The sequence below is a fragment of the Melioribacteraceae bacterium genome, assembly GCA_035362835.1.
Taxonomy (GTDB): Bacteria; Bacteroidota; Ignavibacteria; order Ignavibacteriales; family Melioribacteraceae; genus DSXH01.
On the sequence record DAOSDY010000002.1, the window covers coordinates 433,034 to 490,704 of the forward strand.

The following is a 57,671-nucleotide window of genomic DNA, read 5'->3' on the forward strand; positions in this document are numbered from 1 at the left end:
TCAATCGAAAACCTCATCAATTAAATTACCCGGTACTCCAAACCTGTTGAGGAAAACTCTTCTTAACGGTAAAATCCATTTCTATAATAATCAGAAGCAGATTGAAAACGATCCCTTTTTAAAATCAAAAATACTAAGTAAAAATATTAAGTCGGTTATCTCTCTTCCGATCAAATCACTCACCGGAGAAAAACTTGTTCTTGTAATATTAATCAGCGAAGCAAATTATTTCGATTCTCAGGTCCGGATAATAATGAATGACATGGCCAATGATATTTCTTTCGCATATAATTTGATAAATCAGGAAGAGTTACGGAAAAAAGTTGAGCTTGAGCTTTTAATGAGTGAGTCTCAATTTCGTGTCCTCTATCAGAATGTACCAACCGGATTGTACAGAACTACACCGTCCGGAGAAATTATCCTGGCAAATCCGGCATTTATTAAAATGATGGGTTATAATTCCATGGAGGAATTGAAAAAGATAAATATTAAAACCGATCTTATAAATCCTCTTTATCCCCGCTCGGAATTCAAAAAGATTATGTCTGCAAAGGGTGAGGTCTTTGGTTTTGAATCGGTTATGAAAAAGAAAGATGGCTCGCTTATTTATTTCCGGGAGAATGCCAGGGCAATTAAGGATAATAAAGGAAGGATACAGTATTACGAGGGTTCCATTGAAGATATTACAATTGCTAAACTCTCTGCTGAAAAACTTAAAAAAAGCGAGGAAAGCTATCGCGGATTGTTTAACAGTGTTGAAGAAGCAATTTATATACAGGATGAAAAAGGAAGATTTCTCGACGTTAATGAAGGTGCAGTAAAGATTTATGGCTACCCCAGAAGTTATTTTATCGGTAAAACACCCGAATTTCTTTCAGCACCGGAAAAGAATGATCTTAAAAAAATAGCTAATAATGTTAAGCAAGCTTTTGAAGGTGTTAATCAGGAGTTTGAATTCTGGGGAAAGAAAAAGAACGGCGAAATATTTTTGAAAAATGTAAGACTATATAATGGTACCTATTTCGGGAAAAAAGTAGTAATAGCAATAGCACAGGATATTACTGAAAAACGGAAGTCGGAAATTTCTCTTTTGGAAAGTGAAGCTTCTTACAAATCATTGATCGAATCTTCTCAGGATGCTATTTATGTTCTGCAGAGTAAAAAACTTCTTCTTGTTAATTCCGCGTGGCTAAAAATGTTCGGTTATTCTTTCGGTGAGGTGATGAGCAAGGATTGGAATATTATGAAAATCGTTTCTCCTGAAAGCCGTAAAATGATTGAGGAAAAATTCAGATCCAGCATTGAGAATGGACCCAGGTCGTCTAGATATGAAATGAAGGCCGTTACGAAAGATGGCAGGGAACTGGATCTGGACGTGAGTGTTTCCGTCGTTAATTGGAAGGGGACTCCTGCATATCAGGGAATCTACCGTGATATTACCGAACGTAAAAGAACAATTGAGCAGCTGAAAAACAAAGATGCTCTTCTGGAAGCCTCCGCAAAGATTGCTGAAATTCTAATCTCTACCTCCAATCTTAATCTTTCAATTAACAATTCTCTAGGGATTATTGGCGAAGCTTCGAGGGTATCCCGGGTTTATATTTTCGAAAAACACTTACAGCCGGTTACAAATAAAATTCTAATGAGCCAGCGTTACGAATGGACTAATGGAAATGTATCGGTTGAATTGGGTAATCCTGAACTTCAGGATATGGATCTTAATGAAGTTTTTCCAGGCTGGTATGATCTATTCAGTAAGGGGAAAGTGATTAAAAGTCTTGTGAAAGACCTTCCGGAGAGTATAAGAAAGTTAATGGAACCGCAGCAGATTATCTCCCTGCTCCTAGTTCCCATTTTTGTAAAGAACTCCCTGTGGGGATTTATCGGTTTCGATGATTGTGAGAATGAAAGGCAGTGGAGCGAATCTGAAATTACAGCCCTTTCAATAACCGGTAATACTATCGGAAACGCAATTGCAAGGAACTCAATTGAGAATGATCTTCGTATCAGTGAAAAAAAATACCGTACGATTTTCGAAAATGTCCAGGATATCTTTTACCGTGCCGATAATAAAGGAATTGTAACCGAGATAAGCCCTTCTATCGGCAGATATTCCGGTTTTAAACCGGAGGAGATACATGGTAAACCCGTAACCGATTTTTACAGCGATCCGGTTGAAAGAGCAAATCTCTTGAAAATTCTTAATGAAAAAGGGGAAGTAACTGATTTTGAAATTACTCTTAGAACCAAGTGGGGCGGTGTAATACATACGTCGGTAAATACACATTTATTGAAGGATGATTATGGAAATGTAATTGGAGTTGAAGGCACCTTGCGGGATATTACCGAGAGAAAAACGGCTATGAGCCAGATTCAGAAATTATTATTGGCCCTCGACGGAAGCCCTGCTTCCGTCATTATAACTGATCCGCTGGGAATTATTGAGTATGTCAATTCAAAATTCTGCAAAGTTACCGGCTACACCCGCGAGGAAGTAATTGGTAATAAAACTAACATATTAAAATCGGGATATCATGAACCGGATCTTTATAAAAATCTCTGGACAACAATTAGTTCGGGTCGTGAGTGGAATGGGGAATTCCTGAACCGGAAGAAGAATGGTGAGCTTTTCTGGGAGGCCGCATCGATTTCTCCGATTAAAAATTCAAAAGGCGAAATAACAAACTTTGTTTCCGTTAAAGAGGATATAACAGAAAAGAAATTGCAGCTCGAAAAACTTCTCCGTTATCAGAACCTGCTCAACGGGGTCTCGGAATCGGTAAGGATATTACTGACCGAATCGGATTTTGAGTTTGCAATTGTGCAGGCACTGCAAACTCTTGGAAGCGCTTCCGGTGTGGACAGAGCTTATATTTTCGAGAATAGTATTTCGGAAAAATCCGGTGAGCTGCTGATGTCACAGAAATACGAATGGACCAAGCCCGGAATACTATCGCAGAAAGAGAATGATAGATTAATAAATCTTAGCTATAAAGAATTTGCCCCTTCCCTTTATAATAAACTGGTTAGAAATGAAATCTTCAGTTATCTCGTAAAAAACCTGGATGAGGCGGAAAGGGAACTCCTTGAAGCGCAGGGGATAAAAGCCATAATCATTTTCCCGATTTTTATTAAGGACAGCTTCTGGGGATTTATAGGATTTGACAATGTACATAGTGAAGAGCTATGGACTTCAAGCGAGGAATCGATTCTCGTTGCTGCTTCGGCCAGTATTGGTGGAGCCATTGAGAGAGAAGAGAGCCGTCTCGAACTTTTAAATGCAAAGGAGAATGCTGAGAAAGCTAATCAGCTTAAATCCGAATTCCTTGCTCAAATGTCCCATGAAATCCGTTCTCCGTTAAATGTGATACTTAATTTTTCGAACCTTATTAAGGAGGAATTCGGTCCGGATACAAACAGTACCATTAAAGATTATATAACTAGTCTTGATAGTGCGGGTAGGAGAATTATCAGAACGATTGATATGATTCTGAATATGTCCGAACTTCATACCGGTTCTTATGAGCCAAAAATCAAAATCTTTGATCTTTATGAAGATATTATTACTCCAATTTTAAATGAATATAAGAAAACCGCCGAGCTAAAAGGTCTTCAATTGAATTTTACTTCGGAATTGAAAAGTGCAGTAGTAAACCTTGATGAATACAGTGTAAGTCAGGCAATGGCTAATTTGATAGACAATGCAATTAAGTACACGAAGTCGGGTAGTGTTGACGTAATTATCCGGAAAAATGAGAAAGATCTACTTAATGTTATTATTAAGGATACAGGAATTGGAATTTCAAAAGAATATCTGCCGAATATATTCGAAGCGTTTACTCAGGAGGATAGAGGATATACAAGAGAATATGATGGAAACGGACTCGGTTTAGCACTTGTAAAGAAGTATTGCGAAATAAATAAAATGGAATTGGAAATTGAAAGCGAAAAAGGGAAAGGAACAACTATTAGTATTGTATTCAATAAATAATTGTTCCTTTCAATAAATTTTTACTAAAACGCAGCAATTACACCAGTAGAGAACTGTGCAAATTTCTTGTCGAAATTATATGTTAATTCACCAATCAATCGGATGTTTCTTCTCATCATATATCCAAGACTTAAAGTGCCTGACTGATACTCTAAAGGTTTGTAATCGGATTTAATCCAGTTGTATAGAGCCACGCCGTACCATTTGCTTTCATCGCCTTCAGGAGTATAGATCAGTTCTGCAAATCCTCCGTTCGATTTAATATTTGTATTGAAAGCCGTCGGCTTATCGTCAACGCGAGCTACATATTGGAAGTTAAGCTCAAGCCGGTCTTTTAGACTGAATGTAAAATCCGGTCCGTAGATACGCATGGCATTCTCAAAATTGTTATTAAGCTCGTCCGATAATTTTTCTTTTCCGAAGTATCCGAAACCGCCGATTCTGAATCCCTCAACTACATCCTGCGAAACTCTTACCATAAGGTTCTTATATTTATCGTTATCAAAGTTCCTGAAGACGTTAGCATGACCGATTCCGGTTCCGTTAAGTATCTCGAGTGTAAAATCGATTCCTGTTGGGAGGCCATATGTAAGCATTATTCCCCGGTCATATGTTAAATCGGAATTGGAATATCCCGAAGCGGCTTTATAAATCTGATAATCTTCAAATGTCAAACGCAATTCTCTTTTGAATAAAGGGTCGGAAACCTGGAACTGTCCTACGTACAAATCGAGATCGGTACCGAAAAGATCGTTGAACATTATAAAAGCATCTTCAATTCCGGCAACTTCACCTCTCTCACTGAAGAAAAAATAAAAATAGTATGCTACATCCGGGGCAATTGATCCGCCTGAAAGTAATTTGAAAACATAAGGTGTAGATATGTCGCTTTGATCAGTATTCTTATTGTTGTATGTAACGTATCCTTCCATCCTGATCGCAAGCGGAATTTCTCTGAGTAACGATAATTCATCATCACCCGTTCTTAGAAAATAACGCGGAGCGTCCTTGTCGGCTATTACAAATCCATCTCCCGCAAAATCCTCCCCGTACGCTTTTAATTTCGGGAAAGGGGAATGGCAGGTCTGACAACTTAAATTGTATTTCCTTCCGAATGCCGGAATTGCGCTCAAATTTTGAACGAACGTTAGATATATAACTGATATTAGTAGCAGGTAAATTACTTTTTTCATTAGTTCACCTATGGAAGAATTTTAATAGCTGTTGATTGTTCATTTATTTTCACTATTTCGGATTCACTTTCAGGTACATTAAGGAAATCAGCAACGGATTTTACTAGTAATTGATAGTTTAAAACAGCTCTGACTTTCAATTTTCCCTCCGGCACATCATAAGGAATACTGAAGGTAAATGTTTCTGTCTTTGTTTCTCTCGGACCGATTCGATAGTCAGTACCGAGCGATGCAGTATTCCATTGCTGAATTGTCATTCTTCCCTGCGGATCGAAATAAGGCATTCTGAAGATACGATCCCCGGCAGGGACAGCATCTCTTTCCACTCCTTTAAAATCCGGATCGTTTAATGCAATGCCCATATCCTGATAAGCCAGTGTACTTGAGGCGATAGTATATTCCTCTCCTTCAAATCCCTTTTTATCAACGGGTATATGATAAGAATTTCCTTTTTCATCACTCGCTTCAACATGAAGCCAGACGATCCGATCCTCAACTGAACCGGTAGGAAATTTGTGCCCCGTCTTCTGATTGAAAAGTGCAACCGTGAACTTAACGGTTTCTCCCGGTTCGGCTTCTTCAATATCTGGATAAATTCTCAATTCAATCACACCGCTTAATTTACCTTTGTCGTGCGCACCATGAAACAGATGTAAACGTGCATCCGGATATTTAATTCCCATTGCGGCTGTTTTAAACTCAGCTTTCGGCATATGGCAATCCTGGCAATGGACTCCTTCTTTAAAATAGGGACCTTCTTTCCATTCAAGATGAGTCGATTTAACCCAAATATCGTATGAGCTTTTCTCGTTGTGGCAGATTCCGCAGAAATCTCCGGTTCTCATAATCGGATTAATTTCTATTTCATGAGCCGGGGAGGTTATTTCGCCCTTTCTCGAAGAGTATTTTGTTTTTCCAGGATTCATTATGTAATTGAAATTATATGGAGTATCTCCAGCATATCCAGTAATACTGTGGCATACTTCGCATGAAACTGACTCGTTCGCTCTCGAATTCATACTTGGAAGCGGGGGCGGCACATCACCTACCACATATGCGATCGGTGAATGGCAACCGTTACATCCGGCTTTAACCTCGGCAACTTTTTCGTCCTTCTCGGCATGTGGAACAGCAAGCTTAAAATATTCTATTTCATCCCATTCGTGTGTATATGCCTGCGCCATCATCGATTGTTTCCATTGCTGATAAAAATCCGAATGACAGGAACTGCCGCAATATTCAGGCTTTTTAAAATCGTCGTAAGTAAAAGTCCCCAGTTTTGTCTGACTGTTCGAAGACGAATTTAAAATGAGGAATACCGTAATAAAAACTGACATAAAGAATTTATAATTCATCCGGCCTCCTAAATTCTACTTTGTTGTCTAATTTCAATCTTAACTTAAAATCTGAAAATGAGATATGCAACTATTTTAAAACAGACGATATCTGATTGAGAAAAAATCAATAAATTGTTATTGTAGATTAGGGTTAATTGTGCATAAAAATTTAATTCTTTCATTATCTATAATATTTTTTCTTCGGGCAGTTAGTTACGGGCAGACAGGGATTTTTAAAAGTTACTATCCGGATGGAATTCCAAGGTCGGAGGTTTCGTATGTAAACGACATTCTGGATGGTCAGGCTTTATACTTTCATGTGAATGGAAACCTGAAAACTGAAAAGAATTTCAGTAAAGGAATTTTACACGGCCCGGTTAGAGAATTCTATGAAAGCGGTTTATTAAAAGAAGAATATACTCTTAAAGATGGTATTAAAGAGGGAAGTAATAGAATTTATTATTCAAATGGAGCTCTGAAGGAATTGAAGATCTATGAAAAGGGAATTCTGGTGAGCAGAACCTCATTTGAATATGACCCAACTTTTAATGCACCTGTGGAAGCATATCAGGCAGGGAACAGGCAGCAGCAGCTACTTGAGAAGAGAAAGCAGACAGTTATTTGCGACGTGGAAATATGTCCGGTCCCTATTGGAGGTATGAAATCGATTCAGGAAAATCTTGTATATCCTGAGCATGCTCTTCTATACGGATTGGAAGGAACGGTTACACTTGTTGCTTCAATTAATGAAAAAGGAGAGGCTGTTTCCACGGAAATTGTGATTGGATTAGGACTGGGTTGCGAAGAAGCAGCGAATGATGCGGTTCTTAAAACTCCATTCATACCCGGGCAGAATGCAGGAATTACGGTCCCTTCAAAAGTTACACTTGAAATTGAGTTTAAGATTTTTGACCGGTCACTAATTCAATATAACGGTATTAAGCAGGATCCCAATTTGAATGCCGGAAGTAAACAGGGGAAAATTCCTGTTGAGGTTGGTAACAAGGTAAATAAGATTTCTATTACATGTGATTTGGATGAATGTGCCCGTCCGGTTGACGGACTAAAATCGATATCTGAGAAATTTGAAGCTCCTTCTGTTGCTAAGAGGCTTAAACTCAAAGGCGAAATTGAAGTTGAAGCTATAGTGGACAAATTCGGAATTGTACGGGACACGAAAACACTTAAAGGAATCGGCTATGGATGCGACGACGCTCTTGAAATCGCAATCCTGAGATCAAAGTTTTTACCGGCCCGCTCCGGTGGTGTTGAAATCGAATCTAAAATAGTTGTAAAATATTTATTTAACTATGAAGAGGAAAATTAATTTTTGTAAGTAATTCCAGAAATTCACCTTCAAGATCTTTCCCTTTATTTTCAGCATACCATGAATGCAGATTGGCAAGATATTCGTCCTTGGTTAAACCGCTCCTTTTTCCATCTTCAACTTTCTTCTGAGCGCTTTTAGGTCTTGGACCCCATTGAAAAATTTCATCACCATCCTTATCAAATGCAACAAGTTTAGGAATACTCCTGGAATTGCCGTCGGTGAGATACAGATCCATAATATCCAAATTGCTGTCGCGCAAAATTATTTTCAGTTCTATAAGAGGATTCATCTCAGCAATTTTTGAAATATATGGCAGGTTCTGGGCCGAATCACCGCACCAGTCTTCTGTTATTACCATCCAGATATGGGGTGTATCGATTTTTAATATTGAGTTTTTTAGCTCCTCGTTTACGTTATAGGTCCGGTAGATCCTGTTACTACGCTGAAGATTTAATTTTGTGACATCATATTTTTCGTTATTCCTAAAAGTCTTGTCATCAATTTTATTCTGGGTTAATTCCATAAAATTCTTGTAAGAAATCCCCGACTGTTCTATTCTATTTAATAATTTTTTTTCTATCACAACATCTCCCGGTAAATTGTGATGATTAGATAATTCTGAACATTAAAGGATTCATACGGAGTGTACTTTATTTTATAAGCAAGTGTAGTCTGGAATGAACAACAAGAAGCGAAAATGTTGTAAAACCTCATATTATACTGGTTTTTCAATGGCATACAAATTGACTTTTTATTATCGAACTTGATAAAGAGGTGGGTCATGAAAAAGCTAATGTCATTAATAGTCATAATTCTTCTGGTTGCTTTCACAGAGAATGAAGCAAAACCAAGATATAACTCTATATCAATCGGTATGTTCTACTCCTCATTAAGCCCTTACGGTGAATGGATCGAATTTGACGCAGGAATTATCGGTTGGCGCCCGAATTCGGTACATTCTTACTGGCGCCCGTATTCAATCGGAAGGTGGAGCTGGACAAAATACGGCTGGTATTGGGATTCATACGAGCCATTCGGATGGGCAACATATCATTACGGCAGATGGTTCTATGACGAATATTACGGCTGGATCTGGATTCCTGATAATGTATGGGGTCCTTCATGGGTAGAGTGGAGATATGACGACGATTATATCGGCTGGGCTCCGCTTCCACCATATGCACAGTTCAGAATGGGAATAGGTATTCATTTCTCAATCCGATGGAATTCGCACCATTCTTACTGGAATTTTGTGACATTCAGCCGTTTCAATAGCCACAGGTTACATTACTATATCCTGGATCAAAGCAGAAATTATAAGATCTTCTCAAGAACCAAATACAGAAATAATTATTATTCCGATCGGGACAGGGTAATCAATGGAGGTATCGACAGGGATTTTGTTGAAAGAAGGGGAGGTTACAGGATTGGTGAAAGAGATGTTTATAATCTGAATGATTTTGAAAAGTACGACCGTTCAAGAAAATCCGGCGGTGAAAGAATCTATTCTTACAGACCTGATGAACGTGAAGTTGAAAAGAACAGAGATATTTCCAAAATAGAGATTAAAAGGAGCGAAAGGAGACTCTCTATAGAAAATGAAAACTCCGCAGGAAGCGATAGAGACTCAAAGGATACTAAAATAATAAACGAACGAACCGGTGAAAGAAAAGATGTTTACGGGGATAATAGAATTCAAAACGGGAGAACCAGTGATAGAGAGATCGTTAAAGATTCTCCGGTTAGAAAAACTGTTCCCGAAGTAAGTAAGGAGGATGTAAGGAGAAGTGAAGAGAGAAAAGAGATAAACAGGGAAAACATTTTCAGGAATGAGAGTTCCCGTAGTAAAGAGGTTGCACCTCAAAGAGAAGTTAAAAGAGAAGTGGAATCGAGAAGCAGCAGGAATGAAAGCGTTAATAGGACTATTGAAAATCCTGCGAAGAGAACAGAAAGCAGGGAAAGAAAATCGGAAGAAAGAAGGCCGGATAGAAGCAATACAGAACGAAGAAGATAGCTAATAGACTGAATCAAAAATCAAAAGCCCGATCAAATTGATCGGGCTTTTTTTTAGAGCCCTTCTTCGCTTATAAACAAAGTTAAAATTGCCATTGCAGCCGTTCCAAGCTGCATTTCTCTCGGATGAACTGTTTCGAATGTATCATTGGCAGAATGATGAAGATCCATATAGCGCTGGTCGTCCGGCACATAACCGAAAAGAGCCCGGGCATTTCTGATCTGAGAAATATCCGCACCGCTTCCTCCCGGTTTAATCCAGTCAATATGCGCTTTATTTAGAACCGGCAGCCAGTTTTGTAGTTTTTTTACTGTGGCAGAATCTGTCGTTACATAAAATCCTCTGGGTGTAAAAACACCCCTGTCGGATTCAATGGCTGCAATATGTTTAACCTTAGCTGTATCTGAGTATTTGCCGTATTCAATTGCTCCTCTCAAACCGTTCTCTTCGTTGATAAATAATACTGTCCGGATAGTCCTCTTAGGTTTGATCCCAAGCCTCAAAAAAAGATCCGGAATTTCCATTGTCTGAAGACACGGGGCACCGTCGTCATGTGCGCCACAACCTTTATCCCAGCTGTCGAAATGTCCACCAACTACTATAATTTCATTAGGGTATTCAATTCCTCGTATTTCACCGATCAGATTGTACGAATCAGCATCGGGGAAATTCTCGCAATTCATTTTAATTGTGATTTTTAGGTTGGGTTCTTCTTTAATTGCCTTGCTTAAAAAATCGGCATCAATTACTCCAAGAGCTGAATGCGGAATTCTTTCAATTGCAGAGTCGTAAGAAACTACTCCTGTATGAGGAACGTTATCTTTAGCTGATGTGACAGAACGGATTACAGAAGCCACCGCACCGAATCTGGCTGCTTCAATTGCTCCCCGCGTTCGCTGATCAACTGCTTTTCCGTATCCTTCAAATGTATTAACCAGACTGTTATCGAAAGGGCGATTGAAGAAAACAATTTTACCTCTTACTTTGTCTCCCGCATCCTTCAGTTCCTGAAAATTTTTTACTTCAATCACTTCGGCCGTAATCCCGGATTCCGGAGTTCCTATGCTACCCCCAAGCGAAACAATGTTCAGTCTTCTTCCCTGATATTTTTTTGAAAAGGAGATTATTGCAGTTTCAATGTCATTTCTTAACCACTTAGGGACTTTTACCGGTTGGAGCCATACTGAATCAAAACCCGATTCCTCCATTTTCTTTTTAGCCCAATGGATCGCTTTGATCGAATTTTCTGAACCGCTGAGGCGGGGTCCGATTTCACAAAGTTCTTTCAACCATTCATAACCTTTTTGTTCAAGAAGTGAACTGCTGATTATTGAATCAGCCAGTTTTGAATAATCAACAGATTGGCTTTGTGCAGAAATCCTGCTTCCGGTTAATGCTGCTACGAAATAGAAAAAGAATGATGCCAAGAATAGATTTTTCACATTTTACTCTTGAGTTTTATTTGAATTGAGGAACAAATTAGCGGAGGGGATTATTAAAATCAATTACTAATAACAAAAAACCCCCTTAAAGGGGGTTCTTAAAAAGCTATCTTGCTTTAATTTTTTTCTCTTTGACCAGTTTAGCAATCTGTGAAGTCCCGTTCTTAGAGATTGTTCTTAATGCGCTGGCCGATACTTTAACAGTCACAAATTTATTCAATTCTTTTACCCAGATTCTCTTTTTCTGAAGATTAGGTAAAAATCTTCTTTTACTTTTATTGTGAGCATGAGAGATACTGTGACCACTAACCGGACCGATACCAGTAACCTGACATTTACGAGCCATTATTTCCTCTTTTTTCGAATTTTCAAGTACCAAATGTATAAAAAAAATATTAAAACGAAAAATTTTTGTCGAAAAAACATAAAAAAAGCGGCCAAATGCCGCTTTTTTAAAAATAAGGCGGGATTTATCCACGGCTCCCGAGTTCTTTATCGAGCATATAAAGCGCGGCTTTATTATCGCCGATAAGTTTGAATTTATGAACAATCTGTTCTACTGATGCAACTTCCTCAACCTGTTCATCAACAAACCATTGCAGGAAATTATTGGTCGCATGATCTTTTTCTGATTGAGCAAGATTGACTAGATCATTTATTCTGTTTGTAATATAAACTTCATGTTTAGCTGCTTCATCAAAAGCCTCGAGAGGAGATTTCCATTCAGTTTTCGGCTTCTCCAGAGATTCGAGAGTAACTCTCTTGCCGACTTCTGTTATAAAGTGAAAGAATTTCATGGCATGTTCATATTCTTCGGCTGATTGTTTTTTCATCCAAGCAGCAAAACCGCCCCAATTTTCCGCTTCGAAATAAGCAGACATTGAAAGATAGAGATAGGAAGAGAAGATCTCTGCGTTTATTTGGTCATTTAATGCTTTTTGCATTTTTTCTGATATCATTTTTAACCTCTTAATTAATGTGATTAATTGTCCGAAAATTATCTAATTTCAACTGATATTACAACATTCATTTTGGTAAATAAGTTTATTTTTCGAAAAATTAAATGCAGAAGTATTTTAAACGAAAGAAAGAATTATTTTTATATCGGATAATTCAGAAATAATATGAAAACAGGAAGTTTGATTAATAGGATTTTCAGATGGATAAAATCGGGGCTAATGGTACTTTTAATATTTGTCCTGTTTAATATTTTTCTGATTCTCTTCTTCAGGTTTATTGATCCGGCCAGCACTGCTTTCATGTACTTAAATATAGAAAATCCTTTTCTCACATTAATTGATGATGATATTCAGTACAGTCCTACCGGAATAAGTAAAATATCGGTCTATGCACCGCTTGCGGTTATAGCTTCTGAGGACCAGAAATTTTTTGACCACTTCGGATTCGACTTTCAGCAGATCGAAAAAGCTCTGAAAGAGAACACCTACCGCAAGAGGAAACGGGGAGCCAGTACAATTACGATGCAGGTAGCCAAGAACCTTTTCTTAGTCTCCGAAAGAAACCTGATCCGTAAAGGATTCGAAGCTTATTATACTTTACTTATAGAATTACTATGGAGTAAAAAACGAATTATTGAAACATATTTGAATATTGCCGAGTTGGGGCAGGGAATATATGGGATTAAAGCCGCATCAAGAAAATTCTATAAAAAAGACCCGATTAAAATATCACAATCCGAAGCTGCTACAATTGCTGCTGTATTACCAAATCCTAAGAAAAGAAATCCTTCCAGACCAAGCAGATATGTTATTGCAAGAAGAGGGGAGATAATTAGACAGATGAACCTTATCGGCGGGACAGCTTTTATTAAATCAAATATCTATTAGAATTTACTTAGTACTTTTTATTATTTCCACACATTTTAGAAGTACTTGAAATACATTCGAACCTTCAAGAATAGGCGAACTGTACTTGTAATCCTGGTTATCAGAATTTATCTGGTAATTGTAACTTTTAATAACATTTTTTTTATTGTCATAAAAAATTATCTGATGAATACTGTATCGCTTTAAAACTTTGTTAAGTAAGAAATAAGTCTTTGTTTTATAGATCTTAAGATCTATTCCCTCCATTGTTATTGGCGGTTCGTTCTCCTCCAAAACCCAGACATATATATCCTCACCCTTATATTTGCTGAGTCCGGTTGTGTTAATATAAATCTTGTTTTGATTCTGAGTCGCTACAGGGACCCAGTTTTCCTTGTCGGATTGGCTGAAAGATAATGATGTAAAAAAGAAATAAAAGAAAATTATATAAAGTGTATATGATATATTGAAATGATTGGAATAATTGAGGAGGATATTTCTATTCTCAGTCGGGTAAAACCATTCACTTAGTTGCAAATTGTCCTCCGAAAACTGAGTTAGCAGAAAATATAATAATCAAGAGGAGAGAGAGGGATTCGAACCCTCGGTACCCTTGCAGGTACACTTCCTTTCCAGGGAAGCCAGATCAACCACTCCTGCACCTCTCCTTGAGAAATCTGATGGCAAATATATTAATTAGAAATGAGACAAAAAAATTTAAGTTGAAGTGAGGAAAAATGGGGAAACTAATCAATTAATTTTATTATTTTTCGTCGCCTTATTGATCATCATTAATGAATAGGAAAGGTGGCAGAGTGGTTGAATGCGGCGGTCTCGAAAAATGAGTAAACCCATCTATTAAGCAATTCTTGAGAATTTTCTACAGACTAAATCCTTTAGCATAATTAAAAAAGAACTTTGAAGGAGAATAAAATATGTTTCTTTCAAAGAGACCTAATGGTATTTGGTACATCATTTATCAGGATTCATCCGGCAAGAGATGTATGAAATCCACGCGGACTAAATACAAACCGATTGCTGAAAAGCATTTGAGAATTTTTGAACATAGTTTATTAGACCGGCAACTACAAAAAACCATTCCGATTACTTTATTTGAATTCAGATGGAAATATTTGATCTATTCTGAATCAATTCACACTCCCAAAACAAATAAGTGTTTTAAAACTTCATTCAAATTCTTAATGAATTATTTTGGAAATATACCATTGACAGATCTTACAAGCTCGAGGATTGAAGACTATTTAAGATATCGAATTCATAGTTCCTCATTATTCGCGGCCAGGAGAGATTTTATAAACCTTTCCAGTGCATTTAGTAAAGCTGTCCGGGATGAATACCTGGAATCTAATCCTTTCAGGAAAATCAAACGGATTAAGATCCCGGAACGGCTGCCTTTATTTTATTCTGATCAAGATATTGAGAAATTGATCGCTGCGGTAGAGGACAATGATCTAAGAGACCTGATTATATTCGATTTGAACACCGGATTAAGACTTGGTGAAATAATGAATCTTGAGTGGCACCAGATTGATTTTGAGAATAAATTATTAATCCTTTCAAATAGAACCTTCATTACAAAGTCAAAGAAGATCCGGACAATTCCCCTAAATCATACAGCTCTTGAAATTGCACTGAGAAGAAAAGAGACTACCTCTGGGAATTTGGTTTTTACATATCGAAGTAAAATCCTAAACGAAAATACTTTTTCCTGGTTAATGAAGAGACAAGTAAAAAAAGCCGGTATAAATATCAAGCTGAATTTCCACTCATTAAGGCACACATTCGCGAGTCGGCTGGTCCAGAAGGGAGTATCAATTTACATCGTGTCAAAATTATTAGGTCATGCTGATATTAAAACAACACAGATCTATGCACACTTGAGAACAGATGATCTAAGGAATTCTGTGAATTTATTGGATAGTTAGAGGATGTTTGAGTATGCACTAAGCTGTAAGTATTGTAAGTACAATAATTAACAATGGTCTAAGAAATCGATTGAGGGGATAAAATGCTTTGTACACCATTCATTAAGGATCTGTTATTAGTTTTTTTAGAAAAGGAATTTACCGCACCCAGGTACATAGTAAATTATATGATTAAAAGTAAGTTTGATGAATTAATAAAACAGGGATATTCAACAAATAAATCTCTAGCAGAGATATCGCTTGCTACTAAATTGAGTAAGTACAAATTGTTAAAAAGAATCCAAGAGCTTGACGAAATTCAAAAGGATCCAAAGGAAAAAGAACTATTAAGCAGACTGATCACTTAATTACATTTACTCAACATCCTTATTCAAGATTTTGAGTAATATCTTACTCTGTAATTGAACATGATAAACTATTTCTGCTACAGCAAATAACAAAAGTGATGATATTATTGCAGTAACACCGGCATCAAACATTAGTAGCCCAAAGAGTAATAATCCACCAAGAAATGTAAGAATCCCAACCACTTGCAAAAAGGTTGCTAAACCACTTGAATGTTCAATTTCTCTTTTATTGACATCTTTCTCAAGCTCAGGTCGTTTTTGCTCTTTAAATTCATATTTCTTTTTATCATGCTTAGACATTATGAAAACTGCAAAGACGATTAAAATTACTACTAATCCTCCAACAATTAAGTTGTTGTCCATATTTCCCTCATAAAATAATTATAACGATAAAATATTTTATTCTACCTTTTTTACCCTCTCCCATTCTCTTTTAAGAATTGTTTGAGATAAGGTTATTATGTCTGATTTAATTTCACTGAATTGACGATTCGGTTCTTCTTTTTTGGATATAGCAGATAAATATTTAATCCCTTGATCAAGGAATGTGTCGAGTTGTCTATGATCATCCTCCTGAGGATTCAATAGTAGAGATATTTTGAATCGTAGAAGTAATAAAGTCTCTGACTTTTCCAAATCATTTTCTTTTGACAACTTCGCTTGTGAAATCATAAAAAGAATTGACAAGAATTCAGATAGTGCATCACGAAGGGTATTAATCCAATCTTGCCTGTTTCCTGAAAGCACCTGGGATTTTAGTGCTCTTTCAGCAATGTTAAGTTGTGTAGTAAGCTGTTTGTCCAAACTAGAGAGTTGATGTTTTATAGTATGTTTGGCTGTGTAGTAGCTAATAATTGGACCAAAAAAAACTGCAAGAAGTGCTATTAGCAATGAGAGATAATCAGAAATCTTATTACTTTCTTGCAGTGAATTGAGAAAAACATAAGTGCTATCCATATTCCCTCATTTTATTTAAAGAACAACAAAAAATTATTTCTTATTTGGATTAAATGGAGTCATAATAATATATCCAACTGTCTCTAAAACTGGTAAAAATTTCAATACAAATTTTAGGGCGAATAATATTATTGCGTACACCCAATTAAGAAAAAATATCCAGAGCCAGAATCCCCACACTAACCAATAAAATATCCCAATCCATTTAGGTAACGGGAATAGATTAGAGCCTTGTTTTATCGCTTGGTTTATTCTCATATCAAAAGTTGCTATTGATGCTATTAAGAAATACAAAACAGTCAAAATATTAAGCGACGATGAACCGATCGGAGTATTAAATAATTCCATAGAATTACTTTTTTTGTCTGTAAAAATTCAAAAATATTTTTATGATAATCCAAATAATTTTTCTGTATCTCTGTAAAGATCTATAGATGATTGGCACCTTTAAAACCTAAAAACAGAAAAGACAGACTGCTAATAATTAATCCGCCAGAATAGATCTTGTATCTTGATGCTTCGAATCCGGTGTATATTTTATAAATCGGGATTTTACTTTTAGAGGTTAGCAGGCAAAGAGAGTAGTTATAAAATACTTCATCTTTAAGTAGACTAGTGGAGACTGTGTCCGGCATTAAGTAACCCTTCATAATGCTGAAGCAAAATAAAATTTCAACTTAAAAAAAACAAGAAGAATTCAACAATGTCAATTTGCACCTCTTAACTGTGCTTAATTATTTGTGAATATCAGTGTATCTTAAAATATCTAACAATTACATATTTTATTGACATTAACGATTCTGAAAGTTAGATTTCGCTTGACCAAATAACTAAGCGGTGTCCTTCCCGATAGAAAGGATTTTTTATTTTAAATGAAACATAAAGTTAGAAAAATAATTCCCCTGAGATTCCGGTATCCGCAAGGACCGGAAGGCCTAACTTAGTTAGCCTGGTCAATCTCAGGGGTTTTTTATTTAACCAAATAACTAAGGAGATGTTATGAAATCAGTAATTTATCATTTAGAAAATAAGAATGGTACGTCTGACCGCTTCACATCTATTCAAGATATAATCACAAAACTCGGGAATGATTCGCTCGAGATACAGAGTATAAAGGTATTTACAAAAAATGATTTCGCAATAACCCGAATCCAGTCAGACCTCCAGTCGATCTGTAATTTATTGAATTCTGGTATCATGGCAATGAATAGTGATGCTAACTGGGATAATACAGATAATTTATTACCCTTACTGGAAATAACAAATAATGCTATCACAAACCTTGAGGAAATAAAACTGAAATTATGGTCTAAAATTGATTTTGAATTACAAGGAGATCTTAGTTAAAATGAAAAAGCCATCATTAATTACTATGAGTGATCTTTGGGATCATATAGAATTACTCCGGAATGAATTCAAGAAAGTTTTGGAAGTTCATGAATTGCAGGGGACGCTTCTATTATCAGAGATCGTTACAGATCTCCGATGCAATTACAATTGGTTGGTTAAGCAGATTGATCAAGGCAATCTTAAAGCGTATTTCTTAAAAGAGATTGAACGTAAACGTGGTGGGTACAGAGTTGAAAGAAAGGATTATGAGGAGTTTAAGAAATCACTTCAATTCGATCCAAGTACTAAAGAATATGTTTTTATTCGATCCATAGATAGTATCGTAAAGGATTTTCAACTTGAGCGTGGACTGAATAAAAAAAATAAGCAGCCGAATAAAATAATCAATGGAAGGAGGAACCATGCGAGATATTAATATTCCATTGACAAAGGCTGAGAAACTTATTCTCTCAAGAATAGATGAACTTGAGGCTAAATTAAATTTATTAATTGCATTCGATATCAAATCAAGTCTCGAGGAAGTCTCATTGTGGAGAGCAGCAAAAATACTTCATAAGTCCAGTGATTTTATTGAAAAAGCGGTCCTGATGGGTGAGTTGAAGTGTTTGAAGTATAAAGATAAAAATGGGAATATGAGATATCGTTTTCGTGTAAGTGATTTGTTGGAATGGCAAAAATTAAGAGAAATGTCAGGAGAAACCTTTGGTACAAGATTTCTTAAGAGTATTGGAACAAACATTGATCCTTAAATAAAATTGTCGTGGGGAGTCGTGGAGTGTCGTTTAAATAAATAGCAGGATTTGAAAATCGCACAAAAATAAATCTTTTTTAAAGTGGTGCACACTATTCGTAATAGACGAACATTTTAGCGACATCAATGAAAAAAGTATGCAAAAGAAAAATAAATAAAATATCAACTTGACCTGGCCGGTTATCTACTAAGACCGAAAGAAACCGGTTTGATAACAAATTGAATAAATAACAATGGGTGACACCAGTGGATAGAAAATTACTAAATGACTTTAGGCGTTGGGTTCAACAACTTGAACACCTTAAAAAAATAAAAATTAATAATGCAATAATCGAATCACAAAAAAGATATCCAAATATGTTGAAAAACAATTCTATCGATGACTCCCGAAAATTGATTCAAGAAAATATAAAAGTAATTAAAGCAATTATTATTCTTGATCTGTTATTAGTAAAAATGAATAGTATTGAGATTGATGCTGCAGTATATGCTGAAATAAATTCTTTAGCATGCTTTTGTGAAGGTATTACTGTTGGGATATTCAATATTTCTTATCCAATTCTTTCAAAAAATTATAGCGGTCTTGTTAACGAACTTCATTCAGTTGTAAGATCATATCGAAATCAAAAAGGTAAAGAATGGAGAGACAAATTATTCAAAATTGCGACAGACGAGTATAACCAGGATCCCTTGAATAATAAAACCACAGCTTTGAAACGAGCATTTGAAAAACTTTCTGAAAAAGAATTGTATCGGAAAGAATTTGACACATATTTTGATTCAATTTATAGAAAATTTACATCACTATTTAATTAATAAAATCAATATGAGAATCGATTTTCAGAAATATTGAAGACCGATTTGTAATTACATTCCTCCTGCCATTTCTTTTATTAGTCACAGAGAATAAAACTTTTTTGTTGGCTTAGAATTATTCCCAGTTCTTTAATTAAGAGACGTGACACCACCAATACACAGGAATTGCTATAAGCAAAATAAGTGTTTAAGCCTCTTTGGATTGTCGGTGTCACCAATTCAGAGAGGCTTTTCACTTTTAAAGCGGAGAGTTTTTTAAAGGAGAAATAATGGCAAAAGAATTAGAACTTATCGATCAACTCTATCTGGATTTCCGGGCAATGGCTTTTGGCACAGATTCAACAATTCAACAAATCAATAAGTTGAAAACCCCTTCCCTTTCTTTAGAGCTTCAGATTAGAATTAAGCGCGTCCAAATCGAATTATTGACAACTCTGGAATTACTTAGCGAACTACAGAATTGCAGTGATGAAACGGAGTTCGAAAAAGTTCTTGAAAATTTTGTAGAAAAAGGCTAAACATCCACATGGGCGAAGTAACCTGGATAAAATTGAAAACGAAAATGTTCGATGATGAAAAAATTCAGTTAATAGAAGCTATGCCAGAAGCGGATGCAATTTTAGTTGTTTGGATAAAGCTGTTAATTCAAGCCGGTAAATCGAACACCAACGGTTATATACTCTTATCTGAAAATATTCCCTACTCACCCGAAATGCTATCTACGATATTTAGGAGGCCTTTACCAATAATCAGATTTGCACTAAAGACTTTGAAAGAATTAGGGATGATTGAAGTAACGGATAGTAACGTTATCTGTATTTCTAATTGGGAAAAACATCAAAATATTGAGGGATTAGATAAAGTCAGAGAAAAAAACAGAATTCGACAAGCGAGATACAGAGAACAAAAACAGCTAAAACAATCAGAAAATCAAACAAACGTAACGTTACTGTCACATAACGTCACGCAACAGAATAAGAGTAAGAATAAAGAATTAGAATATTATAAAAATATATTCTTTCAAAATTTACCGGATCAATTTTTTAACTGTTGGATCCAATGGATTGAACATAAATCTGAGCAAGGCAAATCAATTACTCCAGTACAAGCACGGGCACAATTAAAACAGTTAAGAGATATTAGTGCTTCTTTGGACATCAATGAAGTCATTATGAAAACTATAGAGAATGGTTATTCAGGATTCAATTTTATAATTGAAGATATGGAAAGAAAAAAAAATGGAACGCGAAAACAAAATGCTCCCTCTTTCAAAAAGTATGCAAAAGGTTCAACTTCAGCTGAAGAGCTCAATGTCGGGCTTAGTAAAGCATTCCAGCAAGATTGAGAAAGAAGCTAAGAAGCAAAAACCTGTTTTTGTTAACGAGGATCTTTATTACGGCAGTGATCTGACATTTACCGAGGTTTATCTTAAGTGCAAAGAACTCTGTTTGAAAAAAATGGTAAATGTTGATGATCTTACAATTCAGGGTTGGTATGTGGAATTTTTGAAGGAGAAGTGGAATAGTGAAAAGTTTAATCAAAGATTGCAAGAAATGGTTTTTATCAAAACTTATGGGGAGAGAATTGATATAAGTCAATGGTTTGAGAAGGAAGCAGTTTACACAGCCGGCCAGGTTGCTCAATTAGTGGAATCAAAAATAAATTCACTTGTAGCATATTCCGAGAAATTATTAACCGGACAGGAGTTTGAAATAGATATCTCGTCTCCGCAAGTCGATCTTGAAGCAATTAAATATACAATCGCAAAGAAGATCAATCTTTATTATGATTCAGAATGCCGGGATCTCGCTGAAAATATTATTGAACAGACTCTTCCCAAAGTTTTGGAGGATTTGGGTATCGAGTTAAAAGAAGTCAATGGTCAGAGGATTGGGATTGGTCAAAAAATGAAAATGCGATTAGGGTTTTAAAAAAATGATTGATCAGAAAGGTGAAAAAAATTTTAATTGGCGCGGAGGAGTTAGCTCTGATGGGTACAGATATGTGAAAAAATATCGTCAACGTTATCCGGAAAGAGAACCGGCTAGGAAAGTTGTTTATCGCGCTTTGAAAAGTGGGAAATTAGCAAAACCGAAATTCTGTCAGCATCCACGCTGTAATGAAACTGAAATTTTTGCACATCATCATAATTATAAATTGCCACTATTGGTCATGTGGTTGTGCCGGAAACATCATTCGGATCTTCATAATGCAAAAAATAATGATGGCTTTGATACAGTCGGGGAGCAAATGAATTTTTTCAATGGGATAGTCTGATGAACCGTTGTAATTACAATGAAATAAAAAAGTTTTAAGAAGTTGAATACTTAATAAATCAACCAATTACATAAAAAATCAAAGGAGCAAGTCATGTCACAGTATTTGAAGGACAAATTAGAAAGTTTGATGAAGAGATATTATAAAGAAATGCAAGGAGCTGCAAGGCTTGAAAAATCGCATAAGGAATTGGGCCATTATACAGATGAGCACATAGCATCGCTAATGAAAGATGAACATGAAAAAATCAAAAATAAATTTCTCACTGAAGCAAAATCTCTTCTTTCTGAAATTCGAAAGAATGTGCATGATTTTCAACCACTAAAACTAAAATCACTATTTCCTAACCTGACAAAGGATTCGGATTCATTTGGTCAATTCAAGATGAGTGGTGAATTACAAATTTCCGATGGAAATCGAAGAGCTCAAGAATTTCTTTTAAATGATTCTCCTATGAAATATGACCAGTTGGTGGATGAATTAAATGAGGCTTCCTTGCTTGGAAGAGTTGATTATGCGTCACAGGTACTAAACAAATTGCAACCGGTGTTTGATCAACTTGATAGTCAGTTTGAATTAAAACATGGTGAACAAAAGCTCTTTGATTTCAGGAATAACCACTTCAAAAAAACTGGTGCTCAAGAATTCATTGACAAAATTGATTCAAGTAATGTGATCGAAGAAAATACAAAGTTGTTTGTTAGTGAAGTATGGCATGGAAGTGATTTTATATTTATCCCGGATAAGGATTCGAAGAATGGCACTGATAATCTACTGAGAGCTCAATTAGAAGAAAGACTCTCAACAGCTCCAAAGGAATTGTTAAGCTAAAAATTATTAACAAATATTCTAAGAGGTAAAAGTCATGGGCGATAATGCATCAGAAAAATTAGGCGAAGTATATGTACTGATCAAGACAAAAACTGATCAGTTAGAAAAGGAAATGAAGGACCTGAATAAAAAGATTGATAGACAAGCTGTTGAAATGGGCTCGACATTTGTAAATAAATTAGGTTCACAACTTGCAAAAATCGGATCCTATGCTGCGGGGATATTCAGTGTCGGAAAAGCTTTTCAATTTCTTAAATCTTCAATAGCGGAGTCGATTGAAGCGTCAAAGAGTTTGTACAAGGTAAACCAGGCAGTGAATCAAACCGGTTATGCTGCAGGATATACCGCAGAGGAATTAAAAAGAATTGCTGGGAATCTTGAAAATATTAACGCTATTGATGCTGATAAGATTCTTAATGATGTTACTCTACAGTTATTGACCTTTGGAAATGTCTCCGGAGAAACATTCAAACGCGCACAGCAAGCGGCTCTTGATCTATCCTCCGTTTTAGGTACAGATCTTAAGTCATCTTCCATTCAACTTGGAAAAGCTCTAAGTAACCCAACTGAAGGATTGCAGGCCCTGAGACGTTCAGGTGTTCTATTTACTGATCAACAAGAAGTGATGATCAAGAAATTAATCTCACAGAACAGGTTATTTGATGCTCAAAAGATTATCCTTGATGAAATTCATTCAAAATATGGTGGTCAGGCTCAAGCCCAGGCTGAAGCAACAAAAGGTCTGCAAGCTGCAAGTATAGCGTGGAGTAATATGAAAGAAGAAATTGGAAATCTATTTGGACCGCTTCTTTCTGAATGGTTACCCAAAGCTATTTACTTTGTACAGGACCTTACCAGGCGAATTAATGAACTCCGAGAAGGTGGACGATCGAGAAATGCTGCGGCTGGTATTGAAATGGATTTCTCAAGTATGACTGATAAAGAAAGAGCAGATTTTATCTATCAGCAACAAATAAATTCTGCAGTCGCTATGTCAAAATACAATAAGGCAACAAGCGATTTTCGAAATAAGAAACTTGATTATGATGCATTTAAGGAGATCGAATTAACAACTGAAATTCAAGTAGCTACTTATGAAAAACTTATCAATTTAGCTCAAAACTTCAAAAGAGTGACTGGCTCTATGCCGGGTGGCGGTCCCAATGGAGTTGCTGAAATTATTGCCAATGATTATAAAGATGCTGTGCTAACATATTACGACATCATTGAGAAATACTATGAAGATGTAAAATTTCTCGACGAGAACTATTTCAACTGGAAATCAGAACAATTAATTCGTCAGGGTCTAGCAATGCAGGCAGCCGGATTAAGTGAAGTTGAAACTCAGCAGTGGGTTAATGTTCAATTAAAAAGATTAATGGAGGAACGAGAGCAATTCTTTGAAGATGGATTTCTACCAACAATTTCGAGTGATTATGGGAAGGAGATCCTTGATTGGGTTGAAAGAATTGAAGAAGCATTTCTTGATGGTGTGTTAAAAAGGACCGAGCTACAAGAAAGACTGCGTGAAGACATGATGAATACCGCTTCACAATTTGGGAATGAACTTGAAAGAGCATTTGGAAGAGCAGGGGATAAATTCATCAACTATATGAACCAAGCCTTGCAAGCAGCTCTAAGAATTATGGATATTCTCGATAAAGTGGGAAAAGGAGAGAAATCCACAGAAAGCGGAGCTATAGGAATTATCACAAGTTTGATTGGCTTATTCGCTATGCATAAAGGAGGTTCTGTAACAAATATTGGTGGAAATCTTTCTTTTGCCCCTCTTCCAAAGGCAGCCCGCGGTGGTTCTTTTATTGTTCCACCTGGTTTCCCAAATGACAGTGCTTTGGTAAGAGTTGAATCCGGAGAAACACTGCATGTAACACCGGCAAAGCAAACTTCAAATTATTATCACAGTAACTCTGATCTGGTTCCATTGATGCAAAATCTTGTCCGCGGAGTAAATAAATTGAATAAGAATCTTATTAATAAACGATTTGAGGCAATGGTTTTCAATCCAATTTCACCAACGGGTTTAGTTCAGGATATTACTTCACCGGCTGAAGAAAGGTTAAGAAAGGAAGGAGTTAAGTTTTGATGAATGGGATTAGTGAAACTCAGACAACTCTTTCTTTCAGTGATGTAGATCTCTTCGCTGCAAAGTTCATAAGTGTTCTTAGCAAGAGGGATCTACATAAACACTTGATGAAAGTCCAGAAAGGTAGCAAAGAAGAAATCGTAACCAATATTGAAGAGTTGAAGCTCAAATATGCTAAGAAACTGAAAAAGAAAACTGTGACTGTGGAAATGATGAAGTATTGGCTCGAGTTTAAGGAAAAGTATATCTCGGAGAGTCCTCTGGATGCCTTTAAAACGTCATTAAATTAATTCTGAGCCATGAATTCTTACATGGATAATAAAATATACTCTTTAGTTCGATCGTGGCTCATAAATGATTTATCAGGGTGAATCTGTTCGATAAACTTATTTGTCAAATTGATTACAGTTGGTTATTAAAATTTACTATAGCCTTTTCCCATGCGATCAACCATGACCCATCATTCTTTGGTTCATCAAGAAAAATTGGGATTTGTTTTAAAATATTCCAGTTGTGCTTTGCATCTCTAATCCATTTGATCACTGAATTTTTATCTACATCGATTGCTTTTTCAATTGAACTGAAAGTTGATAAATACTGCCTCCAACCAAATTTAATCCAAGGTTTAGAATCAATTGATTTAAAATTGTCTAATATTTTATTGGACCAAAAATTTTTTGTAAGTCCGTTATTAATGATATTTAAGTTACTATTCTGAATTCTTAATAAGTCGATTTCTCTTAGGAATCCTAATAATGAGTGTTCAAACCAATATGCTAATTGCCCCTTTCCTTCACTACTTTCATCAAAACGTGATTCGGTAAAACGTCGTAAATTAAAAAACTTACCACTCGCGCAATGATGTGCACCAGCATACTTATACAAGATCATATCTGACGAACAATGAGAAACCAGAATAGGTACGTTTGAAGATTTTAATTCACTAATAAATTTCATCGATCCTAAAATCGTATCCTGATCTCTAGATTCTTTTCTTGGATGAAGATCATTTACAAACACAACATAAAAACCATCTGATTCTGAAGCGGAAATTACAGTAGCGGTTCGCATAATTTTATCTTCATCTGTTAAATCCTTCACATTTATTAGAACTGTTTGATAACATTTTTTTAAGGGATTGTTCTTTTTAATTTGATTTCTCAATGAATCTTTTATCTCAGCACATAATTTATAATAATCCAGACGCCAACTCTTTGACAGAATCACGGGAGAACAAAATGAATCAATATCAAAAAAATTAGCATAGATTGACAATTGATTTATTATTGGGTTCCACCAACTTCGATTATTTAAATCCCCTGTTTCAAAATCAATAGGGAAATATTTGTGAGTTTTCAGCTTACCTCTTTTTGATCTTGGAAAATACAGTTGAGGATCAAATACAATGTCGAATTCTCCTTTTGTTCTAAATAGTGAGACACTATCTTGAATTTCTTTTGGAGTACGATTTAATGGACTTAGGATAATTCCCTTAAAAAGCTCAAGGTCTTTTTCACCAATTAGATTTTCAGTATCATGTCCCATCTGAAAATAAGCAGCCATTTTCACCTCAAATTTTTGAAAAGGTTAAGAAGTTCTTGCGGGTTCTGATATCTTCGATGAGGCCATGGTTCCAGCATCCTTAATATAATACTTACTCCAAGGGAATTCGACAGAGAAACAAATTCAGTAGCACATTTTTTCCTTGATGCAACATTTGATACAGCATCATCATTTGATCCTTTATGATTCTTAAATGGGTGTGTACCATAAAAGCATTCACCAATTACAATCCCAATTGAAAATTGATCAGTTCTCCAATCGATGAGATCTTTTTCATTATTTAGTTGCTCTGGTGATGCATAATAAGGCGAACAGGGACCAGAAGGCAACCAAGTTGGTGTAAGTGATGTGCGATTGAGGTCTCTGGCAATCCCAAAGTCAACTAAGACTGGAATAGTAGAATTGTATCTAAACATAATATTGGCAGGTTTGATATCTCGGTGAACAATATTTTTATCTTTTATATAAACCAAAACTTCAATGAGACTTGTACCAAGTTCAACAATATTTTCTTTTGTTAATCCTGTATTTAATTTCTCTTCTAAAGTTCCACCTCCTAAATATTCTTCAACCGAAAATGAAAAAGAATTAAATGATTTGTCCACAAAGTTTCCGAATTCATATAGTTTGTTGATGAGGGGGCTATCACAAGTAGCAAGAATCAACATTTCTCTTTCGATGCGTCTCAAATCGCTATTGTTCAAATCAATTATTTTTAATGCAAATTCATTATCATGTTGGTCTACAATTTTAAAACATTCTTTGAATCCACCTTTACCAACAAATTCAACTGATTTATAACCTCGTTGTTGGCCAAATTCATTAGCGACGTCAATCAACATCGATCTTTGTATCATTAGGTTTCTATTTGTCTAATAAATCAACGGCTTTTTTTGTTATCTTGACCAAGAAAGGACTATTTTTATTTGCTTGAAAAATAATTTCGATGTTGTCATTGTTTAATGTAAACAAACCAACATTACGAATATTAAATTCTTGTTGGTTTTTTATTGCAGATTTCAAAGATTCAGGAGGAAGTAAAACATAAGAATAATGTGCGAATGATGTGTTTTTATAGGCTTGATGGAGAGCAATTTTCCAATTTTTTAATTTGGCTTCAATTGCAATTATTTCATTATTTGGAGAAAGACCAATAATATCAACTCGGCCTGAAGGGTGACCAAATTCAGTATTTGTTTTTTTGAGTTTTAAGGGTTGTCTTTTTTTTGAAATGTTTTTGCAGAACTTATTTACTAGGTGTATTTCTTCTTTGAACATAAATAAGCTAGAATTTTAATTTAAAATAAAAAAAAACTCGATGGTAAGCAATATTGTTTACAAAAGGTTTTGAATTATTATACAATTGATTTTCTCATCATTGGCAATATTGAAATAAACAAAATAAATCCTCACATTTGTAAAAAGTAAAAGCTATCAACAGGCAAAGTTCTTTTGAGATAACCGAAGCGGTTTATAGGGGAGTGGACACCCTTTACTTTTGCGTTTTGGTTCTCTCATTTTATGTCAAGTTCTTTAAATAATGCTGTAGGTTTTAAGAAACTGCACACTATTTGCATACTCAGGATACTTTTAGACTTGGATTATTTATAAAGTGCAACTAAATTAGACCTTGAAAATTCTCAAAAAACAAAAGAATTAATTCGGAAAGGTGGCAGAGTGGTTGAATGCGGCGGTCTCGAAAACCGTTGTCCGGCTTTCGTCGGACCGGGGGTTCGAATCCCCCCCCTTCCGCAAAGATATTCCGAATATTAATTGATTAAGAATTCTTTAAGAATTTCCTGACTTCAAATACGTCAGCATTTCCCGGATCCTTCTGATATTCATTATATTTATCAATACACCATTGAGTCTCGAGTGAGTTTTTATCTGCTACACTCTTAAGCCAGTTTAATTCAAATATATGAAGCTCATGGTCCGAGAAAGCAATTTTGATACCGTCAATTATAAATGCCCTGGCAATATCAGGATTAGAAAAAGCAGGAGGATCTTCAATTATATATTCATTCTCCAGAAGTTCAGAAATTGCATTGTCGCAAAATACTCTGTCGAAACCCAATATATTCGCAAGCTCGCTTAAACTTCTTCTCTCGTTTTCGGATATGTTTTTATCCTTACCGATCAGAATCAGTAGACCTTTGAAATAATTACTTTTATCCTGTTGTGTCATGTTATCATATCTTTTTATTAATTACAAAATTATGAAATAATTCATAATTTACTATTGCATGTAAGCCTATTATGAATATATCAGTTAATTACCGGGTAAACACAATGACGAAAGAAACTATTTGTTACAATCCGGCGACTGGTGAAGAAATCGGAAGATCTGAACTTCATACCGGAGAAGAACTTAATACGATTATTAAACAGGCGGAGTCCGCTCATAAGGTATGGGAGAAATATCCCCTTAAAAAACGAATAAAAATGATTATTCGGATACGGGATTATATTGTTACCAATGCCGACTTATTAGCAGAAGTAATCAGTTCCGACAACGGAAAAACCAGGCTTGAAGCACTTGCAACTGAAATATTACCGGCCGCAATGGCAGTTTCTTTTTATTGTAAAGAAGCCGGTAAATTTCTAAAAGATAAAAGAATAAAGGGCGGGAATATTTTCCTTTTAAACAAAAGGAGTAAACTTGTAAGAGTTCCCTTCGGTGTAGTAGGTATCATTTCACCCTGGAACTATCCTTTTGCAATTCCGTTCTCCGAAGTCATCATGGGATTGCTTGCCGGTAATTCAATAATATTAAAAACCGCATCAGAAACTCAGATGGTTGGACTTGAACTGAAGAAAGCAATTGAGTATGCAGGACTACCTGAGGGTGTCTTCAACTATATAAATCTACCGGGTAGAATTGCTGGAGACACTTTTCTGGAGAGCGGTATTGATAAATTATTTTTTACAGGTTCGGTTCAGGTTGGGAAATACCTTCTTGAAAAATCGGCTGCTACTCTAACACCATTATGCTTGGAATTGGGTGGTAACGACGCCATGATTGTATGCGATGATGCTGATATCGAGAGAGCTGCTTCGGGTGCGTTGTGGGCAGGATTTCAGAATTGCGGACAGTCGTGCGGAGGAGTTGAACGAATTTATGTTGATGAAAAAATATACAATCAATTTCTTTCCGCACTAAAAAATAAAATAGAGAAACTGGTAGTTACAAAAAATGATTGCTATCGTACACAGTTTGGGTGTATGACTACTACCCGGCAAATCGACACTGTTCAGGAACATATTCAGGATGCTTTAAATAAGGGAGCTAAAGTGTATGCGCAGTCGGGCATCCCGGAAAATACCGGAGCTAACTTTCTTCCTGCCACTGTTCTTGTTGATGTTAATCATGATATGATGGTAATGAAGGACGAAACATTCGGGCCGGTAGTTGGTGTTATGAAATTTAACAGTATTGAAGAAGCGATAAAACTGGCAAACGATTCATACCTCGGCCTTACAGGATCAGTATGGTCAGGCAGTCAGCACAAAGCAGAAAAAATTGCCAGGTGTATTAAAGCCGGTGTTGTTACGATAAACGATCATCTTATGAGTCATGGCCTGGCCGAGACACCCTGGGGCGGATTTAAGCAATCCGGTATCGGAAGGACTCACGGCGAACTTGGATTTGATGAAATGACTCAGACACAGGTAATTGTCAAAGACCTTCTTTCATTTACCAGTAAACAGCTCTGGTGGCATCCGTATAGTAAAAATGTTTATGATGGATTAAAGGGTCTGTTAAATCTTCTTTACAACTCTAAACCCGGAGTTCGAATAAAAGGATTTATTAAACTAATAAGAATTGTGCCGCGTATATTCAGTAAAGAATAAAAAAGAAGATATTCTCTTCATCTTCGTTTAATCCTTATCACAATTGTCTAACTGATTCCATTAATAGTGATAAATGTCACTGTTCAATTCATCCTAAACAGTTACTATTAAAGTGTACTTTTTAAAATACACAGCCGAAAAAAATTGAAAGCAAAGTCAATCATCGAGAATAATCATAATACAATTGAAGCGGGACATATCAACGAAGCGAACAGAAAACACTTAATCAATTCTCTCAGAATAATATCCGTTTTAACAATCATTTCAGGTCTATTTGCGTTGATATTTGAAGTAAAGTATTTCGAAACGGTATCAATTTATGTCTATGCCTGCCGTTTCTATGTTATTGCAATTGCGTTCTGGATCCTCATTCTTTCAAATTTTGAATTTGGGTTCAGACATCCCGGATTAATGATACATACACTTCTTCTGTCAATTCTAATTTCATTCGGTATAGTTATTGTCATATTGCCAAATACACTTGTAGTCAATTCTCAGATTGCAGCTTTAATAGTATTTACATCATCTATTTTTTTAGCCTGGGAAGTTAAAGACCAGATTGTTGTCGCGATCTATTATAACCTGATATTCGGCGCAACGATTCTTATAAACAAAAGTGAGATTTACATTCTGCAAAATGTTTTTGCTTCTGTTTTGTTCGTAATGTTTCTAAGTGTAATTTCGATTGTCATTGCCGCAATGAATTATAAGCACAGGCGGAATTCTGTAATTAATACTCTCAGGCTTTTTGATTCTCAGAAAAAATATAAGGAAATCTTTGAGAATTCGTCCGACGGTATTTTCCAGGCGTCGTTAGAAGGAGAAGTCCTTACCTGCAATTCTTCTTTTAAAATACTTTTTGGTGTGTCCGAAAATGAAGAAATAAATCTTAAAGACGAACTGCTATTCGGTGAGAAGAATTTTGACCAGATTACAAACCGTTTAATGCACAAAAACCAACTGGCTGAGTTTAAGTTTTCTCTTAAAAGCTCATCTAAAAGTGAAAGGCGTTTCACACTAAATTGTAATCTGCGTAATGACTCAAGTCTGGGTAAATATATTATTGAAGGAACACTAAGAGACGTAACTGCTCAATTTAAAATTGAGGAAGCACTAAGAGCGGCAAAAGAAAAAGCGGAAGAATCTGATAAATTGAAGAATGTTTTCCTTTCTCAGGTTTCTCATGAAATAAGAACGCCGATTAATGCAATATTGAGTTCTATTGAATATCTAAGAGAAGAAATGAAAGGATCTGAGAACAGCGATCTAACAACTACTTTCGGGATAATTGATAATGCAAGCAAGCGGATTATCAGGACTATTCACCTTATGCTCGAAATTGCCGAATTGCAAAGCGGTACATACAAGTATTCTCCTTCAACATTTGATCTATATTCAAATTGTATCGTAAAAATTATAAAAGAATTCGATGAACTGTTATATGAACGAAAGATTGTATTGAACGTGCATCGTTTGGCTAAAAATCCAAGTATTCAGGCAGATGAATATTCTGTCTGCCAGATTTTCAGAAATATTATTGATAATGCCGTGAAATATACCATGAATGGGAAAATTGATATTCGTGTTGATAATGATGATGATGGAAGACTTACAATAAATGTTAAGGATACAGGTGTTGGAATCTCGGAAGAGTATCTTACAAATTTATATCAGGTTTTTACACAGGAAGAGCAGGGATTCACAAGGAAATTTGACGGAAACGGATTAGGGCTAACATTAGTCAGGAAATACTGCGACCTTAATAACGCTTCTGTTAAAATAACCAGCAAAAAGCAGGAGGGAACCGAAGTTAAAATAACTTTCCACAATGCGAAACAATTCGCTAATAGTGTTATTTCTTTGTAATAATTTTCGAGAGCTTCTCCTTAAATTTCTCCATTAATCGTTTTGCCCAGATAAATTCGGTCGCAAGAATTGAAAGTCCGACCGGAATCACAATAAATGCCGGCCCCGGCAATACAATCAAAGCAATCCCGATGATTAAAATAGTTGTTCCTACTACCGCAATAATTATTCTCTTTAACTGTTTGAGCGTTTTAATAATCATAAACCTTTCCGGATTAAATTTTGAATTTTATTCTTCCCTCGGATCACCGTAGAGATAATTTCCGGTTACCGTCTTGAATGCATCAGAAGTTTTCTGACCAGGTTTCCCGTCGGTCAATAAATAAATATCCGGAAATTGATTAAGGAACTGCTGGAGCTGCTCACCATATTCTATCCTTCTGGTCGAATAATAAATCAGAGGTCTGCCCGTTTCTGATGCAATACCGGTTTCCAACTCGATTAGATTTTTTTCCACTAATCTCCGGATAATTACGGCGGCACCTATCTGACTCGAAACTGCAGTATCGGACCACCTGCCGTCCGCCACATATTTTCCTCTGATATAATGATTGGACCCGCTCCATAAATAAGGTGATAAGACTTCGGGATGACGGGTTCGATATCCCCAGCCGTTGTATTCTTCAATTTTGTATAAAATACCGGGGATGCTCCAATCGCCCCATGTATCGAGGCGCTGGAGTTTTAATGAGTCCTGTGCACTGTCCTCCCAGGTGAACGGCGGATTACCGCTAACAGGGCGACCTGCCGGAACGTGAGTTGTCCTGTTTGTCAACGGATCCCCGTTATGCAGGTGACAATTAAAATTGAGGGAAGATTCCATATTGTGTAATGAACCGATAACATACCAGGGAATTTTCGATTGTTCAGCAACCGTTTCGTATCTGCTCTTATTATTCACGAGCTTTTGGATAATTCTTTCGATCTCCGGCAGTTTTTCAGTTTTGATCATACACTGATCAAAAAGATTCTGATATTCTTCCTTTAATCCATTTGTTAAATTAATTCCGGGCATATTGACCTCAATTAAATTTAAAAAAGGCGGATCGGTTCCGCCTTAAAAATTAAAAGTCGGGAGTAATTCCCATATTAAAAAACATAAATGCCATCAGGTCGGCCGATAGCTCAATCGACTTTGAAGTACTTGTCCCAGCACCATGGCCCACTTTTGTTTCAATGCGAATTAGAGTAGGATTAATTCCTTTATTATTCTCCTGCAATGTTGCTGTGTACTTAAATGAATGAGCAGGCACAACTCTGTCATCGTGATCAGCTGTTGTTACTAATGTTGCAGGATAATTCTTGTCGGGTTTAATATTATGGAGAGGGGAGTAATCATAGAGGAATTTGAAGTGATCGGGATTGTCGCTTGTTCCATACTCCGGCACCCAGGCCCATCCGATTGTGAATTTGTGAAATCTTAGCATATCCATAACTCCTACCTGCGGAAATGCTACTTTGAAAAGATCCGGACGCTGGTTAATAACCGCACCTACAAGCAGTCCGCCGTTGGAACCTCCCTGAATGGCCAGTCTTTCTGGCGACGTATATTTATTTTTTATCAGCCATTCGGCCGCGGCAATAAAATCATCAAATACATTCTGTTTCTTCTCGAGCATTCCCGCTTTATGCCATTCTTCGCCGTATTCATTACCGCCTCTTAAGCATGCCATTGCATAGACAGCTCCGTTTTCCAGAAGGGGAATCCGGGCAACGGAAAATCCCGGCTGCATTGAAATATTAAATCCTCCGTATGCATATAGTAAAGTCGGATTGCTTCCGTCAAGTTTCAGTCCTTTTTTATGTACTATGAAGAGGGGCACCTTCGTACCGTCCTTACTTACGTAAAATATCTGTTTTGTCTCGTAATCGTTCATCTCAAATTTAACATCTGATTTCCTGAATAATTCCGATTGATTGTTTGTTACATCGTACTTGTAAATAGTTGGAGGATATGTGAATGAAGTAAATGTGTAGAATGTTTCTGTGTCCTCTTTGTCTCCGCCGAAACCGCCGACAGATCCTACAGTCGGCAGTTCTACGTCGTATAAATATTTTCCTGAGGTATCGAAAACAGAGACTTTGCTGTTGGCATCCTTGAGATACGCAATTATAATTTTACCGCCGATTACTGAGATACTCTGCATTACATCTTTACTTTCCGGAATCAGAGTTACCCATTTCTCATTCGACGGATTTTCAGGATCGACAAGGACTATCTTTCTGTTTGGTGCATTAAGATCGGTTTGAACAAGAAACTTATCATTGATATTATCGATAACATAATATTCCGCATCAAACTTATCGAAGAGCCATTTTATCTCCCCGTTATTCACAAGGTCTTTATACATTATTCCGTTATAGCTGGAAGAGCCCTGCATGACGCTTATAATTAGAAATCTCTCATCGTCTGTTACAGAAGATCCAAAGAGTCGTTTCGGATTTTGATTATCCTCAAGTATAAGGAGATCTTCCGATTGTGGGGTTCCAAGTTTATGATAATAGAGTTTTTGAAACTCATTCGCTTGTTTCAGTTCGTCGCCGGCTTTAGGTTCATCATAGCGGCTGTAGAAAAATCCGTCTTCGTACCATGAGGTACCGCTGAACTTTGACCATTTGATATGGTCGTTCAGCACTTTTTTTGAATCCACATCCATCACAAATATTTCCCGCCAGTCGGATCCTCCCTTGGAAATCATATAAGATGCAAATTTGTAATCATTTGAAAAACTGAGTCCAGCAAGGCTCACCGAACCATCACTGGAAAATTTATTCGGATCGAGAAATAATTCCGGCGTACCGCTTAATCCTTTCTGGATGTAAAATACACTCTGCTCCTGCAGTCCGTCGTTCTTGGAAAAAATATACTTATCGCCAATTTTATATGGTGCGGAGTACTTTTCATAATTCCACAAATCTGTAAGTCTATCCTTTATTCTATCTCTGTATGGAATTTTATCAAGGTAATCGAAAGTAATTTTGTTCTGCTCCTCAATCCATTTCTTAGTTTCCGGGGAATTGTCGTCTTCAAGCCACCGGTAAGGGTCCGCTACAATTGTTCCGTGATAATTATCCTTGTGATCTACCTTCCTTGTATCAGGATATTTGATTGTTTGTGCTGAAATAGTAAACGAGATAAGAAAAAGCAAAATAGAATATTTCAAAAGTCTGTTCATCAATTCACCTTTCTTTATTTTATTGGATAAATTTCATATGCTTGTTTGTAAAATAGAACAGTTTAATAAATAATTCAAAACAGAATATTCGGGATAATGGTTAAAAAAAAATGGAACTGAATGAATTACCTCACAAGAGAAAAAACATTTTAACCGGCGAGTGGACTCTTGTCTCGCCGCATCGCTCAAGAAGGCCGTGGCAGGGCAAGATTGAAACAGTTCAAAAGAAGAATGATGTGATATATGATCCCTCCTGTTATTTATGTCCCGGAAATTCCCGGGCGGGTGGTCATATTAATCCGGTATATGATTCTACATTTGTATTTGAAAACGACTTCAGCGCACTGCTTATCGATTCAGGTGAAAAAGAAGTAAATGAATTCGATCTTCTGGTTGCTAGTTCTGAACCCGGTATCTGTCGTGTCATCTGCTTTTCCCCGAATCATAACCTTTCTCTTGCCGAAATGAATAAAGCGTCGATTCTTAAAGTAGTGGATGTATGGATAAATGAATTCAAAGAACTCGGCAGTCACGATAAAATAAATTATGTTACTATTTTCGAAAACAAGGGTGAACTTATGGGATGCAGCAATCCACACCCGCACGGACAAATATGGGCCGAATATTCAATGCCTAATGAACCTAATAAAGAGTCTCTTCAGCAAAAAAAATATCTGGATGAAAAAAAATATTGTCTCCTCTGCGATTACCTAATTCACGAAAAGAAAAAAGGGGAGAGAATAGTTTATGAAAACGCGGGTTTTGTTGTTATGGTGCCTTTCTGGGCCGTATGGCCATTTGAGACGATTGTAATTCCAAAGAAACACAATCAGAATTTTCTTGATCTGGACCTGAAAGAGAAAGAATTTCTTGCAGACGCACTTAAAGTAATAACTGTGAAATACGATAATATTTTTCAGAATTCTTTTCCATATTCGATGGGATTCCACCAGGCACCGACGGATGGAAAGGATTATAAAGAATGGCACTGGCATATTCACTTTTATCCGCCTCTATTAAGGTCGGCAGAAATTAAAAAGTTTATGGTCGGATATGAAATGCTGGCTCAGCCGCAGCGGGATTTAACTCCCGAAAAAGGGGCTGAAATGCTCAAAAATCTGTCCGATTCCCATTATTCGGAAAGAGGTTGATTAAACCGGAAAAGTGAATCTTTTATTCCCTCTATTCATCCCCATTTTGTTTGTTTAAGAAGTCAATACTGTCTATTTTTCACATGTAAATTTTAGGACTTGGATTGTAAACGAGCCATAGGTTAACACAAGGGAAGTTAATCTGATTGGTTCTCCAGGTTGATTATAAAACATAATTCAGTCCGAGGTTATCAATGGCAAGTAAAGAATTTAATCCCTTTGAAATGGCACAAGCACAATTTGACAAAGTTGCCGAGATATTAAATCTTGATGAAGCAACACGTCAGCTTCTCCGCAATCCGTTAAGAGAATATCATTTCAGTATTCCTGTAAAAATGGATGACGGAACATCAAAAGTATTTAGAGGATTCAGAGTTCAGCATAATGATGCACGCGGTCCTGCAAAAGGCGGCATCAGATTTCATCCCCATGAAACTGTCGATACAGTTAGAGCTTTAGCAATGTGGATGACGTGGAAATGTGCAGTTGTAAATATACCGTTAGGCGGTGGTAAGGGCGGAGTAATTTGCGACCCTCACCATTTAAGTATGCAGGAACAGGAGCACATCTGCCGCGGATTCGTAAGACAGATGGCAAAGAATGTAGGGCCGATTAATGACGTTCCGGCACCGGATGTTATGACAAATGCTCAGCATATGTTATGGATGTTAGATGAATTTGAAGCTATCCATGGTGCAAAATATCCCGGTTTTATTACAGGTAAACCGGTTGGTATGGGCGGTTCTCTCGGAAGAACTGAAGCAACAGGTTACGGAGTAATTTATACGGTACGCGAAGCTCTCAAAGAATTAGGTATTAGACCGGAAGATACTGCTGCAGCAGTTCAGGGATTCGGTAATGTTGCTCAGTATGCTATCGAACTTTATCAGAAACTTGGTGGAAAAGTAATCTGCGTTTCCAGTTGGGATCAAGCTGACCAATGTTCTTACACATTCAGAAGGAAATCCGGAATTAATCTTCAGGAACTCTTAAAAATTACAGATAAGTTCGGCGGTATTGATAAAGTTAAAGCGAAAGAATTAGGTTATGAGGTTCTGGACGGCGATGCGTGGATTGAACAGGAAGTAGATATACTTCTCCCGTGCGCGCTCGAAAATCAGGTAAGAGGCGATAATGCTGTTAAGATCTCTAAAAAAGTGAAAATTATGGCTGAAGGTGCAAACGGCCCAACCACACCTGAAGCTGATAAGATTATACAGGAAAAGGGAATTTTTGTTATTCCTGATTTCCTTGCAAATGCCGGTGGTGTTACATGCAGTTATTTTGAACAGGTTCAGTGTAATATGAATTATTATTGGGAAAAGGATGAAGTCCTCGGTAAACTCGATACTAAAATGACGGCTGCTTATCTCGCAGTTAGCGAACTGGCAAGGAAAAGAAAACTCTACATGAGAGATGCTGCTTATGTTATTTCCATCAGCCGTGTTGCTCAGGCATGTAAAGACAGAGGCTGGGTTTAATAGACCGATCCTCTAAACCTTTCGTATTTAATATCCGGGAATTGAGAAAACAGTTCCCGGTTTTTTTAAAATCCGGTTACTAAGTATTATCCTTTCACACCTTCAGCAATATTAAATTCTACTTTTTAAACAAACAGTTTTAGACCGTGTTATTTTTTACCTAAAATAATTTGTAAGTTTGCAGCAAATCTCTGTCCATTGATAAACAATAATCCGGTTTGAAAGAATCATATTATATTTTACTTTTCAAATAACTAGTATCTGTAAACGGAATCGGAGCATTCAATTATGACCAGATCAAAAAAACAGAACATAGATTCGGTATTTGAATTAAAGGAACGGGCAAAGGAATTAAATTGCCTCTATACCGTTGAAAGCAGTCTCAACCGTTCGGATATTTCTCTTCATGAAGCTTTCGACACCGTTATTAATGCGATTCCGCCTGCATTTCAATTTCCCGAACTCTGCAGAGCAAAATTAACTTATGGCGATATTGTTTATCAAACAGGTGATTTCGAAGAAACAAAATGGGTCCTTTCCTCTGACATAATTGTACAGGAACAGAAAGTTGGTACTCTTTCGGTCTTTTATATAAAGGAGATTCATAAACCAAAAAACGGTCTTTTTCTGAAAGAAGAAAAACGTCTGCTCGATACAGTTGCCGAGAGACTGGGCCATTTTATCCTTCATCAAAAACTGAAAGTAGTTTTTAAAGAATATAAAACCATTAAGGAACGGATACACGGAACCTCAAAACCGGAATGGCGTGTGGTTCTTGATATGATCCGTAAAACAGATCCTAATCTTTTCATCAGCCTCATGAGAAAGATGCTTCATCTACTCTGCTGGAAGGGTGTTGAAGAAGCGGAAATGCTTATGAAGCATACAAGTATTGCCAGACGTGTTGGCGAAGAAGATTCTGCTTATGATGAAAACAGACCGCTTAAAGTAAAAAAGATTGTTGATTATGATCAGTATGTTGAAACAATTCAACGATTGGCAGATGAAAATCTCCCTGATGATGTTATCCTTAGCAGAATCCAGAAATGGATTCAGGAGGATAAATCGAGTTCCCTTGTTAAAGTTGTTGAGAGTCAGGATACATCCCTTACAGAAATTGCAGATGCCATTAGAAAGTATTACCACATGGCACCGGAAAAATTTGAATTACCCCCCTCAACTGTAAAAGGACTGCGTGTTTCTCTGCTGAGAAGGTTCTTTACAGATCAATTAGATTATATAAGCATTGCAAAAGAGTATGTAAAGCTGACGGATTTTTACCGGCTTATTGATAAAATGATTTTCCCTCCGGGTAGTCATGGAAAACTCGGCGGAAAAAGTGCCGGAATTTTTCTCGCATATCATATACTTCAACAGGAAGCAGGAAATAATGAATTGCTGCGTGACGTGAGAACTCCAAAAACCTGGTTCATTACATCCGATGCAGTTCTCTATTTTATGCAGTATAACAACCTGGAAGAGGTTTTTGAACAGAAGTACAAGGAAGTTGATGAGATCAGAATTGAATATCCGCACATTGTTCATTTATTTAAAAACTCGGAATTTCCTCCCGATATATTGAAAGGGTTGTCGGTTGCGCTTGACGATCTCGGTGATAATCCGCTTGTAGTAAGAAGTTCAAGTTTGCTCGAAGATCAGATGGGCGCTGCTTTCTCAGGAAAATACAAAAGCCTCTTTCTTGCAAATCAGGGAACAAAACCCCAGAGACTTTCAGCATTAATGGATGCTATCGCAGAAGTTTATGCTTCTACTTTCAGTCCCGATCCTATCGAATACCGTTCCGAAAGGGGATTACTCGACTTTCACGAAGAAATGGGAGTTATGATTCAGGAAGTGGTAGGTGAAAAAGTCGGTGATTACTTTCTCCCCGCGTTTGCCGGAGTTGCATTCAGCAATAATGAATTCAGATGGTCTCCAAGAATCAAGCGTGAAGATGGGTTGGTTAGAATTGTCGCGGGCATCGGAACGAGAGCTGTTGACAGGCTCAGCGATGATTACCCTGTACTCGTGTCACCCGGTCAGCCGAAATTAAAAATAAATATTTCGCCGGATGAAATGTTCCGGTATTCACCGAAGAAGATTGATGTTATTAATCTTAAGACAAACGACTTTGAAACGATTTCAATTCATAAGCTGCTTAAACATTGCGGGCATAAGTATCCGTCTTTCGACAAAGTATTCTCAGTTATTCAGGGTAATATGATCCGCCAGCCAATGACATATCAGATAGAAGATTCCAAAGCAGAGTACCTTGTTTCTTTCGACGGACTGGTTACAAAAACAGATTTCTTAAAGAAAGTTGACGCAATTCTAAAAGTCCTCCAGGAAAAAATGAAAACTCCTGTTGACATTGAATTCGCCAGCAGCGGAAATGATTTCTACCTGCTGCAGTGCCGGCCTCAGAGTTTTCACGGGGAAACCACTTCAGACCCGATTCCCAGGGATGTGCAAACCGATCGAGTCGTTTTTACTGCGAACCGGCATATATCGAACGGTAAAGTCCCTGAAATATCACACATTGTTTATGTAGATCCCCAAAAATATACTGAGCTTACGGACAGGAATAAGATGCTCCAGGTTGGTCGTGCTATAGGGAAATTGAATAAACTTCTTCCAAAGAGAAAATTTATTTTGATGGGTCCGGGCAGATGGGGAAGCCGGGGTGACATTAAACTTGGTGTTAGTGTAACCTATTCCGACATTAATAATACTGCTATGCTGATCGAAGTAGCGCGTAAAAAAGGGAATTATGTACCTGATTTATCTTTCGGTACTCACTTTTTCCAGGATCTTGTGGAGGCAAATATCAGGTATCTTCCGCTATACCCGGATGATGATGGCATAATTTTTAATTCCGCATTTCTAAACAATTCAAAAAATATTTTCCCTGAACTGGTTAGTGAGTATAGTCATCTGGCTGATACGGTAAAAGTAATCGATATTCCTGAAATGACCGACGGCTATATTTTAAGGGTGCTTGTAAATGCAGAAATTGATGAAGCAATGGGAATTTTCATGCTTCCTTCTTCTGAAAAGTTATCTGATAGGGATATTAAAAGCAGTTTCGAGATTCATTCAAGCGACCATTGGCGGTGGCGTATGAAAATGGCCGAAAAAATTGCTTCCGAACTCGACGGCGCCAGGTTCGGTGTGAGGGGATTATATGTTTTCGGAAGTACAAAGAATGCCGTCTCCGGACCGGAGAGTGACGTGGACCTGATTGTTCATATCGATAAAAATAAATGCGATACAAATCTTTTGAGTGTCTGGTTTGAAGGGTGGAGTTTGTGTCTTAGTGAAATAAATTATCTGCGTACCGGTTATAAATCAAACGGATTGCTGGATGTCCATTTCGTAACGGATGATCAGATAAAAAATAAAGACGGATTTGCATCGAAAATCGGTGCAGTAACGGACGCAGCCAGATCCCTTAAATTAAAGAGCTGACATTCTTTAAGTAGTTAATTTAGTTTACTAAAAATTAATTATAGAAGGGTAATTGCCCAATTAGTATTTTAATTGTTAAATCTGGAAAAGAACTTGATTGCATTGGTTGAATATATTGATAAAGAGCATGTATCGATCGAAAAAATATTATATGGATTGAATTGTGATTTTATTAAATCGGAAAAAGAAATTGATATACTCAGATCCGATAAAATAATTCTCTCGGCGAGCGGTGATATTTCTTCAATCGTAAAAAAGCTTCATAAGTCCAATCTTTTTACAATGCTCAGAATTTTAATAAAACCATTTCTGGGGATTGACCTCGGAATGCTTCTATTATGCAATGAAGTATTGGAATCAAACATCTCTTGTCTAAGTGTCTTATCAGGGTCAGCCCAGAAGTTCGATCAGGCTAAAGTCGACCGCTCCCACCAAGGTTTCAATAAAATTAATAATTTGAAAAAATCGATTTTATTTGAAGGCATAACAAACCAATCAAGTTTTTACTTTTCACATTCACTTTATTTGCCTCTTTCAGATTATACAATTGCAGAATCTAAGTTTGAAATTGATTTTACTGCGGCACTGAATAAGGTTAACTACTATGGGATTCAGTTTAAACCGGAAGAATCAGGTGATGCTGGTATCCAGGTAGTAAAAAACTTTTTGGAATTGTGTTGATCCCTACTGGCATCTCTACGAGGTCATGTTAGAAATTAACACAAACCTTAATCAGAAGGAAAACCAGCTATTAATTATTTCATATTCCTTTCCGCTTGTGGAATTGTGATAAAACTCATTTGTCCTTGATGAGTAATAATAATCTTTTAACCATTCAACATTATTCTTAATAACATCTTCAATGCCTGTTAGAACATAATCGAGTTCCTGGTCTGTCATGGTTGGATGAATCGATAATCTAACCCAGCCGGGTTTTTCCGAAAGGTCGCCGTTGTTTATTTTATCGGTTATTCTTTTCGACCTGGTTGGGTCAACATGGAGCAGGTAGTGTCCGTAAGTACCGGCACACGAACAACCGCCTCTAACCTGAATTCCATAACAATCATTCAGTAATTTTACCATAAGATTATAATGAATATCTTCTACATAGAATGAAATTATCCCAAGTCGCTCCTTGGTCTCTTGAGCAAGAATATGCAATGAAGGTATTGAGGCAAGGCGGTTAAAAACTTTATCGAGCAGATGTTTCTCTCTTTCGGACATATTAGTCGTACCCATCTCTTCCTTCAATTTGATTACAAGAGCAGTCTTAATTGCTTGAAGAAATCCGGGTGTACCGCCGTCTTCCCGTGCTTCGATGTCTTGAATATATTTATGTCCTCCCCATGGATTGGTCCAGTCGACCGTTCCACCACCGGGGTGGTCTGGGACTCTTCTGTTATATAGTTTAGAATCGAAAATTAAAACACCCGAAGTACCAGGTCCTCCAAGGAATTTGTGAGGTGAAAAGAAAATAGCATCGAGTTTTTCCATCGGATCTTCAGGATTCATATTAATATCGACGTAAGGCGCAGCGGCGGCAAAATCGACAAAACAAATTCCTCCATATTCGTGGATCATTTTTGCCAGTCGGTGATAAGGGGCATGAATCCCTGTCACATTTGATGCAGCTGTGAATGAACCGAGCTTATATTTTCTATCCTGATAAAGTTTTAGAAGGTGATCGAAGTGGTCTAAATTTATTAACCCGTTCTCATCGGGTTCAATTATTACAACATCACAAATAGTCTCAAGCCATGAAGTCTGATTGGAATGGTGTTCCATGTGTGTTATAAAAACAACCGGCTTTTCTTCCTTTGGTATGTTAGTATACTTTGATAATTGTTCACAAATCCTTAGACCCAGCAATCTTTGAAATTTGTTTACTGCTGCAGTCATACCAAAACCGGCAAAAATTAGGAGATCACTTTGTCTAGCATTAACATGCTTTTTAATTATTTCTTTTGCGCCATGATAGGCCTTGGTCATTGATGTTCCCGTAATCGACGATTCTGAGTGTGTATTGCCAACAAAAGGGCCGAAGTTTTCGAGCAGGGACTTTTCAATTGGAGAGTACAACCTTCCGCTTGCAATCCAATCGGCATATATAATTTTTTTAGGACCGTAAGGTGAATCGAATTGCTGATTAATTCCGATTATATTATTTCTGAATTTGCTAAAATATAATTCAAGGTTGTTCATATATGCCTGTATTTTTTTTGCAAAGATAATAAAAGGTGAGTGAGATTCTAAAAAAAAAGCCGTCGAAAGACGGCTTAAATTTTTATCCTAAATAGGCTTTTAGATTTTTACTCCGCGTTGAGTGTCTGAGGCGGATGAGAGCTTTCTCTTTAATTTGTCTTACTCTTTCTCTGGTAAGGTTTAATTTTTCTCCAATTTCTTCCAGTGTTAGGGAGTGTTCTTTCTGTAATCCGAAATAAAGACGGATAACTTCTGCTTCTCTGTCAGTCAGGGAAGAGAGTGATCTTTCAATTTCGGCTTTAAGAGATTCTTTCATTAATGAAAAATCCGGAGTCGGTTGATCCTCATTCGGCATTACATCTAGAAGGCTGTTGTTGCTGTCTTCGCTATGGGCAAACGGAGCATCCATCGATACATGTCGGCCAGCTATCTGCATAGCATATGTAACATCCGAAACGTCCATATCAAGCTGTTCAGCAATTTCCTCGGGACTTGGTCTTCTTTCATATTCCTGTTCTAACTGACTAAGGGCTTTACCCATTTTATTTAAGGCACCGACACGGTTAAGCGGAAGACGGACCATTCGGGATTGTTCTGCAATAGCCTGCATAATTGACTGGCGGATCCACCAGACTGCATAAGAAATAAACTTGAAGCCCCGAGTTTCATCAAATCTTAAACCTGCTTTGATTAATCCTAAATTCCCTTCGTTTATAAGGTCGCCCAAGGGTAATCCCTGGTTCTGATATTGTTTAGCCACACTTACAACAAAGCGAAGATTGGCTTTTGTTAACTTATCAAGAGCTTGCTTATTCCCTTTTTTAATCTGAATTGCCAGTTCAATTTCCTGATCCGGCGTAAGAAGATCAACTTTACCAATTTCCTGGAGGTATTGGTCTAAAGATTTACTCTCACGATTGGTGAATTGCTTAGTTATCTTCAATTTTTTTATTACTCCTTCTGATGTAATTTTTTGATTTTATAACTTTGAATAGCAAATTAGTTCCGTTTAATGAATGATCTATTCATTAGTCGATTGTTAATTATAATATTTTAGTTACCTTATACTAAAGGTTAATATGAAATGGTAAAGATATTTACTATAGGCAGTAATCTGATATGTTTTCTCAAAATTCATCGGCTAAATATAAGAAAAAAAATTCCGCTTGTCTACTGAAATATTATTTACCATATCTGATTTTTAGACGCAAAATTTCCAAAAAGGATGTAATCGGGATATTTATTTACACCGATTATCTCCCGGATTTCATCAATTCGAAATTTCTAATTTTCCTTATTTTCTGCTTGATTTCTGGCTTTTTGATCATTCCATTCGATTGTGCATATGTAAATAGCAATGCATATAACATTTTTCTTGCCCTGTGGAGCCTGGATCTTACTGTTCCGATAGGGCAATCTAAAAAATCTGCGATTTCTTCATAAGTATAACCTTCTATGTCCGAAAGAAATACGATTGTTCTAAAATCATCTGGTAAAGTGGAAAGAGCATTTACTATTTCATCATCCAGGATGTCGTTAAATGCGTCACCTTCGAAATGGGGAGATTTAACTTCGTCTGCTTTTATATTTTCGTAAAAATTCTGAATATCCTCGTAGTCTACTTTATCAGGCTCTTTTGTATTTTTTCTGTAACTGTTAATAAAAGAATTTTTCATTATCTGGAATAACCATGCTTTACAATTTGTCCCTTTTTCAAATTTGTCAAAAAAACGGAATGCTTTTAACATGGTATCCTGTAAAAGATCATCAGCTTCATCAGTATCATTTGTAAGCTTGAGGGCATAAGATTGTAAAGCTCCTAAATGCGGCAGAGCTTCATCCTCAAAATCCTTGTATTTTAACTTCAAATCCTTGTCAGATGACACAATCGAATTATTCATTCTTCCCTCTGTTGTTTGTAGACATGTAACGCTGAAAAAATCAAGATAGTTCATCAAAATAATCTACCGGAATTTTTTAGATGAAAAATTCTTATTTTTAGTATCTAAAACTCGGAGCTATAATGAAAATCAAACCTATATATATTTATTTAATCCTGTTCACAGCTTTTGTAATTGGAATTGTTGTTTTTTCGAATTTGAACTCGAACCGGGAGACTCAGAAAGAAATTTCTGAACAAATGCCGGATGACGATATCCATAGAGGAATGAGCGGCGATAGCGATATGCCTTCTGGTACCAACGTAACCGAGGATGCTAGAAAACGTCTGGAAGAATATAAAGCCAGCTATGAAAAGAATCCCGATGATACACTTAAAGCTAGGGAATATGCTGATATACTGAAGATGGCTCATCAGAATGATAAAGCAATAGAACTTTATGAAAAAATTCTGAAAAAGGATAGCAAGAGAATCGACCTGCTATTGGAACTAACCTTCCTTTATTTTAATAACGGGGATCTTAATAAAGCTGAAGAACTTACAAATAATATCCTGAAGATCGAAAAGGATAATCAACTTGCAATTTATAACTCAGGTGCTATTGCCGCTTCCAAAGGTGAAAATCTTAAAGCTAAATCCATCTGGGAGGGACTTGCTAAAAAGTTTCCGGATACGGACATCGCACGTATTGCTAAACAGTCAATAATGCAGCTGGAGATGATCAATCAGAAATGATTTCTGTAATTAATTTCTTTTCAATTCGTTCGAAGTAGTAATTCTCAATTTTTATTTTTTCCGGATATTGCCGCCAAATCTCCTCTGGCGGCATTTTTTTTGCTGAATATCTTTTAGATTTTGTGAATTTTTTTCTATCGGCTACTACGTAAAACGGTTTGTTAAATTGCTGACATCCAAATCCAAGTAAAGAACTTCCAGATTTATTAATCACATCTCCGTTTCCCAGTATTGCGTCGGCCCCGGTAATCGCGGCATCAACTTTATCTATAAATTGGTAAATCATACTTTCGGTTATAAGTCTGACTTTAATTTTTGAAGCAATCAGACTTTTTGCAAGCAATCTTCCTTCAAGCATCGGTCTTGATTCGCAAACAATAACTTTTAATTCCGGATTACTTACCCGGAGATGCTTCAATACTTCTAATACGGTTTTACTGTTTGAGATTGTGATGAAACTCGAATACGGTTTTAAAATTTTGCCTGCATTTAGGAGGAGCAATTTCAGCGAATCTTTAAAGTATCTATCGTATTTGTCAAAAAAAACTTCGAGTTTTTTTTCTTTACGCAATGCTGATTTCATTTCAGCAAGATACACCTGTATATTCTGAAACGACCTGAATTGCTTTGCGGCAAAATCTATCAGTTCCGGAAAAATTTGCAGAATCTTCTTCTCGTTTTTAAGGTGTTCGTGAAGTTCAACCAATAATTCCAGGCTTCCCGATTTATTATCTGTGAATAATTTCGAAAATCGCATATTAGAAGTTTTAATCATTTCACAATTCATTTCCTCGCATTGTAATTAAATCCCTTTATCGGTTCTCTCAATGTTAAAACCGGGCAGGGGGCTTTTCGGACTACCTTTTCAGCTGTACTTCCAAACAACAAATGTTCTACGCCGGTGTGGCCATGTGTTGCCATAATAATTAGGTCTGCATCAATTTCATTAGCTGTTTCGATTATTTCAACAAATGGTTTCCCTGTTTTAATAATTGTTTCGGATTCAACAACCTTATTGATAAAAGAGGATGCAAGATTCTTCAATTCCTCCTCTGCACGTAAATGCAGGTCCGAATCCATTGAAGGAATAGCAACCTGACCCATACTGAAATCGGCTGGATAGATCATCGGTTCAACAACATAGACAAGAAACATTTTTGCTTTAAACTGCTGCGCAAATTGAACTGCATACCTGAGTGCGTTTTTTGAATAATCGGAAAAATCAATCGGTACTAGAATATTTTTAATTACATCCATAATTCCTCCTTACTTTGTTCTAGTTCGGTTGTACAAAGAAAGATAATCATGATTCAAATTTCTAAGCCGTGTGGCGATAATCTGGGACATACCCCGTAATATCTTGATCCCTTCTTTGGGATGTGTTTCTACAAACTCGTCCAAATCCGGTTTGAATAAAACCGCAAGTTGCGAATCCTTAAGTGCGATTGCCGAAGCAGATCTTGTTTCTTCATCTAGCAGGGCAAGTTCTCCGAAAAAATCGCCCCTTCCAAGATTTGCCAGATCAAATCTTTCCCCGTCCTCTGCTTCTTCAGTAATTAAGACTTCTCCTTTAATAATCAAATAGAGACCTATACCAGGATCTTTCTGCATAAATATGTATTCGTTTGCTGTATAAGCTCTGTAATGAATCAGTTTTAGGAGTATTTTAAAATATTTAGGCTCCAGTTTTTCGAATGGGGGCATGGATAGGAGTACGTTTTCGAGGTCATCTTTTTTTGCAGGTGTTTTAAATAGATTTGCCCAGAAACTGCTTTTTGAACCGGTTGAATTATTGTTCTCCATTTTTCCTCCTAATTAAAAATGCCCGATTCTGCAACACGCCATATCTTTTGGCAGGGGAATCTATTTTCATAAAGGGCTCTTCCTATAATAACCGAATCAACTAAATTTCCTGCCTCTTCCTGAAGTCTCTTTAAATCCTCGTAGCCGCCGATTCCGCCTGAATGAGTAATTTTTCTTTCAGAAACTTCGGCAATCATTTTCGAAAGCTCTATATTCGGTCCGTCCAGCATTCCATTTGTAGATACATCTGTTACAATAATTCTTTCAACTCCAATCGACTTTAAAAATTTTGCGTAGTCGACAGCCCTCAGGTGAGTCCTCTGCTGTCTTCCCCTCGTAACAACCTCGTTATTGATTACGTCAATTGCTGCAACAACTTTGTTAGGAGAAAATTCATCCAAAATTTTAATAAACTCCCTTGGCTTTTCGAAGGCAAGACTTCCAATAACCACTCTTGCAACTCCTAACTCAAAAAGTTCTTTGGAGTCTTCGAATGTTCTTATTCCACCTCCGAGTTCTACCGGGATAATGACTGATTCGCAAAGCTGCCTTATTATCTCAAAATTAGTTTTAAGCTGATGATGTGATGCGTCAAAGTCTACTATATGAATACACTTTGCATTTTCAGCTCTCCAGATCATTGCCATCTCTACAGGATCGTTTCCGTATTCATTACAGTTAAGTTCGGGAATACCCTGAACAACACGGACAGTTTTTCCATTCTGAATGTCGATTGATGGAATAATTAGAATTTTTGACATTTGATTATCCGTTAATTCAATAAATCGAACGTGTACCTCTTCTAAAACAAAAATAACTAAATATGCTAATAAATGGTATCCGTAACTTACTGCTCTCACTTATAACAGACTATTTCTGAATCAACTCTTCATAAAGAAATCACATCCAGATTCAAATCTTGACTTTACAGGTCATATTCTTCATATTTCGCAGGAGATGATAAAAGAATTCAACTTATACTCTTCAAAAGGGAATAAACTGCGGACTTCTTGTTTTTGTGAAGAAAATATTTTCTCCGGTCGCGCTTTAGTATTTGTTCATGGTTTTAAGGGTTTCAAAGATTGGGGCTTCGGACATTACCTGGGAGAATATTTTTCAAAACGAGGATTCTTTACGATTACGTTCAATTTTTCTCATAATGGTGTTGGTGATGATTTATTTGAATTTATTGAACTCGATAAATTCGCCAGGAATACAATTTCCCTTGAAATTTCGGAGCTGAACGATATTATTAATTTTCTAAAGAATGGTTTTTTTGGCATCGAAATAAGTAAAAAAATCGCTATTTTAGGCCATAGTCGAGGTGGCGCTGTTTCCTTATTAACTGCTGCCGGCAGAAATGATGTTGGTGCGGTAGCAGCCTGGGCTTCGATTTCGAAATTTGACCGGTATTCCAACCGCCAGAAAACCGAATGGAGAAAAAAAGGTTATTTCGAAATCGTGAATGCCAGAACCAAACAGAAAATGAGATTAAATGTTGAACTGCTTGATGATATAGAAAAAAATTCAGCATGTTCGTTGAATCAGGAAAATGCTTTAAAAAATTTAAATTGTCCTTTGTTCATTGCACATGGAGATCAGGATCTTGCTGTACCGATTGCTGAAGGGGAGCAGATCTATTCCTGGGCGGATAAAACCAGAACAGAGTTTTATAAGGTTTACGGAACGGGTCATACTTTTGATATAGTTCATCCGTTTAACGGCTCGAATGAAAAGTTTGAAAAACTTCTGAATAAAACAGCGCATTTTTTTGAAAAAAATATAAATTAAAAGAGGAAAATATGTCTGTAAAAGAGAACGTAAAATCTAATACGGTGATAGTATCACTTTCAAAAATTAAATCATCACAACTTTTCTGGATCCTGACTTTTTCTGTTTTAACATTTTTAAGTGCACAGGTTGCAGTCCCAGTTCAGCCGGTACCGTTTACATTGCAAACAATGTTGGTACTTCTTTCCGGAGCTTTTTTAGGCGCAAGGAACGGAATGATAAGTCAGATAATTTATCTTGCCGGCGGTGTTATTGGATTACCAATCTTTGCTGAATTCAGTTTTGGATTTGCAAGATTGATAGGACCAACCGGTGGATACCTTATAGCTTTTCCATTAGCTGCTTTTCTGGTTGGTTATATGTTAGAAAAAAAATCGAATACAGGTATGATTGTATTATCTATGGTAATAGGTTCACTTGCAATTCTTCTTAGCGGGTCTCTCTATCTGTCTCTTTTTCTGAATGGCGATCTTAATAGCGCCTTATTCAGCGGTGCAATTATTTTCTCTCCATGGGATGTAATAAAAATAGCTGCCGCAGTAAGTATTTATAAAGCTTTTTCAAAAAAATATCCTAAGCTACCTTAACATTTTTCAGCGGGAGTAATGACTCTAAAAAATATAATTTTTATTGTTCTATTCTTTCTGTCGATCGGATTCTTCGCTTATAATCTCCGGAGAATCCTATCATATATTCTTCTCGGTCAAAAGGAGGACAGATTCGATAATCCGTTACAAAGGATTAAAAACGTACTGAAAATTGCATTTGCGCAATCCAAACTTTTACGAGATCCGGTTGCAGGAATTATTCATTTCCTTATTTTCTGGGGTTTTGTTCTTTTTCTTCTGGCTGTCATCGAATCGATTTTTCAGGGATTTTATTCTCCATTTACATTAAGATTTCTTGGACCGCTCTTCACAGCTGTTACATTAATTCAGGATCTGTTCGGCCTCTTTGTTATTGTTGCTGTTCTTATTGCCTTGTATAGAAGGTTTATACAGAAGGTACCTCGCCTCAATGTCGGTAAGAAAGGAAATCTGGATGCTGCTTTTATTCTACTTCTAATTCTAGGTGTAGTTGTATCAATGTTTGGGCAGAATATTTCTCACATCGCCGGCAACAGTTTTATTCTAGGTGAGTTCGAATCCAGGCCTGTCAGCCACTTTTTAAGCGGCATATTTTATTATGAATCCGGACATCACGCTGAAACTATGTATGAGATTTTCTGGTGGTTACATATAGTCTTTATTTTCGGATTTCTGAATTTCCTCCCTTACTCCAAGCATTTCCATGTTGTTTCATCTATTCCGAATGTTTACTTCTCAAAAACAGGTAAGTACAAGAACTCATTAAAGAAAATCAATCTTGACGATGAAAATATCTCTCAGTATGGCGCTTCAGATATTGAACATCTTTCATGGAAGCAGTTACTGGATGGATTTGCCTGTACTGAATGTGGAAGGTGCACATCGGTATGTCCGGCAGCTAATACTGGTAAACTCCTTTCACCGAGGAAAATAATTGTAGATATCCGACGTAGAACGGAGGATAAAGCTCCTCTGGTTATTGAAGGAAATATTGAAAGTGAACTACTTTCTCAAACACTCGTTCATAATTATATAACTGATCAGGAACTCTGGGCATGTACTACCTGCAATGCGTGTGTTTATGAATGCCCGGTTACAATTGAGCATGTTGATTCAATTGTTGATTTGAGAAGGAATCTCGTTTTAATGGAGTCGGATTTCCCGCCTGAATTGAATACCGTTTTCAAAAATATCGAGACAAATTTTTCGCCCTGGGCTTTTAATCCTCAGGATAGGGCAAACTGGGCTGAAGGATTGGGCATTAAAACTATGGCCGAGGATCCTAATTGTGAATTTCTCTTCTGGGTTGGATGTGCCGGTTCATTTGACACAAGGTATCAAAAAGTTTCAAAATCGATTGCTAAATTGTTACAAATTGCTAATATTGACTTCAGAATCCTTGGAATTGAAGAGAAATGCAATGGTGATACAGCCAGGAGATTGGGGAATGAATACCTCGCTCAAATGTTGATCCAGGAAAATGTTGAAACATTGAATAATTATGGTGTTAAGAAAATTGTTACCGGGTGTCCACATTGCTATAATGCTCTGAAAAATGAATTTCCCCAGTTTGGTGGAAATTATGAAGTTGTTCATCATACTGAATTAATTACTGATTTGTTAAACGAAGATAAAATTAAGCTTAAAAAGGGAACAGGGGACTCAAAAGTTACTTTTCATGATTCCTGTTATCTCGGCAGGTACAACGGTATTTACGATCAGCCGCGGAAATCGCTTAAGAATGTTGACGGACTAAAACTTATTGAAATGGAACGTACCCGCGATAAAGGGTTCTGCTGCGGCGCCGGGGGCGGCAGGATGTTCCTTGAAGAAATTGAAGGAACACGTATTAATGTTGAAAGGACACAAGAAGCTGTTAGAACTAATGCCGGTACAATTGCTTCAGCCTGTCCGTTTTGTATGACAATGATGACTGATGGACTTAAATCACTTGAAAAGTCTGAACAAGTTGATGTAAAAGATATTGCTGAAATAATTCTTGAAAATACTATTGACAATTAATTATAACCAACCAACTTATAAAGGAGGAGGTACAAATGCAGAAGTATCAAAATCTAATTGAGTTCTTAAAAACTCTCGAAGTTGATGTAACAAAGTTTTATGACAAAGGTCAGTCCGCTGCCGGAACCCGCTTAAGAAAAGGATTAAGCGAGTTGAAAAGACTGGCTCAGGATATGAGAAACGAAATCCAGGAAGTTAAAGCCCAGAGAAAAGGCGATAAAAGTGCCGGCTAATTTATAATTATTTTCCTGAAAGCCGGATTGGTTCGCCTGATCCGGCTTTTTTTATTCTTGATATGAAGATTAAGATCCTTTTTCTAACTGTTAACCTATTACTTCTTTTCATCCCGTCGGATAAAAATTTTAAGTCTGATGAAAAGAAGATATATGCTGATTCTGTTTCAACAATCAGTCTTTCATTTGTGGGGGATATAATGTGTCATTCCCCTCAGATAGATTATGCCAGAATCGGAAAAGACAGTTTCGATTTTAAACCGGTTTTCAGATATGTAAAAAATCTGATCGAAAAAGCCGATCTGGCATTCGGAAATCTTGAAACGGTAACAGCCGGCATAAGTGAAAAATTAACCGGCTACCCGCTATTTAATTCACCCGATCAATTACTCGACGCGCTTAAATATGCCGGCTTTGATTTTCTCTATACCGTGAATAACCATAGTCTGGATAGAGGTACGCGTGGCGTTGTTAGAACAATCGAACAGATTGAAGAAAAGGGGATGAAAAATATCGGATCAAGTAACTCGGAAAGCAGAAGCGATTCTTTGATCATAATCGACATGAAAGGAATTAAACTTGGACTGCTCGCTTATACTTATGGTCTCAATGGAAATTATCTCCCTAAATCAAAAAGCTTTATGATTAATTTGATCGATACAGTTAGAATTGATTCAGATATAAGTCGTTTACGTGATAAAGGCGCAGAACTGGTCATTGTCTATTTCCATTTCGGTGATGAGTATTCAAGGAAACCGTCAGGATTTCAAGTTGAGACAGTGAAAAAGACATTTCAATACGGAGCGGATATAATTATCGGTAGCCATCCACACGTTTTACAGCGGACGGAATTTCTTACGAAAGGCAATGGGAAACTTAAAAATGGATTTGTTGCCTATTCCCTCGGTAATTTTATTTCGAATCAAAGATGGAGGTATTCAGATGCCGGTGCAATTCTGAAATTAGAAATATGTAAAAATTTTCAAAGGGATTCGATCTGGATAAACAATGCCACTGCTATCCCGACCTGGGTTTACAAAGGATTTACCGGCATAAAAAACGAATTTATAATTGTTCCTTCCGATACAAGTTTTTTTAAAGTCCCCGAATTTTTCAGCTCCAGTGATAAAATGAAAATGATTCAAAGTTATTATGATGCCGGTGAAATACTTTTCAGGAAATGAATCTGATTTTCATATCTTTGCACACCTGAGAAAATCAAAAAAATGAAAAATAAAGCATCACTAAGCATAATCTTTGTAACAGTTTTTATAGATTTGATGGGATTCGGAATCTTAATCCCGATACTCCCGACTTTTGCAAGTAAAGATCTTAATATTTCCGATTTCGGCATCGGTGTTATCGTCGCAATTTATTCTCTTATCCAATTTCTCTTTAATCCGGTTTTTGGAAAAATATCCGATCGAATTGGGCGACGCCCTGTAATTCTTGTTACTCAGCTTGTTACGGTTGCCTCATATCTAATTTTCAGTTTTGCCGATTCGTTTCTGATTTTATTCCTGTCCAGACTATTAGCAGGATTTGGCGGAAGCAACATAGGAGTAGCTCAGGCTTATATTGCAGATATAACAAGTAAAGAAGAGAGAGTAAAAGGGATGGGCCTAATCGGTGCCGCGTTCGGATTGGGATTTGTATTCGGTCCGTTGATCGGCGCAATACTTTCCAAATACGGATATCACGTAGCAGGATATGGAAGCGCCGGTTTCTCATTTATGGCTTTTGTTTTCGCTCTTTTTATGCTTCCGGAATCAAATAAGGATTTAAAATCAGGCTCAAAATTTGAAATCCGTCTGTTCGATTTTAAGTATACAAAAAAAGTTATTTCAGATTCACGGATTGGATTTTTAATTATCCTTTTCTTTATGATAGTCTTTTCAATGGCAAATATCTACGGGACATTCGCGATTCTCGGTTATAAGGTATATCATTTCTCTGATCAGCAAACAGGTATGCTATTCGGGATATCAGGAATTATCGGTGCTCTGATTCAGGGCGGACTGTTGAGATTTCTGTCCAACAAAATAAGTGATAGGTCCCTTGTTCTTTCCGGTTCATTTGCAATGATAATCGGACTTGGATTTCTTCCGTTTGGTTCTAATTTTACCGGAGTGGCAATAATAATATCTATTTTATCAATTGGTACGGGAATACTTCAACCGACTATTTTAAGTATGATATCAAAATACACTGCCGAGAATGAACAAGGAGCTCTATTAGGAATTAACCAATCCTTCTCTGCATTTGCCAGAGTATTGGGACCGTTATGGGGAGGATTTGCATACGATTTCTTTGGATATCAGTTCCCGTTTCTAACCGGTGCTGCATTTACATTTGTTGCTTTTCTTCTCTCATATTTTTTACTTAAACCTGAAAGAATGGTAGAAACCGGAAATGTTTAAAATCGGCAAAATAGAATTAAAGAATGCTCTTCTGCTGGCCCCTATGGAGGATGTAACAGATATTGCATTCAGGAAAATCTGTAAAGAATTCGGCGCCGATGTTGTCTATACTGAATTTGTGAATTCTGACGGTCTGATAAGAGCTAATAAAAAAACCGAACTCAAACTTGAAATTTCAGAAGAGGAACGGCCGGTAGGTATCCAGATATACGGCGGCAACCTTGAACCTATGATCCAGGCTGCAAGAATCTCTGAGACAAAGAATCCGGATATCATTGATATTAATGCCGGGTGCTGGGTTAAAAAAATTGCAGGCAGAGGCGCAGGAGCCGGTCTGCTTAAAGATCCCTGTTACATGCAGACGATGGTTGAAAGTATTGTAAAAGCAGTATCAGTACCGGTAACCGTAAAAACCAGAATCGGCTGGGATAGTAATTCGATAAATATCCTTGATGTGGCAAAACGGATTGAAGATGCCGGCGCTTCCGGATTGACTTTGCATTGCAGAACCAAAGTTCAGGGACATAGCGGAGAAGCCGACTGGTCCTGGATTCCAAAGGTTATGGAAGTCGTTAAAATACCTGTTGCACTGAATGGGGGTGTTTTTACTTCGACCGATGTTTTAAGAGCTTTTAATGAAACTAATGCGGACGCAGTTATGATTGCCCGGGGGGCCATTGAACATCCTTGGATCTTTCGGGAAGCTAAATCCCTGATGCAGAATATTTCTTGTCAGGATGTGACAGTGGATGAAAGAATTTCAACAGCTTTAAGACATTTGAAATATTCTCTTGAGATCAAGGATGTGCGTGCGGCAATTCTGCCTTTCAGAAAATATTATGCGGGGTATTTAAAGGGATTGCCCGGCTCAAAAGAGGTAAGAATTGAGTTGTATAAACAAACTGAGTATGCTCCCATTGAAGAGATTCTTTTAAAATATCTTGAGGAGATGAAATCAAAAAATTTGGATAACATAGAATTGAAACAGGAGGCAAAATGAACTTAAAAGATTCCATAAGGGATGTACCGGATTTCCCGAAGAAAGGGATCGTTTTTAAGGATATTACTACATTACTGAAGAATCCATTGGCTCTTTCTTATACGGTAGAAGAATTATATAACTTCGCTAAAAATATAAAGATAACTAAAGTAGCTGGAATTGAATCTCGTGGATTTATACTCGGAGGGATTCTGGCGGAAAAATTAAAAGCAGGATTTGTTCCAATTAGGAAACCTGGGAAATTACCCGCGGAGAAACTATCGGAATTCTATTCTCTTGAATATGGTACTGATTCGATCGAAATACATAAAGATGCAATTAATCCGGGCGACACAGTCCTGCTCCATGATGATTTACTCGCTACAGGTGGCACGATGAAAGCTGCATGTAATCTGATTGAAAAACTTGGCGGCAAAATCGTACTCATCTCTTTTCTGATTGAACTTGCCTTCTTAAATGGGAGAGAAAAACTGAAAGAGTATGAAATCCATTCTCTTATCCAATACGATTCCGAATAAAATTTTGCGGGGGATATTCATTTGGATATCCCTTACAATTCCTGCTTAATTCTTCGATATCTAAATTATGAATCCGTTTGGTGCAATTATTACGACGAACTCACCCTTAATAGTTTTATTGCTTAAGTCTCTTATTATTTCAGCAGCTGTACCTCGCCACATCTCTTCAAATCTTTTCGTTAGCTCTCTGCCAATTACTAATTGTCGGTCCGGCATATACTTATTAATTTCTTCGAGTAATTTTTCAATTCGGTAAGTGGATTCGTATAGTACTATGGTTCTTTCTTCTACTGCAAGTTCCGTTAATTTCTTTTGCCTACCTTTCTTCTGGGGCAGGAATCCTTCGAATACAAACGAGTCGGTTGGTAATCCGCTTATACTTAACGCTAGAATAACGGCACTTGGTCCTGGTATTCCAATAACTTCAATTCCATTTTTCACAGCTGCATTAACCAATCTTGTACCCGGATCCGAAATTGAAGGTGTTCCGGCATCCGAGACTAAAGCACAGACTGACCCGTTATTAATTCGTTCTATCAATTCAGGAATCTTTTTTGATTCATTCTGCGCATTAACAACAAACAATGGTTTTTCAATTTGATAGTGGTCCAGAAGGATCTTAGTTACCCGTGTATCTTCACATACTATTATATCAACCGACTTGAGTGTATCAACGGCTCTGTAGGTTATATCGGATAGATTACCGATTGGTGTTGCCACAACAATCAATTTTGACACTGAAACACCTGTAAGATAATATGTAAAAAGTATAATGCAATATTATAGAAAAACAGCTGATTCAAAAGCTAATTCTAAAAATACATTTTACAAATTACATTTTATCTAAGACTCTCCTAATAATCGAGATCCCTTTATCAATGTCTTCTTTTGTTACTGTTAATGGAGGTCTGAAACGTATTGAGCTTTTACCGCACCCCAGCATTATCATTTTATTTTTATATAATTCATTCAAAAAAGTTTTTCTTATTTCCGGTGATGGAAGGTCAAATGAACATAACAGACCCAGTCCTCGGGCCTGAGAAACCAAATCCGGAAATTCCAGCTCTAATTCGCTTAGATTCTGCAATAAATAGTTACCCGTAATTCTTGAATTTTCGACCAGATTTTCCTCCTCAATAATTTCGAGATTTTTTCTGGATCTCACCATATCAACTAGGTTTCCTCCCCATGTTGAATTAATCCTGCTCGATGTCCTGAATACGTTCTCTTTAACCTCGTCAATCCGGTCAGAAACCATTATTCCGCAAATCTGTACTTTTTTGCCGAATGCAATTATATCCGGTTCAACATAATGTTCATATGCCCACATTTTACCTGTCATTCCCAGTCCTGTTTGAACCTCATCGAACATAAGTAAAATATCGTTT

General features: G+C 36.8%; 58 protein-coding genes and 2 tRNA genes (2 of these 60 running past the window's edge). 33 read left to right on the forward strand and 27 right to left on the reverse strand.

The features are described 5' to 3' along the window. Positions 1–3,991, forward strand: partial view of a PAS domain S-box protein gene (locus PLZ15_09095; GenBank protein ID HOI29898.1) — the 3' portion only. Its footprint begins 581 nt before the window's first position; 3,991 of the gene's 4,572 nt are visible here — the last part of the coding sequence; its start codon lies beyond the left edge, outside the window; its stop codon occupies positions 3,989–3,991. 23 nt (positions 3,992–4,014) lie between these two features. Here the strand turns inward: PLZ15_09095 and PLZ15_09100 are convergent, their stop codons facing one another. Beyond that, the gene (locus PLZ15_09100; GenBank protein HOI29899.1) at positions 4,015–5,184 is read right to left on the reverse strand and encodes a hypothetical protein; all 1,170 of its coding nucleotides are present in this window, start codon (positions 5,182–5,184) and stop codon (positions 4,015–4,017) included. An 8-nt stretch (positions 5,185–5,192) separates the two neighbouring features. Next, complete coding sequence (locus PLZ15_09105; GenBank protein HOI29900.1) at positions 5,193–6,539, reverse strand: multiheme c-type cytochrome; 1,347 nt, start codon at positions 6,537–6,539, stop codon at positions 5,193–5,195. A 139-nt stretch (positions 6,540–6,678) separates the two neighbouring features. Between PLZ15_09105 and PLZ15_09110 the strand changes: the two genes are divergently transcribed. Then, positions 6,679–7,848, forward strand: a complete 1,170-nt coding sequence (locus PLZ15_09110; protein HOI29901.1) for an energy transducer TonB — start codon at positions 6,679–6,681, stop codon at positions 7,846–7,848. Here PLZ15_09110 and PLZ15_09115 read toward each other — a convergent pair. Then, positions 7,826–8,434 carry a thioredoxin family protein gene (locus tag PLZ15_09115; protein ID HOI29902.1) on the reverse strand — a complete coding sequence of 203 codons (609 nt, stop codon included), beginning with the start codon at positions 8,432–8,434 and terminating at the stop codon, positions 7,826–7,828. The genes PLZ15_09110 and PLZ15_09115 overlap by 23 nt on opposite strands. A 198-nt stretch (positions 8,435–8,632) precedes the next feature. Between PLZ15_09115 and PLZ15_09120 the strand changes: the two genes are divergently transcribed. Then, positions 8,633–9,865: a hypothetical protein gene (locus tag PLZ15_09120; GenBank protein ID HOI29903.1), complete on the forward strand. Its 1,233-nt coding sequence runs from the start codon at positions 8,633–8,635 to the stop codon at positions 9,863–9,865. A gap of 53 nt (positions 9,866–9,918) precedes the next feature. On the opposite strand, the gene PLZ15_09125 is transcribed toward PLZ15_09120, so the two are convergent. The 3 genes from PLZ15_09125 to PLZ15_09135 form a co-directional block, all read right to left on the reverse strand. Further along, positions 9,919–11,307: a M28 family peptidase gene (locus tag PLZ15_09125; GenBank protein HOI29904.1), complete on the reverse strand. Its 1,389-nt coding sequence runs from the start codon at positions 11,305–11,307 to the stop codon at positions 9,919–9,921. A gap of 106 nt (positions 11,308–11,413) precedes the next feature. Next, complete coding sequence (rpmB, locus tag PLZ15_09130; GenBank protein HOI29905.1) at positions 11,414–11,653, reverse strand: 50S ribosomal protein L28; 240 nt, start codon at positions 11,651–11,653, stop codon at positions 11,414–11,416. A 124-nt stretch (positions 11,654–11,777) separates the two neighbouring features. Beyond that, on the reverse strand, positions 11,778–12,266 hold the full coding sequence (locus tag PLZ15_09135) for a ferritin (protein ID HOI29906.1): 489 nt from the start codon (positions 12,264–12,266) through the stop codon (positions 11,778–11,780). 165 nt (positions 12,267–12,431) lie between these two features. On the opposite strand from PLZ15_09135, the gene mtgA reads away from it, so the two are divergent. Next, positions 12,432–13,154 (forward strand): monofunctional biosynthetic peptidoglycan transglycosylase, encoded by a 723-nt coding sequence (gene mtgA / locus PLZ15_09140; GenBank protein ID HOI29907.1) that lies wholly within the window; start codon positions 12,432–12,434, stop codon positions 13,152–13,154. Between the two features lie 3 nt (positions 13,155–13,157). On the opposite strand, the gene PLZ15_09145 is transcribed toward mtgA, so the two are convergent. Together PLZ15_09145 and PLZ15_09150 are read right to left on the reverse strand one after the other, a co-directional pair. Beyond that, positions 13,158–13,670, reverse strand: a complete 513-nt coding sequence (locus PLZ15_09145; protein ID HOI29908.1) for a hypothetical protein — start codon at positions 13,668–13,670, stop codon at positions 13,158–13,160. Positions 13,671–13,714: 44 nt separating this feature from the next. Next, positions 13,715–13,801: transfer RNA gene (locus tag PLZ15_09150), tRNA-Ser, on the reverse strand. Positions 13,802–14,068: 267 nt separating this feature from the next. On the opposite strand from PLZ15_09150, the gene PLZ15_09155 reads away from it, so the two are divergent. Both PLZ15_09155 and PLZ15_09160 read left to right on the forward strand, forming a co-directional pair. Then, positions 14,069–15,079, forward strand: coding sequence for a tyrosine-type recombinase/integrase (locus tag PLZ15_09155; protein ID HOI29909.1), 1,011 nt, complete (start codon positions 14,069–14,071; stop codon positions 15,077–15,079). Positions 15,080–15,162: 83 nt separating this feature from the next. Next, on the forward strand, positions 15,163–15,426 hold the full coding sequence (locus PLZ15_09160) for a hypothetical protein (protein HOI29910.1): 264 nt from the start codon (positions 15,163–15,165) through the stop codon (positions 15,424–15,426). 6 nt (positions 15,427–15,432) lie between these two features. Here PLZ15_09160 and PLZ15_09165 read toward each other — a convergent pair whose 3' ends face one another. The 3 genes from PLZ15_09165 to PLZ15_09175 form a co-directional block, all read right to left on the reverse strand. Next, a complete protein-coding gene (locus tag PLZ15_09165) occupies positions 15,433–15,789 on the reverse strand; it encodes a hypothetical protein (protein HOI29911.1) in 357 nt (118 codons plus the stop codon). Positions 15,790–15,825: 36 nt separating this feature from the next. After that, positions 15,826–16,383, reverse strand: a complete 558-nt coding sequence (locus PLZ15_09170; protein HOI29912.1) for a hypothetical protein — start codon at positions 16,381–16,383, stop codon at positions 15,826–15,828. A 428-nt stretch (positions 16,384–16,811) separates the two neighbouring features. Next, on the reverse strand, positions 16,812–17,018 hold the full coding sequence (locus PLZ15_09175; GenBank protein HOI29913.1) for a hypothetical protein: 207 nt from the start codon (positions 17,016–17,018) through the stop codon (positions 16,812–16,814). A gap of 364 nt (positions 17,019–17,382) precedes the next feature. Between PLZ15_09175 and PLZ15_09180 the strand changes: the two genes are divergently transcribed. The 11 genes from PLZ15_09180 to PLZ15_09230 all read left to right on the forward strand — a co-directional run bounded on the left by PLZ15_09180 (position 17,383) and on the right by PLZ15_09230 (position 24,802). Next, on the forward strand, positions 17,383–17,730 hold the full coding sequence (locus PLZ15_09180) for a hypothetical protein (GenBank protein ID HOI29914.1): 348 nt from the start codon (positions 17,383–17,385) through the stop codon (positions 17,728–17,730). A gap of 1 nt (position 17,731) precedes the next feature. Continuing rightward, entirely contained in the window at positions 17,732–18,148 is a 417-nt protein-coding gene (locus PLZ15_09185) for a hypothetical protein (GenBank protein HOI29915.1), read from the forward strand. Continuing rightward, complete coding sequence (locus tag PLZ15_09190; protein HOI29916.1) at positions 18,135–18,482, forward strand: hypothetical protein; 348 nt, start codon at positions 18,135–18,137, stop codon at positions 18,480–18,482. The genes PLZ15_09185 and PLZ15_09190 overlap by 14 nt, the downstream gene beginning before the upstream one ends. A 248-nt stretch (positions 18,483–18,730) precedes the next feature. Next, on the forward strand, positions 18,731–19,300 hold the full coding sequence (locus PLZ15_09195) for a hypothetical protein (GenBank protein HOI29917.1): 570 nt from the start codon (positions 18,731–18,733) through the stop codon (positions 19,298–19,300). 269 nt (positions 19,301–19,569) lie between these two features. Beyond that, positions 19,570–19,818 carry a hypothetical protein gene (locus tag PLZ15_09200; protein ID HOI29918.1) on the forward strand — a complete coding sequence of 83 codons (249 nt, stop codon included), beginning with the start codon at positions 19,570–19,572 and terminating at the stop codon, positions 19,816–19,818. Positions 19,819–19,826: 8 nt separating this feature from the next. Continuing rightward, entirely contained in the window at positions 19,827–20,645 is an 819-nt protein-coding gene (locus PLZ15_09205; protein ID HOI29919.1) for a phage replisome organizer N-terminal domain-containing protein, read from the forward strand. Next, on the forward strand, positions 20,611–21,231 hold the full coding sequence (locus tag PLZ15_09210) for a hypothetical protein (protein HOI29920.1): 621 nt from the start codon (positions 20,611–20,613) through the stop codon (positions 21,229–21,231). The genes PLZ15_09205 and PLZ15_09210 overlap by 35 nt, the downstream gene beginning before the upstream one ends. A 4-nt stretch (positions 21,232–21,235) precedes the next feature. Continuing rightward, positions 21,236–21,577: a hypothetical protein gene (locus PLZ15_09215; protein HOI29921.1), complete on the forward strand. Its 342-nt coding sequence runs from the start codon at positions 21,236–21,238 to the stop codon at positions 21,575–21,577. A 93-nt stretch (positions 21,578–21,670) separates the two neighbouring features. After that, positions 21,671–22,408 (forward strand): hypothetical protein, encoded by a 738-nt coding sequence (locus PLZ15_09220; GenBank protein HOI29922.1) that lies wholly within the window; start codon positions 21,671–21,673, stop codon positions 22,406–22,408. 34 nt (positions 22,409–22,442) lie between these two features. Continuing rightward, on the forward strand, positions 22,443–24,512 hold the full coding sequence (locus PLZ15_09225; protein ID HOI29923.1) for a phage tail length tape measure family protein: 2,070 nt from the start codon (positions 22,443–22,445) through the stop codon (positions 24,510–24,512). Further along, positions 24,512–24,802, forward strand: a complete 291-nt coding sequence (locus PLZ15_09230) for a hypothetical protein (GenBank protein HOI29924.1) — start codon at positions 24,512–24,514, stop codon at positions 24,800–24,802. The genes PLZ15_09225 and PLZ15_09230 overlap by 1 nt, the downstream gene beginning before the upstream one ends. Before the next feature lie 112 nt (positions 24,803–24,914). On the opposite strand, the gene PLZ15_09235 is transcribed toward PLZ15_09230, so the two are convergent. From PLZ15_09235 to PLZ15_09245, 3 genes are read right to left on the reverse strand one after another with little or no spacing between them, the layout of a single operon-like run. Then, positions 24,915–26,075: a hypothetical protein gene (locus PLZ15_09235; GenBank protein HOI29925.1), complete on the reverse strand. Its 1,161-nt coding sequence runs from the start codon at positions 26,073–26,075 to the stop codon at positions 24,915–24,917. 2 nt (positions 26,076–26,077) lie between these two features. After that, positions 26,078–26,917, reverse strand: a complete 840-nt coding sequence (locus PLZ15_09240) for a serine/threonine-protein kinase (GenBank protein ID HOI29926.1) — start codon at positions 26,915–26,917, stop codon at positions 26,078–26,080. Positions 26,918–26,939: 22 nt separating this feature from the next. Then, positions 26,940–27,353, reverse strand: coding sequence for a hypothetical protein (locus tag PLZ15_09245; protein HOI29927.1), 414 nt, complete (start codon positions 27,351–27,353; stop codon positions 26,940–26,942). Positions 27,354–27,738: 385 nt separating this feature from the next. On the opposite strand from PLZ15_09245, the gene PLZ15_09250 reads away from it, so the two are divergent. Next, a tRNA-Ser gene (locus PLZ15_09250) sits at positions 27,739–27,827 on the forward strand. A gap of 25 nt (positions 27,828–27,852) precedes the next feature. Here the strand turns inward: PLZ15_09250 and PLZ15_09255 are convergent. Beyond that, positions 27,853–28,263, reverse strand: coding sequence for a hypothetical protein (locus tag PLZ15_09255; GenBank protein HOI29928.1), 411 nt, complete (start codon positions 28,261–28,263; stop codon positions 27,853–27,855). Positions 28,264–28,367: 104 nt separating this feature from the next. On the opposite strand from PLZ15_09255, the gene PLZ15_09260 reads away from it, so the two are divergent. Both PLZ15_09260 and PLZ15_09265 read left to right on the forward strand, forming a co-directional pair. Beyond that, complete coding sequence (locus PLZ15_09260; protein ID HOI29929.1) at positions 28,368–29,930, forward strand: aldehyde dehydrogenase family protein; 1,563 nt, start codon at positions 28,368–28,370, stop codon at positions 29,928–29,930. 144 nt (positions 29,931–30,074) lie between these two features. Continuing rightward, positions 30,075–31,796 carry a PAS domain-containing sensor histidine kinase gene (locus PLZ15_09265; protein HOI29930.1) on the forward strand — a complete coding sequence of 574 codons (1,722 nt, stop codon included), beginning with the start codon at positions 30,075–30,077 and terminating at the stop codon, positions 31,794–31,796. Here the strand turns inward: PLZ15_09265 and PLZ15_09270 are convergent. The 3 genes from PLZ15_09270 to PLZ15_09280 are packed head-to-tail and all read right to left on the reverse strand — an operon-like array spanning position 31,783 to position 34,972. Next, on the reverse strand, positions 31,783–31,998 hold the full coding sequence (locus PLZ15_09270; GenBank protein ID HOI29931.1) for a PGPGW domain-containing protein: 216 nt from the start codon (positions 31,996–31,998) through the stop codon (positions 31,783–31,785). The two genes, PLZ15_09265 and PLZ15_09270, sit on opposite strands and share 14 nt — an antisense overlap. 27 nt (positions 31,999–32,025) lie before the next feature. Next, positions 32,026–32,811, reverse strand: a complete 786-nt coding sequence (locus PLZ15_09275; protein HOI29932.1) for a hypothetical protein — start codon at positions 32,809–32,811, stop codon at positions 32,026–32,028. 49 nt (positions 32,812–32,860) lie between these two features. Next, a complete protein-coding gene (locus PLZ15_09280; protein HOI29933.1) occupies positions 32,861–34,972 on the reverse strand; it encodes a prolyl oligopeptidase family serine peptidase in 2,112 nt (703 codons plus the stop codon). Between the two features lie 110 nt (positions 34,973–35,082). On the opposite strand from PLZ15_09280, the gene PLZ15_09285 reads away from it, so the two are divergent. From PLZ15_09285 to hisH, 4 genes are all read left to right on the forward strand, one after another. Then, positions 35,083–36,123 (forward strand): UDP-glucose--hexose-1-phosphate uridylyltransferase, encoded by a 1,041-nt coding sequence (locus PLZ15_09285; GenBank protein HOI29934.1) that lies wholly within the window; start codon positions 35,083–35,085, stop codon positions 36,121–36,123. Positions 36,124–36,317: 194 nt separating this feature from the next. Beyond that, the gene (locus tag PLZ15_09290; GenBank protein HOI29935.1) at positions 36,318–37,604 is read left to right on the forward strand and encodes a Glu/Leu/Phe/Val dehydrogenase; all 1,287 of its coding nucleotides are present in this window, start codon (positions 36,318–36,320) and stop codon (positions 37,602–37,604) included. A 288-nt stretch (positions 37,605–37,892) separates the two neighbouring features. Then, positions 37,893–41,072 carry a PEP/pyruvate-binding domain-containing protein gene (locus PLZ15_09295; GenBank protein ID HOI29936.1) on the forward strand — a complete coding sequence of 1,060 codons (3,180 nt, stop codon included), beginning with the start codon at positions 37,893–37,895 and terminating at the stop codon, positions 41,070–41,072. A gap of 93 nt (positions 41,073–41,165) precedes the next feature. Then, positions 41,166–41,753, forward strand: a complete 588-nt coding sequence (gene hisH, locus PLZ15_09300; protein ID HOI29937.1) for an imidazole glycerol phosphate synthase subunit HisH — start codon at positions 41,166–41,168, stop codon at positions 41,751–41,753. Positions 41,754–41,804: 51 nt separating this feature from the next. Here hisH and PLZ15_09305 read toward each other — a convergent pair whose 3' ends face one another. The 3 genes from PLZ15_09305 to PLZ15_09315 form a co-directional block, all read right to left on the reverse strand. Beyond that, positions 41,805–43,274 (reverse strand): aminotransferase class V-fold PLP-dependent enzyme, encoded by a 1,470-nt coding sequence (locus PLZ15_09305; protein ID HOI29938.1) that lies wholly within the window; start codon positions 43,272–43,274, stop codon positions 41,805–41,807. Positions 43,275–43,356: 82 nt separating this feature from the next. Continuing rightward, on the reverse strand, positions 43,357–44,226 hold the full coding sequence (locus PLZ15_09310; protein HOI29939.1) for a sigma-70 family RNA polymerase sigma factor: 870 nt from the start codon (positions 44,224–44,226) through the stop codon (positions 43,357–43,359). Positions 44,227–44,527: 301 nt separating this feature from the next. Beyond that, a complete protein-coding gene (locus PLZ15_09315; GenBank protein HOI29940.1) occupies positions 44,528–45,175 on the reverse strand; it encodes a sigma-70 family RNA polymerase sigma factor in 648 nt (215 codons plus the stop codon). 122 nt (positions 45,176–45,297) lie between these two features. Here PLZ15_09315 and PLZ15_09320 point away from each other — a divergent pair, with 122 nt between their 5' ends. Next, positions 45,298–45,909, forward strand: coding sequence for a tetratricopeptide repeat protein (locus PLZ15_09320; GenBank protein HOI29941.1), 612 nt, complete (start codon positions 45,298–45,300; stop codon positions 45,907–45,909). Here PLZ15_09320 and PLZ15_09325 read toward each other — a convergent pair. Genes PLZ15_09325 through PLZ15_09340 form a run of 4 tightly spaced genes read right to left on the reverse strand, consistent with a single transcriptional unit; the run spans position 45,896 to position 48,473 of the window. Then, complete coding sequence (locus PLZ15_09325) at positions 45,896–46,684, reverse strand: hypothetical protein (GenBank protein HOI29942.1); 789 nt, start codon at positions 46,682–46,684, stop codon at positions 45,896–45,898. The genes PLZ15_09320 and PLZ15_09325 overlap by 14 nt on opposite strands. Positions 46,685–46,692: 8 nt before the next feature. Further along, the gene (locus tag PLZ15_09330) at positions 46,693–47,166 is read right to left on the reverse strand and encodes a universal stress protein (protein ID HOI29943.1); all 474 of its coding nucleotides are present in this window, start codon (positions 47,164–47,166) and stop codon (positions 46,693–46,695) included. A 9-nt stretch (positions 47,167–47,175) separates the two neighbouring features. Then, positions 47,176–47,712, reverse strand: a complete 537-nt coding sequence (locus PLZ15_09335) for a cyclic nucleotide-binding domain-containing protein (protein HOI29944.1) — start codon at positions 47,710–47,712, stop codon at positions 47,176–47,178. Between the two features lie 8 nt (positions 47,713–47,720). Further along, a complete protein-coding gene (locus tag PLZ15_09340; protein HOI29945.1) occupies positions 47,721–48,473 on the reverse strand; it encodes a 1-(5-phosphoribosyl)-5-[(5-phosphoribosylamino)methylideneamino] imidazole-4-carboxamide isomerase in 753 nt (250 codons plus the stop codon). 196 nt (positions 48,474–48,669) lie between these two features. Between PLZ15_09340 and PLZ15_09345 the strand changes: the two genes are divergently transcribed. From PLZ15_09345 to PLZ15_09380, 8 genes are all read left to right on the forward strand, one after another. Next, on the forward strand, positions 48,670–49,503 hold the full coding sequence (locus tag PLZ15_09345) for a prolyl oligopeptidase family serine peptidase (GenBank protein HOI29946.1): 834 nt from the start codon (positions 48,670–48,672) through the stop codon (positions 49,501–49,503). An 11-nt stretch (positions 49,504–49,514) separates the two neighbouring features. Further along, positions 49,515–50,090, forward strand: a complete 576-nt coding sequence (locus PLZ15_09350; GenBank protein HOI29947.1) for a biotin transporter BioY — start codon at positions 49,515–49,517, stop codon at positions 50,088–50,090. 18 nt (positions 50,091–50,108) lie between these two features. Continuing rightward, positions 50,109–52,112 carry a (Fe-S)-binding protein gene (locus PLZ15_09355; GenBank protein ID HOI29948.1) on the forward strand — a complete coding sequence of 668 codons (2,004 nt, stop codon included), beginning with the start codon at positions 50,109–50,111 and terminating at the stop codon, positions 52,110–52,112. 35 nt (positions 52,113–52,147) lie between these two features. Further along, positions 52,148–52,345 (forward strand): histone H1, encoded by a 198-nt coding sequence (locus PLZ15_09360; GenBank protein HOI29949.1) that lies wholly within the window; start codon positions 52,148–52,150, stop codon positions 52,343–52,345. A 62-nt stretch (positions 52,346–52,407) separates the two neighbouring features. Then, positions 52,408–53,529, forward strand: a complete 1,122-nt coding sequence (locus tag PLZ15_09365; GenBank protein HOI29950.1) for a CapA family protein — start codon at positions 52,408–52,410, stop codon at positions 53,527–53,529. 42 nt (positions 53,530–53,571) lie between these two features. After that, entirely contained in the window at positions 53,572–54,765 is a 1,194-nt protein-coding gene (locus PLZ15_09370; protein HOI29951.1) for an MFS transporter, read from the forward strand. Beyond that, complete coding sequence (gene dusB, locus PLZ15_09375) at positions 54,758–55,765, forward strand: tRNA dihydrouridine synthase DusB (protein HOI29952.1); 1,008 nt, start codon at positions 54,758–54,760, stop codon at positions 55,763–55,765. Before PLZ15_09370 ends, dusB begins: the two co-directional genes overlap by 8 nt. Next, on the forward strand, positions 55,762–56,283 hold the full coding sequence (locus PLZ15_09380; protein HOI29953.1) for an adenine phosphoribosyltransferase: 522 nt from the start codon (positions 55,762–55,764) through the stop codon (positions 56,281–56,283). The genes dusB and PLZ15_09380 overlap by 4 nt, the downstream gene beginning before the upstream one ends. A 60-nt stretch (positions 56,284–56,343) precedes the next feature. On the opposite strand, the gene rsmI is transcribed toward PLZ15_09380, so the two are convergent. After that, complete coding sequence (gene rsmI / locus PLZ15_09385) at positions 56,344–57,021, reverse strand: 16S rRNA (cytidine(1402)-2'-O)-methyltransferase (GenBank protein HOI29954.1); 678 nt, start codon at positions 57,019–57,021, stop codon at positions 56,344–56,346. Between the two features lie 94 nt (positions 57,022–57,115). After that, positions 57,116–57,671 carry the 3' portion of an L-lysine 6-transaminase gene (lat, locus tag PLZ15_09390; GenBank protein ID HOI29955.1) on the reverse strand. It continues 803 nt past the right edge of the window, so only the last 556 of its 1,359 coding nucleotides appear in the window; the start codon falls outside the window, past its right edge; the stop codon is at positions 57,116–57,118.

What these genes read in the sequence shown, in the direction of transcription:
- PLZ15_09290 (HOI29935.1), top strand. Translation starts at nt 36,318, where the DNA reads ATGGCAAGTAAAGAATTTAATCCCTTTGAAATGGCACAAGCACAATTT.
- PLZ15_09360 (HOI29949.1), top strand. Translation starts at nt 52,148, where the DNA reads ATGCAGAAGTATCAAAATCTAATTGAGTTCTTAAAAACTCTCGAAGTT.
- PLZ15_09255 (HOI29928.1), bottom strand. Translation starts at nt 28,263, where the DNA reads ATGACACAACAGGATAAAAGTAATTATTTCAAAGGTCTACTGATTCTG.
- PLZ15_09215 (HOI29921.1), top strand. Translation starts at nt 21,236, where the DNA reads ATGATTGATCAGAAAGGTGAAAAAAATTTTAATTGGCGCGGAGGAGTT.
- PLZ15_09260 (HOI29929.1), top strand. Translation starts at nt 28,368, where the DNA reads ATGACGAAAGAAACTATTTGTTACAATCCGGCGACTGGTGAAGAAATC.
- dusB (HOI29952.1), top strand. Translation starts at nt 54,758, where the DNA reads ATGTTTAAAATCGGCAAAATAGAATTAAAGAATGCTCTTCTGCTGGCC.
- PLZ15_09315 (HOI29940.1), bottom strand. Translation starts at nt 45,175, where the DNA reads ATGAATAATTCGATTGTGTCATCTGACAAGGATTTGAAGTTAAAATAC.
- PLZ15_09170 (HOI29912.1), bottom strand. Translation starts at nt 16,383, where the DNA reads ATGGATAGCACTTATGTTTTTCTCAATTCACTGCAAGAAAGTAATAAG.
- PLZ15_09380 (HOI29953.1), top strand. Translation starts at nt 55,762, where the DNA reads ATGAACTTAAAAGATTCCATAAGGGATGTACCGGATTTCCCGAAGAAA.
- PLZ15_09135 (HOI29906.1), bottom strand. Translation starts at nt 12,266, where the DNA reads ATGATATCAGAAAAAATGCAAAAAGCATTAAATGACCAAATAAACGCA.
- PLZ15_09225 (HOI29923.1), top strand. Translation starts at nt 22,443, where the DNA reads ATGGGCGATAATGCATCAGAAAAATTAGGCGAAGTATATGTACTGATC.
- PLZ15_09240 (HOI29926.1), bottom strand. Translation starts at nt 26,917, where the DNA reads ATGTTGATTGACGTCGCTAATGAATTTGGCCAACAACGAGGTTATAAA.
- PLZ15_09275 (HOI29932.1), bottom strand. Translation starts at nt 32,811, where the DNA reads ATGCCCGGAATTAATTTAACAAATGGATTAAAGGAAGAATATCAGAAT.
- PLZ15_09230 (HOI29924.1), top strand. Translation starts at nt 24,512, where the DNA reads ATGAATGGGATTAGTGAAACTCAGACAACTCTTTCTTTCAGTGATGTA.
- PLZ15_09120 (HOI29903.1), top strand. Translation starts at nt 8,633, where the DNA reads ATGAAAAAGCTAATGTCATTAATAGTCATAATTCTTCTGGTTGCTTTC.
- PLZ15_09340 (HOI29945.1), bottom strand. Translation starts at nt 48,473, where the DNA reads ATGTCAAAAATTCTAATTATTCCATCAATCGACATTCAGAATGGAAAA.
- PLZ15_09305 (HOI29938.1), bottom strand. Translation starts at nt 43,274, where the DNA reads ATGAACAACCTTGAATTATATTTTAGCAAATTCAGAAATAATATAATC.
- PLZ15_09370 (HOI29951.1), top strand. Translation starts at nt 53,572, where the DNA reads ATGAAAAATAAAGCATCACTAAGCATAATCTTTGTAACAGTTTTTATA.
- PLZ15_09175 (HOI29913.1), bottom strand. Translation starts at nt 17,018, where the DNA reads ATGCCGGACACAGTCTCCACTAGTCTACTTAAAGATGAAGTATTTTAT.
- PLZ15_09320 (HOI29941.1), top strand. Translation starts at nt 45,298, where the DNA reads ATGAAAATCAAACCTATATATATTTATTTAATCCTGTTCACAGCTTTT.
- PLZ15_09295 (HOI29936.1), top strand. Translation starts at nt 37,893, where the DNA reads ATGACCAGATCAAAAAAACAGAACATAGATTCGGTATTTGAATTAAAG.
- PLZ15_09100 (HOI29899.1), bottom strand. Translation starts at nt 5,184, where the DNA reads ATGAAAAAAGTAATTTACCTGCTACTAATATCAGTTATATATCTAACG.
- PLZ15_09325 (HOI29942.1), bottom strand. Translation starts at nt 46,684, where the DNA reads ATGATTAAAACTTCTAATATGCGATTTTCGAAATTATTCACAGATAAT.
- PLZ15_09345 (HOI29946.1), top strand. Translation starts at nt 48,670, where the DNA reads ATGATAAAAGAATTCAACTTATACTCTTCAAAAGGGAATAAACTGCGG.
- rpmB (HOI29905.1), bottom strand. Translation starts at nt 11,653, where the DNA reads ATGGCTCGTAAATGTCAGGTTACTGGTATCGGTCCGGTTAGTGGTCAC.
- PLZ15_09355 (HOI29948.1), top strand. Translation starts at nt 50,109, where the DNA reads ATGACTCTAAAAAATATAATTTTTATTGTTCTATTCTTTCTGTCGATC.
- PLZ15_09160 (HOI29910.1), top strand. Translation starts at nt 15,163, where the DNA reads ATGCTTTGTACACCATTCATTAAGGATCTGTTATTAGTTTTTTTAGAA.
- PLZ15_09165 (HOI29911.1), bottom strand. Translation starts at nt 15,789, where the DNA reads ATGGACAACAACTTAATTGTTGGAGGATTAGTAGTAATTTTAATCGTC.
- PLZ15_09235 (HOI29925.1), bottom strand. Translation starts at nt 26,075, where the DNA reads ATGGCTGCTTATTTTCAGATGGGACATGATACTGAAAATCTAATTGGT.
- PLZ15_09210 (HOI29920.1), top strand. Translation starts at nt 20,611, where the DNA reads ATGTCGGGCTTAGTAAAGCATTCCAGCAAGATTGAGAAAGAAGCTAAG.
- PLZ15_09200 (HOI29918.1), top strand. Translation starts at nt 19,570, where the DNA reads ATGGCAAAAGAATTAGAACTTATCGATCAACTCTATCTGGATTTCCGG.
- PLZ15_09245 (HOI29927.1), bottom strand. Translation starts at nt 27,353, where the DNA reads ATGTTCAAAGAAGAAATACACCTAGTAAATAAGTTCTGCAAAAACATT.
- PLZ15_09205 (HOI29919.1), top strand. Translation starts at nt 19,827, where the DNA reads ATGGGCGAAGTAACCTGGATAAAATTGAAAACGAAAATGTTCGATGAT.
- PLZ15_09335 (HOI29944.1), bottom strand. Translation starts at nt 47,712, where the DNA reads ATGGAGAACAATAATTCAACCGGTTCAAAAAGCAGTTTCTGGGCAAAT.
- PLZ15_09185 (HOI29915.1), top strand. Translation starts at nt 17,732, where the DNA reads ATGAAAAAGCCATCATTAATTACTATGAGTGATCTTTGGGATCATATA.
- PLZ15_09180 (HOI29914.1), top strand. Translation starts at nt 17,383, where the DNA reads ATGAAATCAGTAATTTATCATTTAGAAAATAAGAATGGTACGTCTGAC.
- PLZ15_09280 (HOI29933.1), bottom strand. Translation starts at nt 34,972, where the DNA reads ATGAACAGACTTTTGAAATATTCTATTTTGCTTTTTCTTATCTCGTTT.
- PLZ15_09220 (HOI29922.1), top strand. Translation starts at nt 21,671, where the DNA reads ATGTCACAGTATTTGAAGGACAAATTAGAAAGTTTGATGAAGAGATAT.
- PLZ15_09105 (HOI29900.1), bottom strand. Translation starts at nt 6,539, where the DNA reads ATGAATTATAAATTCTTTATGTCAGTTTTTATTACGGTATTCCTCATT.
- PLZ15_09350 (HOI29947.1), top strand. Translation starts at nt 49,515, where the DNA reads ATGTCTGTAAAAGAGAACGTAAAATCTAATACGGTGATAGTATCACTT.
- PLZ15_09190 (HOI29916.1), top strand. Translation starts at nt 18,135, where the DNA reads ATGCGAGATATTAATATTCCATTGACAAAGGCTGAGAAACTTATTCTC.
- PLZ15_09365 (HOI29950.1), top strand. Translation starts at nt 52,408, where the DNA reads ATGAAGATTAAGATCCTTTTTCTAACTGTTAACCTATTACTTCTTTTC.
- mtgA (HOI29907.1), top strand. Translation starts at nt 12,432, where the DNA reads ATGAAAACAGGAAGTTTGATTAATAGGATTTTCAGATGGATAAAATCG.
- PLZ15_09270 (HOI29931.1), bottom strand. Translation starts at nt 31,998, where the DNA reads ATGATTATTAAAACGCTCAAACAGTTAAAGAGAATAATTATTGCGGTA.
- PLZ15_09330 (HOI29943.1), bottom strand. Translation starts at nt 47,166, where the DNA reads ATGGATGTAATTAAAAATATTCTAGTACCGATTGATTTTTCCGATTAT.
- PLZ15_09285 (HOI29934.1), top strand. Translation starts at nt 35,083, where the DNA reads ATGGAACTGAATGAATTACCTCACAAGAGAAAAAACATTTTAACCGGC.
- PLZ15_09155 (HOI29909.1), top strand. Translation starts at nt 14,069, where the DNA reads ATGTTTCTTTCAAAGAGACCTAATGGTATTTGGTACATCATTTATCAG.